Annotated in this window: 56 protein-coding genes, 1 tRNA gene and 1 riboswitch (1 of these 58 only partly in view); of the genes, 39 read left to right on the top strand and 18 right to left on the bottom strand. The window is 50.7% G+C overall.

The features are described 5' to 3' along the window. Positions 1–55, top strand: the final stretch of a protein-coding gene (rpiB, locus tag ACXYMU_RS11430) for a ribose 5-phosphate isomerase B (protein WP_458986524.1). The gene continues 383 nt to the left of window position 1, outside the view; 55 of the gene's 438 nt are visible here — the last part of the coding sequence; the start codon falls outside the window, past its left edge; the stop codon is at positions 53–55. Between the two features lie 89 nt (positions 56–144). Here the strand turns inward: rpiB and ACXYMU_RS11425 are convergent, their stop codons facing one another. After that, the gene (locus tag ACXYMU_RS11425; protein WP_458986523.1) at positions 145–1,545 is read right to left on the bottom strand and encodes a hypothetical protein; all 1,401 of its coding nucleotides are present in this window, start codon (positions 1,543–1,545) and stop codon (positions 145–147) included. A gap of 173 nt (positions 1,546–1,718) precedes the next feature. Between ACXYMU_RS11425 and rbfA the strand changes: the two genes are divergently transcribed. The 8 genes from rbfA to ACXYMU_RS11385 all read left to right on the top strand — a co-directional run bounded on the left by rbfA (position 1,719) and on the right by ACXYMU_RS11385 (position 11,066). Continuing rightward, positions 1,719–2,111: a 30S ribosome-binding factor RbfA gene (gene rbfA, locus ACXYMU_RS11420; protein ID WP_458986522.1), complete on the top strand. Its 393-nt coding sequence runs from the start codon at positions 1,719–1,721 to the stop codon at positions 2,109–2,111. Between the two features lie 21 nt (positions 2,112–2,132). Beyond that, positions 2,133–2,942, top strand: coding sequence for a class I SAM-dependent methyltransferase (locus ACXYMU_RS11415; RefSeq protein ID WP_458986521.1), 810 nt, complete (start codon positions 2,133–2,135; stop codon positions 2,940–2,942). A 99-nt stretch (positions 2,943–3,041) separates the two neighbouring features. Next, on the top strand, positions 3,042–4,265 hold the full coding sequence (locus tag ACXYMU_RS11410; RefSeq protein WP_458986520.1) for an ABC transporter permease: 1,224 nt from the start codon (positions 3,042–3,044) through the stop codon (positions 4,263–4,265). A 142-nt stretch (positions 4,266–4,407) separates the two neighbouring features. Next, complete coding sequence (locus ACXYMU_RS11405; RefSeq protein ID WP_458986519.1) at positions 4,408–7,332, top strand: DEAD/DEAH box helicase; 2,925 nt, start codon at positions 4,408–4,410, stop codon at positions 7,330–7,332. Positions 7,333–7,620: 288 nt separating this feature from the next. Then, complete coding sequence (locus ACXYMU_RS11400) at positions 7,621–8,064, top strand: SRPBCC family protein (RefSeq protein ID WP_458986518.1); 444 nt, start codon at positions 7,621–7,623, stop codon at positions 8,062–8,064. A 77-nt stretch (positions 8,065–8,141) separates the two neighbouring features. Next, on the top strand, positions 8,142–9,626 hold the full coding sequence (gene crtD / locus ACXYMU_RS11395) for a 1-hydroxycarotenoid 3,4-desaturase CrtD (RefSeq protein WP_458986517.1): 1,485 nt from the start codon (positions 8,142–8,144) through the stop codon (positions 9,624–9,626). A 3-nt stretch (positions 9,627–9,629) separates the two neighbouring features. Then, on the top strand, positions 9,630–10,313 hold the full coding sequence (locus ACXYMU_RS11390) for a carotenoid biosynthesis protein (RefSeq protein ID WP_458986516.1): 684 nt from the start codon (positions 9,630–9,632) through the stop codon (positions 10,311–10,313). 141 nt (positions 10,314–10,454) lie between these two features. Further along, positions 10,455–11,066: a TetR/AcrR family transcriptional regulator gene (locus ACXYMU_RS11385; RefSeq protein ID WP_458986515.1), complete on the top strand. Its 612-nt coding sequence runs from the start codon at positions 10,455–10,457 to the stop codon at positions 11,064–11,066. A 90-nt stretch (positions 11,067–11,156) separates the two neighbouring features. Here ACXYMU_RS11385 and ACXYMU_RS11380 read toward each other — a convergent pair whose 3' ends face one another. Then, positions 11,157–11,399: a DUF6952 family protein gene (locus ACXYMU_RS11380; RefSeq protein WP_458986514.1), complete on the bottom strand. Its 243-nt coding sequence runs from the start codon at positions 11,397–11,399 to the stop codon at positions 11,157–11,159. A 4-nt stretch (positions 11,400–11,403) separates the two neighbouring features. Beyond that, a complete protein-coding gene (locus ACXYMU_RS11375; RefSeq protein ID WP_458986513.1) occupies positions 11,404–11,724 on the bottom strand; it encodes a thioredoxin family protein in 321 nt (106 codons plus the stop codon). A 311-nt stretch (positions 11,725–12,035) separates the two neighbouring features. Here ACXYMU_RS11375 and prfA point away from each other — a divergent pair, with 311 nt between their 5' ends. From prfA to ACXYMU_RS11360, 3 genes are all read left to right on the top strand, one after another. Continuing rightward, complete coding sequence (gene prfA, locus ACXYMU_RS11370; protein WP_458986512.1) at positions 12,036–13,109, top strand: peptide chain release factor 1; 1,074 nt, start codon at positions 12,036–12,038, stop codon at positions 13,107–13,109. Positions 13,110–13,283: 174 nt separating this feature from the next. Continuing rightward, positions 13,284–14,651 carry a hypothetical protein gene (locus ACXYMU_RS11365; RefSeq protein ID WP_458986511.1) on the top strand — a complete coding sequence of 456 codons (1,368 nt, stop codon included), beginning with the start codon at positions 13,284–13,286 and terminating at the stop codon, positions 14,649–14,651. Positions 14,652–14,716: 65 nt separating this feature from the next. Then, a complete protein-coding gene (locus ACXYMU_RS11360) occupies positions 14,717–15,139 on the top strand; it encodes a secondary thiamine-phosphate synthase enzyme YjbQ (RefSeq protein WP_458986510.1) in 423 nt (140 codons plus the stop codon). A 48-nt stretch (positions 15,140–15,187) separates the two neighbouring features. Here the strand turns inward: ACXYMU_RS11360 and ACXYMU_RS11355 are convergent, their stop codons facing one another. From ACXYMU_RS11355 to gpmI, 3 genes are all read right to left on the bottom strand, one after another. After that, on the bottom strand, positions 15,188–16,684 hold the full coding sequence (locus ACXYMU_RS11355; protein WP_458986509.1) for a T9SS type A sorting domain-containing protein: 1,497 nt from the start codon (positions 16,682–16,684) through the stop codon (positions 15,188–15,190). A gap of 110 nt (positions 16,685–16,794) precedes the next feature. Continuing rightward, on the bottom strand, positions 16,795–17,373 hold the full coding sequence (locus ACXYMU_RS11350; protein ID WP_458986508.1) for a hypothetical protein: 579 nt from the start codon (positions 17,371–17,373) through the stop codon (positions 16,795–16,797). Between the two features lie 4 nt (positions 17,374–17,377). Then, positions 17,378–18,904 (bottom strand): 2,3-bisphosphoglycerate-independent phosphoglycerate mutase, encoded by a 1,527-nt coding sequence (gene gpmI, locus ACXYMU_RS11345; RefSeq protein WP_458986507.1) that lies wholly within the window; start codon positions 18,902–18,904, stop codon positions 17,378–17,380. A 227-nt stretch (positions 18,905–19,131) separates the two neighbouring features. On the opposite strand from gpmI, the gene ACXYMU_RS11340 reads away from it, so the two are divergent. The 6 genes from ACXYMU_RS11340 to ACXYMU_RS11315 all read left to right on the top strand — a co-directional run bounded on the left by ACXYMU_RS11340 (position 19,132) and on the right by ACXYMU_RS11315 (position 23,212). Next, entirely contained in the window at positions 19,132–19,545 is a 414-nt protein-coding gene (locus ACXYMU_RS11340; protein WP_458986506.1) for a DUF4783 domain-containing protein, read from the top strand. 67 nt (positions 19,546–19,612) lie between these two features. Beyond that, entirely contained in the window at positions 19,613–20,470 is an 858-nt protein-coding gene (gene nadC, locus ACXYMU_RS11335; protein WP_458986505.1) for a carboxylating nicotinate-nucleotide diphosphorylase, read from the top strand. Positions 20,471–20,575: 105 nt separating this feature from the next. Continuing rightward, positions 20,576–21,187, top strand: a complete 612-nt coding sequence (locus ACXYMU_RS11330) for a hypothetical protein (protein WP_458986504.1) — start codon at positions 20,576–20,578, stop codon at positions 21,185–21,187. A gap of 86 nt (positions 21,188–21,273) precedes the next feature. Further along, positions 21,274–21,564 (top strand): hypothetical protein, encoded by a 291-nt coding sequence (locus tag ACXYMU_RS11325; protein ID WP_458986503.1) that lies wholly within the window; start codon positions 21,274–21,276, stop codon positions 21,562–21,564. A 151-nt stretch (positions 21,565–21,715) separates the two neighbouring features. Then, a complete protein-coding gene (locus ACXYMU_RS11320) occupies positions 21,716–22,453 on the top strand; it encodes an SAM-dependent methyltransferase (RefSeq protein ID WP_458986502.1) in 738 nt (245 codons plus the stop codon). A 6-nt stretch (positions 22,454–22,459) separates the two neighbouring features. Continuing rightward, a complete protein-coding gene (locus tag ACXYMU_RS11315; RefSeq protein ID WP_458986501.1) occupies positions 22,460–23,212 on the top strand; it encodes a ZIP family metal transporter in 753 nt (250 codons plus the stop codon). Between the two features lie 274 nt (positions 23,213–23,486). On the opposite strand, the gene ACXYMU_RS11310 is transcribed toward ACXYMU_RS11315, so the two are convergent. Beyond that, positions 23,487–23,849, bottom strand: coding sequence for a hypothetical protein (locus ACXYMU_RS11310; RefSeq protein ID WP_458986500.1), 363 nt, complete (start codon positions 23,847–23,849; stop codon positions 23,487–23,489). A gap of 133 nt (positions 23,850–23,982) precedes the next feature. Continuing rightward, positions 23,983–24,432, bottom strand: a complete 450-nt coding sequence (locus ACXYMU_RS11305) for a septal ring lytic transglycosylase RlpA family protein (protein ID WP_458986499.1) — start codon at positions 24,430–24,432, stop codon at positions 23,983–23,985. Between the two features lie 219 nt (positions 24,433–24,651). On the opposite strand from ACXYMU_RS11305, the gene ACXYMU_RS11300 reads away from it, so the two are divergent. Next, complete coding sequence (locus ACXYMU_RS11300; protein ID WP_458986498.1) at positions 24,652–25,002, top strand: MmcQ/YjbR family DNA-binding protein; 351 nt, start codon at positions 24,652–24,654, stop codon at positions 25,000–25,002. A 96-nt stretch (positions 25,003–25,098) separates the two neighbouring features. On the opposite strand, the gene ACXYMU_RS11295 is transcribed toward ACXYMU_RS11300, so the two are convergent. Genes ACXYMU_RS11295 through ACXYMU_RS11285 form a run of 3 tightly spaced genes read right to left on the bottom strand, consistent with a single transcriptional unit; the run spans position 25,099 to position 26,667 of the window. Beyond that, entirely contained in the window at positions 25,099–25,842 is a 744-nt protein-coding gene (locus ACXYMU_RS11295; protein WP_458986497.1) for a hypothetical protein, read from the bottom strand. A gap of 52 nt (positions 25,843–25,894) precedes the next feature. Beyond that, positions 25,895–26,200 (bottom strand): hypothetical protein, encoded by a 306-nt coding sequence (locus tag ACXYMU_RS11290; protein ID WP_458986496.1) that lies wholly within the window; start codon positions 26,198–26,200, stop codon positions 25,895–25,897. Beyond that, positions 26,197–26,667 carry a GNAT family N-acetyltransferase gene (locus ACXYMU_RS11285; RefSeq protein WP_458986495.1) on the bottom strand — a complete coding sequence of 157 codons (471 nt, stop codon included), beginning with the start codon at positions 26,665–26,667 and terminating at the stop codon, positions 26,197–26,199. The genes ACXYMU_RS11290 and ACXYMU_RS11285 overlap by 4 nt, the downstream gene beginning before the upstream one ends. Positions 26,668–26,993: 326 nt before the next feature. Between ACXYMU_RS11285 and ACXYMU_RS11280 the strand changes: the two genes are divergently transcribed. Beyond that, positions 26,994–27,164, top strand: a complete 171-nt coding sequence (locus ACXYMU_RS11280) for a hypothetical protein (protein WP_458986494.1) — start codon at positions 26,994–26,996, stop codon at positions 27,162–27,164. A 200-nt stretch (positions 27,165–27,364) separates the two neighbouring features. Continuing rightward, entirely contained in the window at positions 27,365–27,622 is a 258-nt protein-coding gene (locus ACXYMU_RS11275; protein WP_458986493.1) for a hypothetical protein, read from the top strand. A gap of 55 nt (positions 27,623–27,677) precedes the next feature. Here ACXYMU_RS11275 and ACXYMU_RS11270 read toward each other — a convergent pair whose 3' ends face one another. Continuing rightward, on the bottom strand, positions 27,678–28,064 hold the full coding sequence (locus ACXYMU_RS11270; protein WP_458986492.1) for an Hsp20/alpha crystallin family protein: 387 nt from the start codon (positions 28,062–28,064) through the stop codon (positions 27,678–27,680). Positions 28,065–28,621: 557 nt separating this feature from the next. On the opposite strand from ACXYMU_RS11270, the gene ACXYMU_RS11265 reads away from it, so the two are divergent. The 10 genes from ACXYMU_RS11265 (at position 28,622) to ACXYMU_RS11220 (ending at position 36,830) form a co-directional block, all read left to right on the top strand. Beyond that, positions 28,622–30,337, top strand: a complete 1,716-nt coding sequence (locus tag ACXYMU_RS11265; protein ID WP_458986491.1) for a T9SS type A sorting domain-containing protein — start codon at positions 28,622–28,624, stop codon at positions 30,335–30,337. A 146-nt stretch (positions 30,338–30,483) separates the two neighbouring features. Continuing rightward, positions 30,484–31,101 (top strand): OmpA family protein, encoded by a 618-nt coding sequence (locus tag ACXYMU_RS11260; RefSeq protein ID WP_458986490.1) that lies wholly within the window; start codon positions 30,484–30,486, stop codon positions 31,099–31,101. Between the two features lie 288 nt (positions 31,102–31,389). After that, complete coding sequence (locus ACXYMU_RS11255; protein ID WP_458986489.1) at positions 31,390–32,031, top strand: OmpA family protein; 642 nt, start codon at positions 31,390–31,392, stop codon at positions 32,029–32,031. Positions 32,032–32,228: 197 nt separating this feature from the next. Continuing rightward, entirely contained in the window at positions 32,229–32,600 is a 372-nt protein-coding gene (locus tag ACXYMU_RS11250; protein WP_458986488.1) for a hypothetical protein, read from the top strand. Positions 32,601–32,695: 95 nt separating this feature from the next. After that, entirely contained in the window at positions 32,696–32,965 is a 270-nt protein-coding gene (locus ACXYMU_RS11245) for a hypothetical protein (RefSeq protein ID WP_458986487.1), read from the top strand. A gap of 210 nt (positions 32,966–33,175) precedes the next feature. Next, entirely contained in the window at positions 33,176–33,580 is a 405-nt protein-coding gene (locus ACXYMU_RS11240) for a hypothetical protein (RefSeq protein WP_458986486.1), read from the top strand. A gap of 351 nt (positions 33,581–33,931) precedes the next feature. Next, entirely contained in the window at positions 33,932–34,243 is a 312-nt protein-coding gene (locus tag ACXYMU_RS11235; RefSeq protein ID WP_458986485.1) for a Dabb family protein, read from the top strand. A gap of 288 nt (positions 34,244–34,531) precedes the next feature. After that, on the top strand, positions 34,532–34,942 hold the full coding sequence (locus ACXYMU_RS11230) for a hypothetical protein (RefSeq protein WP_458986484.1): 411 nt from the start codon (positions 34,532–34,534) through the stop codon (positions 34,940–34,942). A 563-nt stretch (positions 34,943–35,505) separates the two neighbouring features. Further along, positions 35,506–36,237 (top strand): hypothetical protein, encoded by a 732-nt coding sequence (locus ACXYMU_RS11225; RefSeq protein ID WP_458986483.1) that lies wholly within the window; start codon positions 35,506–35,508, stop codon positions 36,235–36,237. A 185-nt stretch (positions 36,238–36,422) separates the two neighbouring features. Next, on the top strand, positions 36,423–36,830 hold the full coding sequence (locus ACXYMU_RS11220) for a hypothetical protein (protein ID WP_458986482.1): 408 nt from the start codon (positions 36,423–36,425) through the stop codon (positions 36,828–36,830). A gap of 530 nt (positions 36,831–37,360) precedes the next feature. Here the strand turns inward: ACXYMU_RS11220 and ACXYMU_RS11215 are convergent. The 3 genes from ACXYMU_RS11215 to ACXYMU_RS11205 all read right to left on the bottom strand — a co-directional run bounded on the left by ACXYMU_RS11215 (position 37,361) and on the right by ACXYMU_RS11205 (position 42,172). Further along, a complete protein-coding gene (locus tag ACXYMU_RS11215) occupies positions 37,361–38,311 on the bottom strand; it encodes a restriction endonuclease (protein WP_458986481.1) in 951 nt (316 codons plus the stop codon). Between the two features lie 135 nt (positions 38,312–38,446). Further along, positions 38,447–40,828 carry a ribonucleoside-diphosphate reductase subunit alpha gene (locus tag ACXYMU_RS11210; RefSeq protein ID WP_458986480.1) on the bottom strand — a complete coding sequence of 794 codons (2,382 nt, stop codon included), beginning with the start codon at positions 40,826–40,828 and terminating at the stop codon, positions 38,447–38,449. A gap of 375 nt (positions 40,829–41,203) precedes the next feature. Next, complete coding sequence (locus ACXYMU_RS11205; RefSeq protein WP_458986479.1) at positions 41,204–42,172, bottom strand: ribonucleoside-diphosphate reductase small subunit; 969 nt, start codon at positions 42,170–42,172, stop codon at positions 41,204–41,206. Between the two features lie 621 nt (positions 42,173–42,793). On the opposite strand from ACXYMU_RS11205, the gene rplU reads away from it, so the two are divergent. The 6 genes from rplU (at position 42,794) to ACXYMU_RS11175 (ending at position 51,700) form a co-directional block, all read left to right on the top strand. Continuing rightward, positions 42,794–43,105: a 50S ribosomal protein L21 gene (rplU, locus tag ACXYMU_RS11200; protein WP_458986478.1), complete on the top strand. Its 312-nt coding sequence runs from the start codon at positions 42,794–42,796 to the stop codon at positions 43,103–43,105. A 69-nt stretch (positions 43,106–43,174) separates the two neighbouring features. Then, the gene (rpmA, locus tag ACXYMU_RS11195; RefSeq protein ID WP_458986477.1) at positions 43,175–43,444 is read left to right on the top strand and encodes a 50S ribosomal protein L27; all 270 of its coding nucleotides are present in this window, start codon (positions 43,175–43,177) and stop codon (positions 43,442–43,444) included. Positions 43,445–43,754: 310 nt separating this feature from the next. Beyond that, a riboswitch (SAM riboswitch) is annotated at positions 43,755–43,862 on the top strand. Positions 43,863–43,913: 51 nt separating this feature from the next. Further along, positions 43,914–47,657, top strand: a complete 3,744-nt coding sequence (gene metH / locus ACXYMU_RS11190) for a methionine synthase (protein WP_458986476.1) — start codon at positions 43,914–43,916, stop codon at positions 47,655–47,657. 290 nt (positions 47,658–47,947) lie between these two features. After that, positions 47,948–48,901, top strand: coding sequence for a methylenetetrahydrofolate reductase [NAD(P)H] (gene metF / locus ACXYMU_RS11185; protein ID WP_458986475.1), 954 nt, complete (start codon positions 47,948–47,950; stop codon positions 48,899–48,901). Between the two features lie 376 nt (positions 48,902–49,277). Beyond that, positions 49,278–50,069, top strand: a complete 792-nt coding sequence (locus tag ACXYMU_RS11180; RefSeq protein WP_458986474.1) for a hypothetical protein — start codon at positions 49,278–49,280, stop codon at positions 50,067–50,069. 44 nt (positions 50,070–50,113) lie between these two features. Next, positions 50,114–51,700 carry a DUF5723 family protein gene (locus tag ACXYMU_RS11175; protein WP_458986473.1) on the top strand — a complete coding sequence of 529 codons (1,587 nt, stop codon included), beginning with the start codon at positions 50,114–50,116 and terminating at the stop codon, positions 51,698–51,700. A gap of 126 nt (positions 51,701–51,826) precedes the next feature. Here ACXYMU_RS11175 and ACXYMU_RS11170 read toward each other — a convergent pair whose 3' ends face one another. Then, a complete protein-coding gene (locus tag ACXYMU_RS11170; RefSeq protein ID WP_458986472.1) occupies positions 51,827–52,603 on the bottom strand; it encodes a LuxR C-terminal-related transcriptional regulator in 777 nt (258 codons plus the stop codon). 219 nt (positions 52,604–52,822) lie between these two features. Then, a complete protein-coding gene (gene hemW / locus ACXYMU_RS11165; RefSeq protein WP_458986471.1) occupies positions 52,823–53,950 on the bottom strand; it encodes a radical SAM family heme chaperone HemW in 1,128 nt (375 codons plus the stop codon). Positions 53,951–54,117: 167 nt separating this feature from the next. On the opposite strand from hemW, the gene ACXYMU_RS11160 reads away from it, so the two are divergent. Both ACXYMU_RS11160 and ACXYMU_RS11155 read left to right on the top strand, forming a co-directional pair. Beyond that, positions 54,118–55,920 carry a BamA/OMP85 family outer membrane protein gene (locus ACXYMU_RS11160; RefSeq protein ID WP_458986470.1) on the top strand — a complete coding sequence of 601 codons (1,803 nt, stop codon included), beginning with the start codon at positions 54,118–54,120 and terminating at the stop codon, positions 55,918–55,920. A 96-nt stretch (positions 55,921–56,016) separates the two neighbouring features. Beyond that, a tRNA-Met gene (locus tag ACXYMU_RS11155) sits at positions 56,017–56,092 on the top strand. Between the two features lie 199 nt (positions 56,093–56,291). Here the strand turns inward: ACXYMU_RS11155 and ACXYMU_RS11150 are convergent. Then, complete coding sequence (locus ACXYMU_RS11150; protein WP_458986718.1) at positions 56,292–56,432, bottom strand: transposase; 141 nt, start codon at positions 56,430–56,432, stop codon at positions 56,292–56,294. Between the last annotated feature and the right edge of the window lies 1 nt (position 56,433).

Genomic DNA, 56,433 nt, shown 5'->3' with positions numbered 1-56,433 from the left:
CGACTTTGAGGGTGGCCGCCACCAGACACGCGTCAACAAGATATCGGATTGCTAAACCCAGGTTAAGCAAAAGATCAAATACAAAAGAGGCTCAGCGGATATCCGTTGAGCCTCTTGTTTTGGGTATAGTATGAGTTCCCTGACTTATTTAGTCCGCTTGTACACGCCTTTTGTATCAGTTGGGCGGTAGGCCTCAAAAACTGCCGGGACTTTGTAACGAAGCTCCGGCATCAGGTTATGCTGGTCGATGATATAGGCTGGTGGCTCATGCTGGAAGTTCTTATAAAGCTCAAACACGGCCTGGTATTCATCCAGGCGGCCGAAGTGGCGCTGTGCCAGTTCCCAATTGAGGTATGGCGTCACAGGCTTATTTTGGGTATAGTAACTAACATCCTCCCCCATTACCAATACGGTGGCCCCTTGTACAGGCAGCTGCTGCGCCTCCAGCAGCAGGGGTGACTCATCGAGCAGCAGGAACCGGTTGATGCCGAGCACCAGCCGGTAGCGGAGCACAAGAACGGACGTGAATACCAGTACAAAAGTGAGGGTAAGCAGCCAGGGCTTTCGGGCCGAGACAAAGAAGAACTCACTGAAGTAAGCCACAGGCGGCAACACCAGTATAAATGTCGCTACCGAAATTTCATCGCGCGTAAAAATGACCAGCATGCTCGTGAAGAGCCATACCCACATCAACTGCTGAAACTTAACCTGAAATACCAGGCGCTGGGGCAGCGAGGCCACGCTGAGCAGCGAAAGCAATAGCACCACAGCCGGTATAGCCATCAGCTTTGCTACATCAGCGGGCGGCCGTAGGAAAGCTACTTTTAAGTGCCACGGGCGCAGCAGCTGCATCTCTAAAAACTCCTCCGTACTGTTGGTATACAGGTAGTAGGTAATCAGCACGGCGTAAGGGAACAGGAAGCCACAGAACATCAGTAATGTGCTCCGGAAAGTACTGGAGGCGAAGAACACCACGGCAAACATCCCTACCAGCAGGAAAAGTGCCAGGGGCAGAAAGCTCAGGGCAGCCAAACCCAGCATAAACCCGCCCACAAACAGGCGGTTATTGTCGAGCCCTTCTCTGGATAGCGTGATAATGTAGGGAAGCGACAGGATGAGGAACGTGTTGCCGATGAGCAGCGGTGTAAGCATGTTAAACTCAAACGAAAGGCTGCCGAGCACCAGGTAAAGCAAGGCAGGCAGGTAGTCTTTGGTGGCATACACGTTGTGCTTGTTCAGGGTAGCGTTTAGCAGCAGCGCCTGCAACAGCAGCAAAGCCATGGCCACCAGCCGGTATGCCAGGAAAGAGCGGCCCGCCACCACATCCACCAGCCAGAACACCAGCGCAGAGAGCGGGGCCGTGTTGTCGTACACATCCCGGTACATGCGGTAACCGTCCGCTAGCCGCTCGCCCACCAGCATGTGCAGCAATTCAGGAGATGTGCCGGGTATACCCCACAAAATCAGCGGAAGCTGAATAGCCAAAAAAAGCAAAATCAGGAGGATCAGTCGGGAAGGCAGTATGCTTCGGAAGTAACTAATCAAAGAGAGACAGAGTTAGAAGGTACTAAAACCAGGAGGTAACAGGAACCGACATGCTCTGCCAGCTGAGCAGGCAGATGCCTTCATCCTAAAACCATACATAAAGATGCTAACCCGAAATGAGTAAGGCATTTTGGGGTAAAAATGCGAAATTAATATGATATTTGCAGCTTCATATGGAAAGTAAAAGACAACAGAAATTTTCGCGCCTGATTCAGAAAGAGTTGGCCGATATCTTCCAGCGCGAGGTACCGCACCTTTTTGGGGGCGCCTACATCAGCGTGAGCGTAGTGCGGGTATCGCCTGACCTGGGTTTGGCCAGAGTATACATTAGCGTGATGATGACGCAAAGCCCGCAGGCACTCCTGCTGGAGGTGCGCGCCAACGCCAAGACCGTCCGCCACCTGCTGGCGCAGCGCATCAAAAACCAGGCACGCATTATCCCGGAGCTAGCCTTCTTCCTGGACGACAGCGCCGAGTACGCCGCAAAAATCGACAAGCTGTTTGACAACCTGGAGATTCCACCTGCCAAGGAGGATGACGAGGACGATGAAACATACCCTAACTAGCCCTAGCTTCTTCTCTCCCTTATGCAGTACGACCCTATAAAGCGGGTGCTGGGCGAGGCGTTCAACAGAACGCCTTTCCTGCGCCGTGTATTCTACAACCTCCTGGACCTGCTTCTGCTGCGGACCTGGCATGTGCACAAAGAGCTTCGGGCCTGGGCCGCCAACCGCCGCGACTCCGAGCAGTATATCCTGGATGCCGGTTCCGGTTTCGGGCAGTATACCTATTTCCTGTCCGGCATGAGCCGCAAGTGGAGCGTGCTGGCCGTGGACGTGAAGGAAGAGCAGATATCAGACAGCAATTGCTTTATCCGGGCTATTGGGCGGCAGAACGTGCTGTTCCGGATTGGTGACCTGGTGAAGTACCGCGAGGAGAACAGCTATGACCTGATCCTGTCGGTGGACGTGATGGAGCATATTGAGGAGGATGTGGCGGTTTTCCGCAACTTCCAGGCATCGTTGCGCCCGGGAGGTATGCTGGTCATCTCTACCCCATCAGACCAGGGTGGCTCTGATGTGCATGGCGACGACGAGGCTTCGTTTATCGAAGAGCACGTGCGCGATGGGTATAACATCAACGAGATTCAGGATAAGCTGAAAATGGCAGGGTTTAACAAGGTAGAGGCACGTTACTCCTATGGCAAGCCGGGGCAGGTTTCCTGGCGCCTGTCCATGAAGTACCCGATGCTGATGCTGAACACTTCAAAGATATTCTTCCTGGTACTGCCGTTCTATTACCTGGTTACCTTCCCTTTCAGCCTGATGCTAAACTGGCTGGATGTGAAAGGGAACCACAAATCCGGCACCGGGTTGATCGTGAAAGCCTGGAAATAATTTAGTTGTTGGGTTGTTGTTTGTTAAATTGTTGCCTCAGCACGTGTACAATTGAAATCTGACTACATACAATCAGCAATTACCAATTAACAACAAAAGATGAACGTCTCTTTTCTGATAGCGAAACGGTATTTTTTCTCTAGAAAGAAGAGGAACATCATCAGCATCATCTCTAACATTGCCATGATTGGGGTGGCGGTGGGCACTGCCGCGCTGATCATTGTACTGTCAGTGTTCAATGGCCTCGAGGACCTGATTCGGGAGATATACTCCAGCTTTGACCCCGACCTGAAAATCACGGCGCTCACAGGCAAGTCGTTTGAGACGGACACCGAGTTCATGAACCGCGTCCGCGATACGCCGGGCGTGGCCGTGGTGTCGGAGGTAATAGAGGACAATGCCCTGCTGCGCTACAACGACCGCCAGATGGTGGTGAAGGTAAAGGGCGTGAGCGACAATTTCTTCGAGCAGAACGAGATTGACTCTGCCGTGGTGGAAGGGAACAGCCAGCTTGTCTATAACAATGCCTACCAGGCTTTAGTGGGCCGGGGGGTGCAGTACCAGCTCTCCATCAGGCCAAACAACCAGTTTGTGCCGTTGCAGTTTTTATACCCCCGCAACACCAAGTTCAATCCGCTCAACCCCGAAGGAGCCTTCAACAGCTTGACGATTTCCCCCGGCGGCATTTTCGCGATAGAGCGGCAGTACGATGACTCCTATGTGTTTGTACCGCTTAATTTTGCGGCTGAGCTGCTGGAGTATGGCCGCCGCCGCACCGCCCTGGAAATAAAGGTGGAAAGCGCTGCTAAAATTGAGCAGGTAAAGGCTGCCTTACAGGAAAGGCTTGGCGGCGAGTTTAAAATCCAGAACAGCGACGAGCAGCACACCAGCCTGTTGCGTGCCGTTAAGGTCGAGAAGCTGTTTGTGTTCATCACCTTTGCCTTTATACTAGGCATCGCCTCGCTCAACATCTTCTTCTCGCTCTCGATGCTGGTGATCGATAAGAAGAAAGACATTGCCATCCTGGCCTCGATGGGGGCAACAGCTGCCACCATCCGGAACATCTTTCTGCTGGAGGGCGCTCTGGTCGCGTTTATCGGGGCTGCTTATGGGCTTACAACCGGCATGCTGGTATGCAACCTGCAGCAAACGTTCGGGCTCGTGAGCATGGGTATGGCTACCTCAGTGGTAGAGGCTTACCCTGTTAAGATGGAGGTAGAGGACTTCGTGTTTACCGGGATCGCAATTGTGGTGATCACGCTGCTCGTTTCCATCCGGCCAGCCCGAAAGGCTGCGGCACTGTCTGTCACAGAAAACCTATAGCCGGTATGGGCTTGGTGCAACACTGCCTTCCTGCTATAAATAAGCCACTTCTTGTTTGGTTTACCCGCTGTTAAAAACGATTGTTTTCATAGGAATTAAAGACTGTATCGGTTAGATTTGATGCCTAAAAACTGTTTTTGGCATGAAAGTTTACACCACGCAGCCTTTTCAGGTTATTTATTCGCTCTTCGAGCATGAGTACCTGGGGTATCTGTTTGAGTCTTTCGTGGTGCAGGTAAACTCCAAAGGCCAGCTCACCCTACAACACCAGAACATCTCCTCTAAAAACGCGGACGAGTTTGCCGCGCGCCTGGATGACGCGGACTTTAAGCTCATCAACCTGATGGACCAGATCCAGCAGGATGCCGTGCTGAAGCGCTTTTCTCCGAAACGGGTAACCCCCGTTGATTTCTTCCTGAAAGTGTACGACCCGGAAAAGGGTGACAAGGCACTGCAAGAGAACATCAGCCATTACATTCAGGGGCGCATGGGGAAAATCATGGAGCTGCTGCGCCATCACAAGATGACCTTTATCATGGGCAAGGATGGCGAGCCTACCTGGAAGCGCATTCACATTGCCCCGGAAAAGGCCACGGTGCTGTTCCACTTCATGCGCAACGAAGACAATACCCATTACTTCCCTACGATCAAATATGCGGGCCAGAAACTGGATTTCCAGTACCGCAACGCGTCCCTGATCTGTTACGAGCCTGCCTGGCTGATGCTGAACGGCGTGGTATACAGCTTTGAGAAGGAAGTGGATGGCAAGAAGCTGCAGCCTTTTCTGAACAAGAAGTTTATTGTAGTACCCCGCTCTGTGGAGGAAAACTACTACCGCAAGTTTGTGGCCCCACTCGTCGAGTCGTTTGACGTGCACGCTAAGGGCTTTGATATACAGGCAGAGCGCTATGAGCCGAGTCCATACTTAACCTTCTCGGAGATAACCGCCACCGAGGTGTCCGGCAGGACAAATGGCAGCGTAGAGGCGAAAGCGGCAGCTGGCTCCAAAATCCGTTTCGACCTTTCGTTCAAGTACGGGGAATACCTCGTGGACACGCAGGCGGCGGGCAAGCGCATCAGCGTGAGCATGGAGAGGACAGCCGATTCATACGTCTTCCATAAACTCATCCGTGACCTGAACCACGAGAAGGCGTTTACGAAAGAGCTGAACAAGCGCGAGTTGGAGATGAAGAACGGACAGGTAGTGCTGGATAAAAGCGATGCCTTTTCGTGGCTGAACAACAACCTGGCTGAACTGGAGGAGCTTGGCTTTACGGTGCGCCAGCAGGAAAAGAGCGGCAAAAGCTACTTTATCGGCGACATTACCGTGGAAGTGGGTATAACCGAAAAAAACGATTGGTTTGACATCTACGGCACGGTGCGCTTCGGGGAGTTTCTGGTGCCCTTTATCCGGCTCAAGAACCATATCCTCACTAAGAACAACGAGTTCCTGTTGCCGAACGGGCAGGTTGCCATCATACCAGAAGAATGGTTTACGCAGTACATCGAGCTGTTTGCCTTTTCGGAGGGGGAGGACCAGCTGACGCTGAAAAAGCACCACATGGCCCTTGTAAACGACCTGGAGCAGGGCAACCTGGCTACTGTTACCATGTCGCGGAAGCTGGAGAAGCTGCGTGAGTTTGAAACGATAGAGGACCAGCCCCTGCCTGCCGGTTTTATGGGCGAGTTGCGGCCCTACCAAAAGGCGGGGTATAACTGGCTGCACTTTGTGCAGAACTACAAGTTTGGCGGCTGCCTGGCTGATGACATGGGCCTTGGTAAAACAGTGCAAACGCTGGCCATGCTGCAGCACCGCAAAGAAAGCGGCGCCGGGGCAGCCACGTTGCTGGCCATGCCGACCTCGCTGGTGTATAACTGGCTGAACGAGGCTCAGAAATTCACGCCAAGCCTGCGCATCCTGACCTATACCGGCACATACCGTGACAAGAACGTGGAGCAGTTCCAGGACTATGACGTGATCCTGACCTCTTACGGCATTGTGCGCCTGGATGCAGAGTTGCTCAAAACATACTACTTCGATTACATCATCCTGGACGAGTCGCAGGCAATCAAGAACCCAGAATCCAGTACCTCGCGTGCCGTGCGCTCGCTGAAGTCGCGGCACCGCCTCATCCTGACGGGCACACCGGTAGAGAACAGCACCATGGACCTGTGGGCCCAGATGTCGTTCATCAACCCAGGGCTTTTGGGCAGTCAGCACTTCTTCCGGAAGGAGTTTTTAAAGCCAATCGAAAAGGAGAAGGACGAGCACAAAACACGCCGGCTGCATGCGCTTATCAAGCCGTTTATTCTGCGCAGGCACAAATCGCAGGTGGCCAAAGAACTGCCTGAGAAGATCGAGCATACCTCGTTCTGCAAAATGACCGAGGAGCAGGAGCAGGCATACGAGGAAACAAAATCATACTACCGCAACAAGATCCTGACGAACCTGGAGGAGCATGGGCCGGGCAATACCCAGTTTATGCTGTTACAGGGCCTCACCAAGCTGCGCCAGATCGCTAACCACCCTCTGATGACCGACGCTGGGTATGAGGGCGAGTCTGGCAAGCTGAAAGAGGTGGTGCGGATGACCAAGAACGTAGTAGCCAAAGGGCACAAGGTGCTTATATTCAGCCAGTTTGTGAAGCACCTGGATATTATCCGGAAGGTGCTGGACGACCGCGAGATAGACTATGCTTACCTGGACGGAAACACCAAAAACCGTCAGGAGCAGGTTGAGCGCTTCCAGCGGGAAGAAGACCTGCAGGTGTTTCTCATTTCGCTCAAGGCGGGCGGCGTGGGCTTGAATCTGACCGCCGCGGACTACGTGTTCATTTTGGACCCATGGTGGAACCCAGCCGTGGAGGCGCAGGCCGTGGACCGTGCCCACCGCATCGGGCAGCGAAACACCGTGTTCACCTATAAATTTATCACCAAAGACACCGTAGAGGAAAAGATATTGGCGCTGCAGAGCCGCAAGATTCAGCTCGTCACCGACCTCATCAGTACCGACGAAACCATCATCAAAAGCCTGACAAAGGACGATATCGACAACCTGCTGAGTTAGGGCTTGGTTGTTAATTGTTATTTATTGGATAGTTAATTGACTGAAAGTTTATAGCTGTAAGAAGCAAAACAAGCATGTAGCAAGCCGCTGCCCGTATACTATGGCAGCGGCTTTTGTCTTTTAAGGGGTATAATGTTCAGCTTGATTGAAGAACTGTTGAAAGCAGCTGTCCCAAATTCTCTTAGACAAGCGAGAACGTGAGTTCGAAGCTTGCTGGCGTGGCACTGAGTGACTGGGCCCATACACAGAAGAAAACAACCAACAATACAACAACCAGCAATTAAGCAGATGCGCCTCCACCTCCAAACCAAAGTACAACAAGACTTCCTGGCAGTATTCAATGCCTTTGATGCGACACTGTTTAAAAAACTGTCGCCGCCATACCCACGGCTGAAGCTGCTGCGCTTCGATGGCTCTGCACCAGGCGATGTGGTGGCGGTAGAACTGCAAACGGGGTTTAGATCCTTCCAGTGGACGAGCCTGATCACCGAAAGAAACGTTTCGGAAACCGAAGCCTTTTTCGTTGACCAGGGACAGGAACTGCCCCCTCCCCTGCGCTATTGGCACCACAAGCACCTTGTCTCTAAAAATGGTAACGGCGCCATCATCCACGACATCATCACGTACAGCACCGGTATTAAAGCCCTTGACCTGGTTTTATACCCGCTTATGCTCGCCCAATTTAGTATGCGCAAGCCCGTTTACAGGCGCGTGTTTGGGAGGACGGGTTAAGGCGTGTGAGGGTTAAGAAACCTTTTTAGGTTGTTGTAGTTAGGAGTACAGTTATCTAGAATGCGTACCTTAATACGATGAAAAGAGCAGCCATTGTGGGAGCAGGTATCGGAGGCATTGCCACCGCCGTGAGGCTGGCCCTGAAGGGCTACCAGGTGACGGTATTTGAGGCCAATGAAAGCTTCGGGGGCAAAATGCACGAATTCTGGCTGGGGGCCTACCGCTTCGATGCCGGTCCCTCGCTGTTTACGCTGCCTCATTTGGTAGATGAGCTTTTCCGGTTAGCAGGCCGCAAGCCGCAACGCTATTTTCGCTATACCCGCCTTAACCCGATCACGCATTATTTCTGGCCCGATGGCAGCCGCCTGAAAGCCTACGCCGACCCTGAGGACTTTGCGAGGGAAGCACAGCAGCAGCTCGGTGTGCCCGCACAGGACGTGCGGGAGGTGCTGCACCGGAGCAAGCGGCTATATAACGGCACAGCAGACACATTTCTGAACAAATCGCTGCACAAAGCGACGACTTACCTTAGCCCGGATGTACTCAAAGCGCTCGGCTGTCTCTCGGACCTTGGCCTGACCGCCACCATGCATGAGGCAAACGCGAAGAGGTTTACAGACCCGCGCTTCGTGCAACTGCTTGACCGCTTTGCCACTTACAACGGCTCAGATCCCTACCAGGCACCCGGCACGCTCAACATCATCCCGCACCTCGAGCACAACATCGGGGCCTTTTACCCTAAAGGCGGCATGTATGCCATTGCCTCAAGCCTGGTGCAGTTGGCAGAAGAATTGGGGGTAGCGTTCCGGTATAAGGAGCCTGTGGAGCAGGTCGTGACGCTGGGGGGCAAGGTAATCAGCGTGAAGACAGCGCAGGGCAACTACAATGCCGACATCGTGGTTAGCAACATGGACGTGGTGCCTACCTATCGCCGCCTCTTGCCTGACCATCCGGCCCCGGAGAAGACGCTTCGGCAGCCCCGCTCCAGCTCTGCGCTTATATTCTATTGGGGTGTAAAAAAGCAATTCCCAGAGCTGCACCTGCACAACATCTTTTTCAGCGAGGATTATAAAACGGAATTTGAGCACATCTTTCAGCAAAAAACGGTTGGCCCCGACCCTACCGTATACCTCAATATCACCTCTAAGATGGAGCCTGAGGATGCCCCTGCCAGTTGCGAGAATTGGTTTGTGATGGTGAATGTGCCGCACCACGCGGGGCAGGACTGGCCGAAACTGATTGCAGACACCAGGACAAGCGTGCTAAAGAAACTGAGCCGGATGCTGCATACCGACATTGAGTCTCTGATTGAGCAGGAACAGGTGCTCGACCCACTGCTGATAGAGCAGCGCACCTCCTCATTTGCGGGTGCCTTATATGGGAGTAGTTCCAATAATCCGATGGCGGCTTTTCTGCGCCACCCTAACTTTAGCAGGCAAATAGACGGGCTGTACTTCTGTGGAGGTAGTGTGCACCCGGGGGGCGGTGTGCCGCTTTGCCTGCTTTCGGCTAAAATAGTGGCTGACCTGGTACCCGCCGTCGCAAAAACCGAAGACCTGTAGCCCATGCCCAACGTCTCCTCCTCTCCATCGGCCCTCGGCGCTACCTTGCAGGCATATAAAAAGTATGCTTTCCCGGTTGCGTTGGCGGTACTGGTTATCTTTCACGGGGTTGGGCTGTGGGGTTTGTTGCTGAGCGGCAACCCCACTTATTTCCAGCAACTCACCCCCATGAACCTACTGCTAACCAATGGCCTGCTGTTCAGTTTTCATAAGCGCTGGACCAAGGCCTTTGCACTATTTGCTGCAGTAGTATTTAGCGCAGGGTTTGTGGCGGAAGTGATTGGGGTGCATACTGGCCTGATTTTCGGGAATTACCAGTATGGCGAGGCCCTCGGGACAAAGCTGTGGGACGTGCCCTTGTTGATCGGGCTGAACTGGCTGATGCTGGTCTATACCACTGGGGCGGTTAGCAGTTACTTCCGGCTCCCGTGGCTGGCCAATGCCGCGATAAGTGCATTACTGATGGTGCTGTTGGATTATTTCATTGAGCCTGTGGCCATGGCTTATGATTTCTGGGACTGGCAAAACAGCCGGGTGCCTGTCTCTAACTTTGTGGGATGGTTTGGCGTGGCTTTGCTGTTGCAGGTTTATAACCATTGGGGAGGCTTTTACCGCCGAAACAGGCTTGCGCCTTATGTGTACCTGGTGCAGTTGCTTTTCTTTATCTGCCTGTTCCTTGCGTTATAAGATGACTCCTATAGAATTGAAAAATTGCGACTCTGTTAATTCGTTAGAATATTTATATTTGCTGGATTTTTTACAGAATGCACGCGTATTATAGCCAGGCATTGGGTTAATGGTGCCACACTCGTCACAAGGCAGTTGTATATGAACTTATTAGAAACGATTTTAGAGGAGTCGCTGCGCTTATTCAAAGCCGAGGGTATAGAAACCTATCCGGAGGAAATGTTGCTCCAGAAATTAGACATCAGGAAATCGACTTACCAAGAGCTTTTTCGGAGTAAGAACGATTTAGTGATGAAAGTGCTGACATTGCACATACAGAAGTTAAAGGATGAGCAGAAAACAATGCTGGGAGGTGCGGCGAACCCAGTGGAGGAGATACTGAGCCTACTTCGTTACGGAATCGACACCATGCATTCGATGAACCCGCTTTTCCTGAATGACGTGCAGCAGCACTATCCGGAGGTATGGGCGCTGGTGCTGGATTACCTGAACAACTACTCCCGGCACCTGAATGCCGAGATCATCAACAGAGGCATCCTGCAAGGATATTTCCGGAGAGACATTAACCTGCAGTTGGTAACTAAAATCATGCTGGAGCAATTCTATATGATGATAAACCCCATGATCTTCCCGCCTGACCGTTACAGTCTTCCGGAGGTTTTCCGCAGTATCTACCTCTACTACGTGCGGGGCATTTGCACGGAAGTTGGCGGCAAAATGGCTGAGGAGTACTTCGCCAAGGCTGGTCTATAAAAGAAGCCAGAACCATATAACCCCTTTAAACAGCGAAGGCTAACCCAATCATCAGGTTAGCCTTCGCTGTTTGTAGTTCTAGTAGCTTGCTTAACTAATGGAAACGCGCACTTTCTTGGTGTACTCGCGCAAAGCGGTTTTAAAGTCAGAGCCGTTGTCTTCCATGTCGTTCAGGATCCAGACGGCGGCCAGCACATGCGTGAGCTGCTCCCCTTCGTCTTCGCCCGCTACTTCAATGGCAGGCTGCTGTTCTTCCACAATCGCCTCCTCGGCGGTCATCAGTTCTTGCAGGGTATACGTTTCGACAAGCTTCTTTATGGCAGGAATCTTCATAAGGTTAGGCTTCTAGTTTTTGAATCAGGCTGCGCACGGCGTCTTCTTTACTGGCAGCCAGCGTGTCTACGAGTTCACCGTTTTTGAAAACAGCGAAAAACGGCAGGTTGGTCACACCAGCCTTTTTGCGAGCCTCCGGGCTGTTCTCTGCGTTCACGTCCACGAAAGCAACGTCCGTAAACTGCTCATCATCTGACAAGCGCTTGAACTTAGGGGAAAACAGACGGCAATTGCCGCACCAGTCGGCGTAATATTTTACCACTACTTTTGGGTTTGAGCCCAGTACTTCGTTAAAGTCGTTATCGGTTGCTTTTATAACAGCCATAAAAAATCAGTGTTATTCTTGTAAAAAAATAGATGAATCGTGCCTTATAGAGATACTTTATTCAAAAGTAAATGTTTCAGGCAAAAATGTACAGCTTTTGCAATGCCTATTGCCAACAAACCTCCTGTGTAATTGTTCAACCACAATGCCTACATACTAGCTATTGCCACAGGGGGGATAGCCAGGGCGGGTAACGGCAAGACGATAAAGCTGAATGTTTTACAGCAATTGAACAACTTTTTAGCCGGAATTGTATTAAAGAAACTACACTGCAATTTAGTATCTTTGCAGTCTAAAACCCAGAAAGAGCAATGTTAGACAAGTTAGAAGCCATCAATCAGCGATTTGAGGAGGTAAGCCAACTGCTTATCCAGCCTGACGTGGCCAGCGACATGAAGAAATACAAGTCGCTTAACAAAGAATACAAGGACCTAGAGAAAATAGTAGTTGAATATAAGCAGTACCTGAACATCCTGAGCAACATCGACAGCGCCAAGCAGGTGATTGCCACTGAGAAGGACGAGGATTTCAGGCAAATGGCCAAGGACGAGCTGGATGACCTGCTGCCGCAGCGCGAGCAGATGGAGGACCACCTCCGGGAACTCCTGATCCCGAAAGACCCTAACGACAGCAAGGATATCATCATGGAAATCCGTGCGGGCGCGGGTGGCGACGAGGCCTCTATCTTCGCTGGTGACCTGTACCGCATGTATAGCCGCTTTGCTGAGAAGATGGGCTGGAAGATGGAACTGATGGATGCGACTGAAGGTACCTCGGGTGGCTATAAAGAAATTATCGTGGGGGTTTCGGGCGAGGACGTATACGGCAAGCTGAAGTTTGAGTCGGGTGTGCACCGCGTGCAGCGGGTGCCTGCCACCGAAACGCAGGGCCGTATCCATACCTCTGTTGCCTCGGTAGTGGTACTGCCGGAGGCCGAGGAATTTGATGTGGATATAGACATGAACGACATCCGCAAGGACCTTTTCTGTTCTTCGGGACCGGGTGGCCAGTCGGTAAACACCACTTACTCTGCCGTTCGCTTAACACACATCCCAACAGGCATTGTGGCGCAGTGCCAGGACCAGAAATCACAGCTGAAGAACTTCGATAAGGCCTTGGCGGTGCTTCGCTCCCGTATTTTCGAGGTAGAATTAGCTAAGAAAAACGAGGCAGAAGGTGCGCAGCGCAAGAGCATGGTAGGCGGCGGCGACCGCTCCGACAAGATCCGTACGTATAACTATCCACAGGGCCGCGTAACCGATCACCGTATCGGCTATACCGTGTATAACCTGCCAAACGTAATGGATGGCGGCATCGAGGACTTTGTAGAGGAACTACGCATTGCAGAGAACGCCGAAAGACTGAAAGAAGGCGCGGCAGCATAACAACCCTGCTTTGGCGAAATGAATAAGAAGGATGTAGCCTGGCGTGAACCGCCACGGCTGCATCCTTCTTTATTGTTGCCGGATGATTGCTAACTTGTTGTCGCTTAAAACAATCTTTTAAGAAGCGATCGAGTTATACCTTCGTACAGCCCCTATACCTAACGATACAACTCCTTGAAATACATCCTTGCCATCCTGCCCCTGCTCCTGCTCCTTTTCTCCTGTGAGCCTAAGGACGAGGTGATTACAACGGACCCTAAGGCAGTGCTGGAGTTCTCGGCGGACACGGTGCTGTTTGACACGGTGTTTGTGAGTCGTGGCAGTATTACCAAGCGCCTAAAGGTGTATAACCGCAACGAGAAGGCCATTCGCATCAGCGAGATTTCTCTGGCGGGTGCAGCAGCCTCTTCGTACCAGCTTACCATTAACGGGGTGCAAAGCCCCCTGGCTACTAACGTGGAACTACGCGGCGGCGACAGCCTGAATGTGCTGGTGAAGGTGAACATCAACCCTACCGATGTTAACCAGCCTTTCCTAGTAGCCGACTCTGTGCTCTTCCGGGTAAACCAGCAACAGCAGCAGGTAAAGCTGGTGGCATATGGCCAGAACGCCTATTTCCACCGGAAAGAGGTGCTGAGCTCTACGATCTGGAGAAGCGACAAGCCCCACGTCCTGCTTGATTCTGTACTGGTGCGTGCCGGAGCCACCCTCACCATCGAGGCAGGCAGCCGCATCTATGGCAGCAATAAGTCTGTGTTGCTCATCAACGGGAAGCTGCTGGTGAACGGCACCCCTGCCAAGCGCGTGATCTTTGGCGGCTACAGGCAAGAGGAAGCCTACCAAACGGCGCCGGGCCAATGGGAGGGCATTCGGGTGCTGACCAAAAGCAGCGGCAATGAGATTCATTATGCCGATATCAAGAACACAAAATATGGCATGCGTATCGGCAACCCCGGTAATGAGGGCACCCTGGTAAACGGCTGTGTGATTGCTCATGCGTTTCTGGACGGAGTAGTGGCTTTTACATCGGATGTGAAGCTACACAACACGCTCATCTATAATTGCGGACAGTATGGCTTCGGGGGGTTAGGCGGTGGCACGTACGAGGTGCTGTACTCTACCATTGTGAGCTACAACAATACCCTGGTCCGGGAGACGCCTTTGTTTGTGGTGACGGACTTTATACCCGGCACAGAGATTAAGAACCAACCGACGGCCCTGCGCCTGGTGAATTCCATTGTTTACTCCGATAGCTTCAGCGCGGTGGATGAAGTACTGGTGGCACCTTTAGCGGCAGCCACCGAAATCAGCCATAACCTGCTTCGCACAGCGGTGTACAAAGAGGACCTGAAGGAGAATGGCAATAAGCTGAACGCAGAGCCGAAGTTTAAAGCGTCTGCCAAAGGTAATTTCGCCCTCGATACCCTGTCGCCGGCCAGCGGTGCAGCCCGGTACCTGCCTGCCATCCTCTCAGACCTGAAAGGTGTCAGGCGTAGCGTTCAGAAGCCGGATGCAGGAGCCCTTGAGCGAACAGTTGATTAGATTGTCTCACAGGGTATCCGCTGGGATACGCGGCCGTTCAACAATCAAGCATTTAAAATAGAGCTATGAAGTGGTTTCAAAGAGAGATTCGGCTGCCTGCCGTTAATAGAGGCTTTCACCTGATCACAGACCTCCTGGAGGCGCAGTTGCCGGAACTGGAGGATATGGAAGTGGGTTTGGCCCATGTGTTCATCAAGCATACCTCAGCCAGCCTGGCCATCAACGAAGACGCAGACCCCACTGTGCGACAGGACTTCGAAAGCCATTTCAACCAGATGGTCCCTGAAAACCAACCCTACTACCGCCATACCCTGGAAGGCCCTGATGACATGCCGGCGCACCTGAAGGCAGCGCTGTTAGGCAGTTCGGTTACCATCCCCATCTCGAAAGGCCGTCTGAACATGGGCACCTGGCAGGGCATTTACCTGTGCGAGCACCGCGACCATGCCTCTAAACGCACAGTGGTCGTGACGCTACAGGGGCAATAGGCTGCTAATGCTAATAGGCCAAGGTTGGTTTGGTGTGTCGGTGCTAAGTTAACGCACGACACTGATCTTTCGGGTCTCGGTGCCGTTGGAGCTTTTGATGCGGAGAATATAAACGCCTTGTGGCAGATGCCGCACATCGAGGCGCAGTACCCGGTCTCGTGTTTCCTCCTTCACCAAAACCTGTCCCAGTTGGTTCACCAGTTCCAGTTGCCGTACCCAGATGCGGGCAGGTTGCTCTATGATGATATAATCTGAAGAGGGGTTAGGGTACACTATCAAGTCGTTAACCGTTACGTGCACAAACTTCTCCTTTAAGGCGTTGCTGCTTTGGCTCTCGTTGGCAATGGTGAGCTTCACGCTATACATACCCGGCTGCGGGTAAGTAACCACCGGGTGCTCTTGCGTAGAAATGGCCGGAACGCCGCCCTCAAACTCCCAATACCAACTGGCGGGGCGCACACCCTGCGAGGCATCGGTGAACTGAACGCTGGCGCCAGCCGTGGTCAGGGTGTCGCTAAGGGCCGTGGTCCTGAAGTCGGCGCGTAGCCGGTTGCTACACGTGATGGCGTTGAGGATGGTGCTGCGGGAGGTAGCCAACAGGGTCTGCATGTAGCAGGCCTGCCCTTTCGTGAAGATGTTCATACAGGCATCATCAGTATAATCCATATAATTCTGGTACATGTCGCCAAAGGGGCTGTCTTCGCATGATATTTTTATACCGGTATGGCAACCACCATTCTCCCCCATCTGATTAGGGGTATCCTCAATACCGTCGGAGTCGGAGCAGGAGTAACCATTTCCCCATATATGGTTCAGGCCAAGCCAGTGGCCTACCTCATGTGTGGCTGTGCGGCCTCTGTTATAGCTTGAGACAAAAGCGTTAGATGGAGGGCTGCCCACTGATGTATAATGGATCACAACCCCATCGCTGGCGGCGCGTGCCCCCGGTGAGGCCGCATACCCCAGCACATCGCCTTTTATCCTGCATACCCAGATATTGAGGTACAGGTTCCTGTCCCATATATCAATACCGCCCCGCTCGGTGTGTTTAACGTTATCGGAGGTATAGTCGAAAGCGCTGCTGCTGGCTGTGCGGGTAATGCCGGTGGTGGGGTTTCCGTTTGGGTCTACCGAAGCCAGGCAAAACTGGATCTTGGTATCGGCGGCAAAGGGCCGGAAATGCTCGGGTGTTTGCAGCGTGTCCGCGTTCCGTCGCCTGAAGTCGGCATTCAGCACCTCCAGCTGCGACTTGATGGCCTCATCCGAGATGTTTTCGGCAGGCGAGGTGTATACCACATGAAACACCACAGGTATCGTAATCACCACATCTGCCTGCAGGCTTTGCCCCTGCCCTTGCTGTGCCAAGGCCTGCTGTACTTGTTGCTGAAGTTGCTGTTGCCGTAGCTTTAGGTTTGGGTCTTGCTGTTGCTGCACACCCAAATACGCCTCGGTGGCGCAGGTGCGGCCAGGAGGTATAAATGATTGGGCAAAGCCGGAAAGGCCCATACCCAGGTATAGCAGTGCTGTGAAGATAAGCGTGCGCATGCAGCAGGTCTAAAGAATCAGCTTGCGGTGCAGTCTGGCACCACAGAGGCAAGATAACAAAACAAAGAGACCTTTAAGTGCCGTGGCAACTGATTTTTAAGAAGACTGGACTACAGCGTAGCATCCATGCGGTAGTGCAAGGAATCAGCAAGGATTAATTTCTGAACCCCTAGCACCTGGTAGCCGGCAATGTTGCCCGTCGCTGTATCGGCGGTGAGCTGCACCTTGCGGCGGGAGTAGAAAAGCATGTTCTGGTCCTGGATGAGTGCATTCAACTGGCGAAGCTTTCTTTTGGGGGTTAGCTCCAGGCGAAGGTAATGCACCAGAGGCTCGGCATCTTCCAGCCGGTTATACTCCACCACAATGCTCCCGTCTTCCTGTTTCCGTTCCTGCATTGTGTAGTACTCCTTCAGCGCCGGCCGGTTCAGGTCTGCCTCTTCAAACACAGAAAGCTCATCTTTCCAATCAATATCAGCCGTTTGGATAGTCTCTGTTGGCTTTTCCTCTGTCGTGACCGATTTCAGCACCATGGGCTGCTCGGCCTGCAGGCGCTCCTTTTGCTGGTTCAAGTAAGCGGTCAGGTTGAAAGCAGCCTGCTCCGCCGCTGAGGTAGCAGGCGGGGCAGGTCGCTCACAAGCCGAGGTGGCCAGCAGTAGGCCCAAGAAAATGCTGGGGATACGGTTGGCCACAGTGTTATTCGTTTATCAGAGATGTGCCGTCCATGTCGGCAGGCTGTGCTACGCCCATGCGCTGTAGAATGGTTGGAGCGAGGTCGCCTAGCTTTCCTTCGTGTAGCGTGCCTTTAAAGTCGTTGCTCACCAGGATGCAGGGCACCAGGTTCGTGGTGTGCGCCGTGTTCGGGGTGCCGTCCGGGTTAATCATCATATCAGCGTTTCCGTGGTCAGCAATCACAATCACGTCGTAGTCGCTTTCCAGGGCTGCACCGATCACATCAGCCGCGCACTCGTCCACTATCTCACAGGCTCTCACGGCGGCCTCAAACACGCCGGTATGGCCTACCATGTCTGGGTTCGCGAAGTTAAGGCAGATAAAGTCGGCACTCTTCTTCTTCAGCTCCGGTACAATGGCATCCCGGATGTCGTAAGCGCTCATCTCAGGCTGCAGGTCGTAGGTGGCTACTTTCGGCGAAGGGCACAGCAAGCGGCTTTCTCCGTCAAACGCCGTTTCGCGGCCTCCTGAAAAGAAGAAGGTTACGTGTGGGTATTTCTCCGTCTCAGCAATACGGATTTGCTTTTTGCCGGCATTTGCCAGTACCTCCCCAAGGGTATTGTTCAGGTTGTCTTTCTCGAAGATGGAGGTTACGTTCAGGAAGCTCTCATCATAGTTGGTCATCATCACGTAGTGCAGGTTCAGTTTGAACATGTCCTGCTCCGGGAAGTCGCGCTGCGTCAATGCCTGCGTAATCTCACGGCCTCTGTCGGTACGGAAGTTAAAGCAGATCACCACATCGCCGTCTTTGATGGTGGCCACAGGTTCCTGCATGTCATTCACCTTCACGATTGGCTTGATGAACTCGTCGGTTACCCCGGCGTTGTAAGAGTCCAGCACCGACTTGATGATGTTCTGCGAAGGCGTTCCGGTGCCGTGCACCATCAGGTCATACGCCAGCTTTACGCGCTCCCAGCGGTTGTCGCGGTCCATGGCATAGTAGCGGCCCACAATCGAGGCAATGCTGCCCGTGGTCTGCTCCAGATGCTCCTCCAGCTCGTTGATATATTTCACCCCGCCTTTCGGGTCCGTGTCGCGGCCATCGGTAAAGGCATGGATGTATACCTCATGCAGCTCCTGGTCGGCTGCAACAGAGCAGAGCGCCTTCAGGTGATTGATGTGCGAGTGCACCCCACCATCCGACAGCAACCCGATCAGGTGTACCGGCTTCTTGTTTTCTTTGGCATAGGCATAAGCCTCGGCCAGGGCAGGCATGCCAGCCAGTTTGCGCTCGGCAATCGACTTGTTAATGCGCACCAGGTCCTGATATACCACGCGGCCGGCGCCAATGTTCATGTGGCCCACCTCAGAGTTGCCCATCTGGCCTTCAGGTAAGCCCACAGCCTCTCCGGATGCCTGGAGCTTCGTGTTCGGATATTTTTTAAGGATTGAGTCAAAGAAAGGCGTCTTGGCCTTCTGAATAGCTGAAACCTCCGGATTAGTGGCAATGCCCCACCCATCCAATATCATTAAAAGTACCTTTTTATCCATGGTGCAAATATAACTATAATCTTTCAATGGCAACGTATCAGCCATCCCTTATAGCGGCTACTGGGTTCAGCGCCTTTAGGTTTTCGAGCAGGGGCAAATTAAAGGGCGTCTTGGCCGGAAATACGATTTTATATTTTTGCGGAATACCGCTAACTTGTAAACACAAACCAGAATAGCTTTATTGGCATAGTTTTGGATATTGCTAGGGCAGGATCACAAACAATTATATGAAGAACTTTAAACACATTATAGTAGCGTTTTCTCTGGTGATGGTGGCGATGATTGTATCGGTTGGGCAAGCGACTGCGCAAGGCGATGCCATGGGCAGCGTGAATTCCGCGATGAAGATGGGATCGGCGAAAGAACTCTCTAAAAACTTTGGGAGCATGGTGGGCATTTCCTTCGATGGAGGCGAGGCAACCAGCTACAGCAACACGCAGGCTGAGTTTGTGATGAAGAACTTCTTCGCTAAAAATGCCCCGGTAGACTTCAGCGTAGACCACAACGGGACCTCAGACAAGGGCCAATTGTATGCCATCGGCACGTATTCCTCCAAGGGGGATTCCTACACGGTGGTGATCCGGATGAAAGCCGCGGGAGGCCGTTACCTGATCCATGCCATGGACTTTATCAAGGACTAAACAGGCTGAATTTGATATTTTAGGAAGGCCCGGTATATAAACCGGGCCTTTTTTTTATTTTTGCTCCGTGAAACCGAACTACTTAACCGAACAGAGCATCAGCGAATTCATCGCGCGGGCCCTTGCCGAGGACATCGGCGACGGCGACCATTCTTCGCTGGCTGCCATACCGGCCGACGCCCAAAACCAGGCCAGGCTACTGGTGAAAGGGGAAGGGATCCTGGCTGGGATGGAACTGGCAACCTATATTTTCAGGGCTGTAGATGCTAGCCTGCAGGTAAATGTGCTGCTGCAGGACGGCGCGCCCGTACAGTATGGCGACATCGGGTTAACGGTAAGCGGCAACGCCCGGTCCATCCTGACAGCAGAGCGACTGGTGCTGAACTGCATGCAGCGCATGAGCGGCATCGCCACTTACACCCATGCGCTGGTGCAGTTAATAGAAGGCACAGGGGCCAGGTTGCTGGATACCCGCAAAACCACCCCTAACTTCCGGATGATGGAGAAATGGGCTGTGCTGATAGGGGGCGGTGCCAACCACCGCTTTGGCCTCTTCGATATGGTGATGCTGAAAGACAACCACGTGGACTATGCCGGCGGCGTGCCTGCCGCTATCAAAGCCACACAGCAATACCTGCTGGAAAAAGGCAAGGCGTTGAAGATTGAGGTAGAGACGCGCACCCTGCAGGAAGTACAGGAGGCGCTCGATACCGGCGGTATAAACCGGATCATGCTGGACAACATGCCGCCGGAGATGATGCGCGAAGCCGTGCAGATGATCGGTGGCAGGTATGAGACAGAGGCTTCCGGCGGCATCACGGAAAAGACGATCCGCGAAGTGGCCGAAACGGGCGTGGACTACATCTCGGTGGGTGCCCTGACGCATTCCATCAAAAGCTTAGACATCAGCCTGAAAGCTTTTTAAGAATTTAGGATTACCTTTGCAGGCGCGATGGGCGGTTATACCCCCTTTCGAAGCGATCATTCCCGCATGAGGCGGCATTAACACAGAATTTCGAATATTTATAATATGCAGCGACCAAATCAAAAAGGTTTCCGGACCGCACAGGGGCCATCTCCACAAGCTATCCGCACCAAGAAATATCAACTCGACAAAGAAATGTATACCCGCAAGGCCCTGGTGAAGGTATGGCGCCGCGACTGGTGGTATGCGCTTATTCCGTTGGTGCTGTTTTTGCTGCCGGCTTTGTTCAGCTTTTCGTGGTGGTGGGTAGCGATTGCTGTGGTGGTCACGCTGCTGTTTGTGATTCTGCGCTCGGCGCAAGTGATGGGCGTGACGCAGATGGAGCAGGGCAACCCGCTGTTCGAGAAGATGATGTATGAGATCGACAACCGCCAGATACTGATGAAGCGCAATGAGCGGGAGGGTATGGCCCTGAACTGGGACATGATCCGGGCGGCTAGCGTAGAGAAAGACTCCTATATGCTGTGGCTACAGCCTGCCGCCGATGCGCAGTTGCCAACAGGCTGGAAGGGCTGGGTAGCCCGTAACTTCGAAACCCCGATTTTCATCCACATGCCATTCCGCATCTTCAACAGCCCGAACGACCTGAAACTGCTGGAAAGTATCCTGCGCCGCAAAAACCTGTTGGCCAGCCCGCCCGCCACAACCAAAGCGTAAGGGATCGCCGTAAATTAATAATACAAATACCGGGCTAACTTATCGGGTAGCACGGTGGTTATATAGATAGTATAAAACGTACCATGATGAATAAGAACATAACAGCAGTATTTGCCGCCATATGCGGTTTGTTCCTGGCTACTTCCTGTGATACTCCGTCTGACCTGCGTCCGGACCAGAAGGTATCGGTTGACACCGTTGAGCCAGGTACACGCGAAACCTACAATGTTGGCAAAGTGAATGAGGTATACCACGAGTCGAACGAAAGTGAGGTAATGCCTGACCGTGACTTGGGCGGTAACACCATTCAAAAAGGCGACAGCCTGTTGGAGACAACTGAGACGAACACAGTACTTGGCGCTACCAAAGAGCACTAAGCCCTCTCCAGTACCCTGACGCCTGCCGTTGCGTGACTTAGCGCAGCGGCAGGCGTTTTTTTATACCTGTTGCCACAGGTGGCGCGATGGCTCTGGCACATCGTTTCAGTAGAAAACACTTATCTTTGCAACCTTATTGCTTTCAGGCATCATGGCGCAACCGGAAACGGAGTGGTTCAGCACCTGGTTCGACTCCCCGTATTACCACATTCTGTATAAAAACCGCGACTTGCAGGAGGCCCAGCACTTCATGGACCGCCTGTTATCGCACCTGCACCCAAAGCCCGGCGCGCGTATCCTGGACCTGGCCTGCGGCAAAGGCCGCCACTCCATCTACATCAACCAAAAAGGGTATGATGTTACCGGAATCGACCTGTCGGCGGCCAGTATAGCGCATGCCCGGCAGTTTACACGCGAAGCGCTGCACTTTGATGTGCACGATATGCGCCACCCCTACAAGCCCAACTACTTCGACTTCGTGCTGAACCTGTTTACCAGCTTCGGCTATTTTGAGCACGACACTGATAACGTGGTGGCGCTTTCAGCCATTGCCGAAAGTATAAAGCCGGGCGGTAAGCTGGTGATTGACTTCATGAACACTGACCGTGTTATTGAAAACCTGGTGATGGACGAGGAAAAGGAGGTGCAGGGGATCAACTTTCAGATCAGGCGAAGCGTAGAACACGGCTTTATTGTAAAAGACATCTACTTCTGCGATGCAGGCCAGCAGTACCACTTCCGGGAGCGGGTACGGGCGCTTCGGGAAGACGATTTCAAGGAATACTTCCAACTGGTGCAACTTCGGCTCGTGGAGGTGCTCGGAGACTATACCCTTAACCCGTTCGCGCGCGAAACCAGCGACCGGATGATTTTTGTGCTAAAGAAATAACTGTTGATGATTGTAGCCATATTTGTCCTGTTTTTCACGGTAGTGCTGTCAGGGTTCCTAGTGAAAGTATTTCCGCCTCAAAAAAGCAATTGGTTAAAGATCGCGCTGTCGTTTAGCGGGGCCTACCTGTTTTCTATTACCATCATCCATCTCTTGCCCGATGTGCTGCAGAACAGCACCACGCAAGCATATGGCGTGGGCTACTGGGTGCTGGCTGGTTTCTTCCTGCAGTTGGTACTGGAGCTGTTTTCGCATGGCATCGAGCATGGGCACATTCATACCCATAACCATGGGCGCATCGGCTCTATGCCGTTCCTGCTGCTGGGCTCTTTGTTTGTGCATTCGTTTCTGGAGGGCAGCATCCTGGTAGACTATCGGCAGCCGCATGCCGGCCATTCCCACGCCAGCGACAGCTTTTACCTGGTGCTATTGGGAGTAGCGTTGCATCATATACCGGCCGCCTTTGCGCTGATGTCGGTGCTACTGTCGCGGCTCGAGAACTTCCGGAAGGCCTTTCTGTGGTTGTTGATTTTTGCCATAGGCTCGCCGCTGGGTATCTTTTTCAGTAACGTGGTGTTGCCGCAGCAGGCACCAGATGGGTTGGTGTTTACGGCCCTGACGGGTTTGGTAGCGGGTAACTTCCTGCACATTTCCACTACCATTCTATTTGAAACAAGCCCCGACCACCGCTTTAACCGCACAAAGCTTATTGCAACGCTGTTTGGGTTGGCACTGGCGCTGGGCAGCGACTTTATATAGACGCGCTGCTGCTAGTAGCCTGAAGTCATTTTCAGTGCTGCTAACCACACGAGTTTAGCATTGCGGAAACTAAGTGCTGCCGGGTGTGAAAGTAAAGGCCAAAGCAGGGAATGCTTTGGCCAAAATATACTTAATCACAACTAAACTTTTGCGCGCAGGTTTAGATGCCTGCCACACAGGTATAACCTCCTCCCCCACGCAATTGTTTTGCGTGACAAGAAGTAATCTTTCCAAAGAGCAGTACTGGAAGTGAGCTGGGCTTTGCCGAGGCAAGCTACATGATTGTGGACAGCAGGACTGCTACCAGTGCCTTGAAGGTAAGTATGATGGGGTCGGCAGATGGTGTGCCCTCTGCTTTGTCCTCTTCGCCAGCAAAGGCATCTTTGAAGTAAGCCAGTGGGTTGTTGAGTACCTCTGCATCCAGCACCGATTTGCTGTCAGGCGCCGGGGCCTGCTGCGCCGCAAGGTCTTTGGTTTGAGAAAGTGAAGGCGTGATCGGCTCTGAAGTGTTTTGCGTTCCCAACGCAGGTGCGTCTGGAACAGTGTTTTGTTGATGAAAGGCTATGGCCGCGAAGTATACCAGCAGCATGGCTACAGGCAAGGTTAGCTTCTGGAGGTATGTCCATAAATTTTTCACACACAAAAATAACAAATTAAATAAGACCAAACAATAATTGAGTAGGATGATTTAAAGTAAACTGAAAGTTATTTAGTGTGGTAACATTTTGATTTTCAGAGATATGAAGACTTGCGCCAAAGAGTGATGAGCATCAGCGACCACTTGCTGGCTTAATAACTTTCAGCTCGACGGGGATAACGCCAGCTTTTATATAATTCAGTCGCCGGGCGGCTTTCTCCGACAGGTCCACAATGCGCCCTGCAACAAAGGGACCACGGTCTGTAATTTCCACTTTCACACTTTTGCGGGTGCGCGCATCCGTTACTTTTACCCTGGTTCCAAAGGGTAGCGTGCGGTGAGCGGCCGTCATCTTGCGCCGGCGGTATTTATCGCCGTTGGCCATGGTGCGGCCCTCGAACTTGCGGGCGTAATAAGATGCTTTTCCTTTTTCGGTATAGCCTTTCTCCCCAAAAGCCGGCGCACTACTGGCGCAGGAGCTAAGGGTGATTGCTGCACAGGACATCCATAAGGTGTGTTTGGCCCATCGGGAAACGAGACGGCTAAGCTTGTTTGTATTGAAAGCGTAAATGTGATGAAGCATGCTTATCTACTGAAAAATAATATGGAATCAAGAGTATACTCGGTTAGTCATATCGCACCACTGGTGGTTGCAGGCCGCCTGGCTGGCGCAACGACTGTTAGCAACGCACAGCGTCTGAACTTAGTTAATCTTTTCTGCAACAGAAAGCCAATTTGAGGCAATCCCTTATCTTGCAAAGGCAAGCCCCTGCGTCAGGGGGTAAGCCTCAGCAGCATATGTATGGAGATAGAGGAACTACAGGCTATTTGTGCCCAACTACCGGGTATAACGGAAGACGTTAAATGGGGGAATGACCTCTGCTTTTGCGTCGCTGGTAAAATGTTCCTGGTTGTGGCACTAGAGCAGGTACCGACAAGCGCCTCCTTTAAAGTGCCAGCAGAGGAGTTCGCGACTTTGTCCGAGCAGGCCGGTTTTACTCCTGCGCCATACACGGCACGTTACAACTGGGTGCTGGCAAAGGATATCCGACAGTTGGGAAAGGTCGCTTGGGAGGCTTATATCAGGCAATCTTACGCGTTGGTAGTAGCGAAGCTACCTAAAGAGCAGCGACAGGCCTTGGAAACTATATGAGCGTACCAGATCAGGATTCTCTACTGGCTTAAAGAAATAAAGCCGGCGCAGAATCCATCGTACTGTGCCGGCTTGTGGTATGGCCAATGCAAGCGCTTACTGGTTTAGTTGGTAATTGTACACTTCCATCGCCTGCGTGAGCCTGTCTTTCTGGAAGAGGTTGATTACAAACTGTGCCCCCAGTACTCCAGCCCCTGCATACATTAGTGGAGACACGTTGAATTGGCCGCCGTTGTTTACGTCCTGCGAGTTGCCAAACGAAGATATAGCACCGGCCGCCAGTAGTCCACCGCCCAGGATCGTCACGCCGGTATTAATCCACTTATCCTTCTTGTACTTGTTGAGCAGTGCCATGCTGGATGCATTGTCTGAGAGCGCCTGCTCCAGGTTCTGGTAATCCAGCAGGTAGAGAGGGCCGTTGTCCTTCGAGAAGAAGTAAATGCGCCTGCGGCTGCTGCGTGGGCCACCATAGCCGTACCTGTAGGGCGAGTAGCCGTAATCGTACGTGGTGCGGCTGGTATAGAACTTATCGATACGGGGGCCATCCAGCAGTCGCTTTGCAAAGTCATCGTAACTGTTGCCAGCCTCTACCCTTGCAAAAAAGCCCTCATCGTTCATAAAGGCTCCCACCATACTAGGGTTATACTTCAGGGAATCATCTACCAGGAAATAGCTCGACTTAAAAATAGGCGATTTATACTGTATTCGGTTGCCATAAATCACCTCGCCGCTTTGGAGCTGCAGAAAGTGCCGGCCAGGACGGTTGTTTCCGGTTTGTGCCATGCTGGAAAAACTCGCCAGCAGGCAGGTTATCAGGAGAATAAAACTGTTTTTCATCATCTTTATAAACTTATAAAAGCCGTAAATATTGTCGTTTCAGCCCTTCTGGCTTCTAAAATAACAGGAATAGCATCACGGCCATTCCTGCCAGCGCCAGGTATACCCAGCGCATCAGGTGCTGGCGGTGTTTGCTGGGCACCGTGTTGCTGATCAGCATCACGACAAAAAGAAGACAAAGCAGGTATAACAGTATAAACGTAACCGCCTTCACCCAGTTGGGTACAATGGTGTTTTCAGCCTGGTACTGGTTGCTGAGGCCTATGCCGGAGAGCAGCCACTCCAACCCGAAGTACACCACCACCTCAAACACTATGAAGTAAAAGAGCCAGAGGCCCCAACTGTGTTTTACCTTGTTCATGCTTTCGTGATACTTTTGAAGAAGTGAAAGCTCTTGACGTGAAAGCCTTCGCGGAAATAGAAACGGTGGGCAGGGGCGTTGGTCACATAGGCGTCCAGCATCACGGTATCGCAGTTCTGGCGCTCAGCCTCTTGCAACATCCAGTCAGCAAGCAGTTTGCCCACACCTGCCGAGCGGTAAGCGGCATCCACTACAAAATTGTCGGGCTCCAGGTATTTGCCGCTATAAAGCTTGGTGTTGATCCAGAACCCCGAGAGTCCCACGCACTGCCCTTCCTGGTTAAAGGCACCCACCATGCGGTAGCCGTTAGGCAGCATCTGCAGGAGCAGTTCTCTGTAGCGTGGTGCCGACATGCTGGGGTTCAGCTGCAGGATAAGGCCGTGCTGCTCCAGCATGGTGCCAAGCCCGTGTAGCTCCTGCACATTAAAAGCGGGCTCGGCTGACATAGAGGGCAAAGGCTTATCCATAGAAGGTAAATACAGCTTTTTTGTGCAATTCTGAAGCTGGCTATAACTGTTTCTTTGCAAACCCCATACACTATAAAACCAGTATGTACACCAGGGCCTTGGCAGCTGCAGATAGGCAAAGATAAGCTATAGGCCAGATATTCGATACCTGAAGGTAAAGGTTATTCCCTCTTAATTATTATTATCTGAAGATAATAGTTGCACCTTTACAGTATTTTGAAACAATTGGCAGGGTATAAATCGTTAAAATACCAGGAGATTGCAGGGATATGAAGCTAATACGAAATATAACATTAGATAATTATAATTTATACAGCGATAAGAAGGTGCGCAAAATTTTTAGTGTCGGGTACGAAGGCCTCACTACTTTGATTTTCTACCAGGATGGTAAGAACATATTCAAATTAGTGGTGGCAAAGGAGGATGACCCTCCTATTGTGATCGAGAAAGACATTTCGCGCGCCGAGGCTTTTCGCTTAATGAATACCCGTCCTTAAAGGGTGGGTTTTTTATTGCCCCACAAATCCAATTGCGTTTCCTGTCCAATTCTGCTGTTTACTTTGTTACAAGTCTTTTCTGTTGATCTCGAGGTAGTTTGCGCTTGATACTATTCCCTCTGCTATAATTTATTGGAAGGTATGGCACTTTTTAAAGCATCTGTCGCTTTACTAGTATAGTTTTACAAGTAGCGTACTGTATGTTTGAAGAGAACGTGATGAACGATGAGCACCACGTGGAACACATGTTCCTGCACGTGGAGAGCAGCGATGCCATATGCATGTTGAATATAGCCGGCCACCCCTATCGGCTTCGGGAGTTAATCTTTATGATGATTGAGAATGGTTGCCGGGTGATGAAGTCCACCGCCGACACTTACCAAACCTTCGATTTTGATAAGGAAACCGTGGAGGTATACGATTACATCACCTCTATCGTCAAAGCCAGGTTCTTATAAGTATGATCCGTCTTAAACGAAGCAGGCTACCCAAATGAGTAGCCTGCTTCGTTTATTATAAGTGTTTGATTTCTATTTCGCGGGGGTGGTCGGTGCTTTCGTAGAAAGGCAACTTCACAGCCAACTGCCCGTCCTGGTATACCGCCTCAACCTGGCTTTGGTCCACTTGCGGGGGCAGTACAAAGACGCGGTTAAACAACGGCGCAGCCAATTCAGGATTCTCTTTGCTGTGCAGAACCGAGAAGATTGTCAGCTGGTTGTTATGCAGCACCACTTTGAAATCCTCTGGGTCTACCCCTGCAGCCCAAACATTGATAATAGCGCCTTTCTTGTATTTTTTTATGTCTAAGTAGGTTTCGCTTACGCCACCGCCAAGAGTGTTTAATAAATCAATCTGTTGGGCTATATTCTTCAGGAATTTTTTATCTTTTATCAATTTCATGTCTTTCTCCTCTTTCATGTTCGAATGGAATATTGCAAACGCGATGCCAAGTATCAGCAATGAGAAGAATCAGGGTTTTAGTGGCATTATTATGTCATAATGGCCGTGCAGCGTAATATGAACCCTATTTTAAAGTCAATTTGTCATTTTTATGAGAGGTGCAGCAATGGAATATTGCTATTGATTCGTTCGTCTAAATCATTCGTAGCATTTAGCGGTCAGTACATTTAGAGAGGAGGCGTAAAGGTGATCTTAAGTTAACAAAATTCCTTTTTGAGTACTCCCTATACATGTTTCCATATATGGGAATTTGAAGCCAATTGCACTGGATTGTTTCCATGCATGGGAAATTTAACTAGGGGCATCATGTAGCATAAAGAAAAAGTGCGAGTCTTTGTATTGGTTAAGCATTGACCTGATGTTTGGGATAACTAGCTGGTAATTAATGTCTTGTGTTATTGGTAAGTGGGAAGATGGGCCGGCAGCTCCATTTCAATAATCTTATATAGTTGTATTGGCATGCTTCTTTCATATAGGGATAGCATAAGTATAAGGTTATGAAAAAAGTTTACATTCTTCTTCTGGTTTTGATCGCTTTCTCAATTACAGCTAAAGCGCAGGTAATAGTTTATCACGAGAACTTTAATAATACAGTAAGCGGCGTGACAGGCAACTTCGTGTCGGCTAACACAGAGGCTTATGCTGATACGCTCTACACTGCGGGTAACTACCGTAAGGCTGATGCCCTGGCAAGCAGCATGGTTATCAACAACGGTATCTCAACTTATAACCTACGCAACATCAGAATCTCTTGGAAGGAGTTCAGAACTCAGTACTGGAGAAAAGACAATGGCCATGAAGGCGTATCAAGAACAGGTGGTAATACGTTCTCGAAAATAGACAATACAAACCCTGTAACGCTGGAGTACAGCCTGGATGGAACTACCTTCGTGAAGGTGGGCGAGTACAGCAAAACCACTGATTTCTTTACTTGGGGAACCAGAGCAATCACTCTTCCGGCTGCCGTTGATAATCAGCCAAATGTGCGTTTCCGTTGGGCAATCAGCGTGAACAATTCTAACACAGACTACTATGCCATCGACGATGTGATGATACAGGGCGCTCCGGTACTGGGCACCTCAACTTTCAACTGGAACGACCGACCGGTGAACGAGAACCCTTTTACGACTTCAGCCTCCCAAAACAATCCTTACCAGGTAGATGGCGTTACGCTGCGCTGGACAAGAGCTGCCATTGGCACAGGCGCCGTTGTTGAGACTGCGGCTGTAACCTCAAACTTCCAGAAGCGAAACACGCTGACCCTGATGCACAGCAGCGGAGCATCTTCTGTGGCAGGTACAGAGGTTAACCTGCAACTCAGCAAAAGCGTTTCAGGCTTAACGTTCTCTCTCCTAGACATAGACCAGTCGAGTGGCCAGTACAAAGACAGAGTAGAAGTGATCGGCTACAATGCAGGTGTAAAAGTGGCGGTAACTAAAAATATGGTCCTGCCAAGAATCGAGAATGAATACAGCAACAACTCCCTGCAGGCAAAGGCCACTGCAGTGGACTCAAAAGTTAACTCAGAGAAAGGCAACGTAACGATCTCTTTCGTTAGGGAGGTAGACAAAGTGGTGATCCGCTATTTTAACGAAGATGCGGCAAAAGGAAGACAGGCAGTTGCCATCTCTAACCTTGCATGGTCTAACGACAACGCCATCACGACGCTACCCGTGGAGTTAACGTCTTTCAAAGGAAGCTATCTGAACGGCAATATGAAGCTTAACTGGGTAACAGCTTCTGAACTGAACAACGAGAAGTTTGTGGTAGAGCGCAGCCTGGATGCGAAGAACTTCGACAAAATTGGCGAGGTGACAGGCAAAGGCACCAGCAGCACAGCCACTGCCTACAACTTCACAGACACAAACCCGGCGGCTGGAATCAACTACTACCGTCTGCGCCAGGTCGACTTTGATGGCAAGGTGAATTTCTCTCATATAGTTGCCCTGGAGGTAGCCAACCAAGGCCGGGAAGTTGTAGCCATGGCTAGCGTATACCCAACAGCAGCTTCGTCTGAGGTAACGATCAGCCTGAAAACATCCGGTTTGCACCAAGTAGTGGTCATGGATGCCACAGGCAAAACAGTAGCCCAGTTTGCAAACGTAGCTGACCGCGAGCTGCTATTGCCAGTGCAGCATCTGACACAAGGCGTGTACTTTGTGTCGGTAAGCAACGCCGGGCAGCGCGAAACCCAGCGTTTTGTAAAGCGATAAGCTAGGCATAATTCATAACCTTACTACCTGCAGCGGAGCCCTTGCCGGATCAGGCAAGGGCTCCGCTGTTAAGGAGCAATCGTGGTTACGACATTAAACAGGAGGCTAACGGTTGCGTACAATTAACCGAACCAAATAGAAAAACTATGAAATTAAAACTAACAACAGCCGCTATGTTACTAAGTGCAGGTATAATGGCAAGTTGCAGCGAAACAAACAAAGAAGTAGATAGTGCGGAAGATGTGCGCGAACTCGCGACTCCTGACACTGCTGTGCTTTTTGACGAAACCAACGCCATGACGGCACTGGCAGCCGACGAGGAAGAATTTAAAGAAGTAAATTTTGATGCTCCTAAAATCGAGGATGCGGAGCTGATGAATGCCGGGGTGGATGTACGAGGGGATGATAAGTACCAGATTTATAGTGTCGGGGAGGATATTATGTTCGACACGGACAAAGCCCAAATCCGAAGCAGCGGCGAAGAGAAGCTGCAGCAGATCGTGAAAAAGATAAAAGACCGCGACCGTGAAAGCACCATCCGGGTATATGGCTTCACAGACGCGCGAGCAAGCGACGCCTATAATAAAGAACTGGGCAAAGAACGGGCAAAGGCCGTCGAGAACTGGCTGATTAATAACAGCGGATTAGACATGAACCGCATGAAGGTTGTGTCGATGGGCGAGCGTATGCCGGAGGCAACCAACGAAACCGCTCAAGGCCGTCAGCAGAACCGCCGCGTAGAAATTGTGGTAGTTAACAAATAACGCAAGCAGCCCTTTAAACGGGGCTTTTATACCTTCCGGGAAAGCGCTAGCAGGAGCGATTACAGCTTGTGCTAGCGCTTTTTTTTGATTTGGCTTTCCCTTTCTCCCATGATGCCGTCATTGCTAGGCCACAGCGCTCAGTAAGGATTCAGCAGCTCATTTTTGTGTTTTCTAACTTGCGGCATTTTGTCCTGAAATTCCATTCTAATGGGAAAGTGCAAATTTGGCTATTCTAAACTCATTCGGATCAGCTCCGTAAATTTTATTAGTACAAGTTAACTCAAAACTATGAAGACAAATATCACAGCAATATTATTGGCAGCCGGCCTGATGGTGGGTTGCAGCGAGACAAGTAAGGAAGTAGATTCTGCAGCAGACGTAGGCGACATAGCCGCAGCCGATACCGCCGTTATGTATGGGGATGTTGGACAGGACGGACGCTTGGAGGCTGACGGTGCAGAAATAAATACGCTAGGGGAAGGCTTCTGGGCCAACATCGATTTTGAGGCCCCGGTCATCGAGAATACTGAGCTTAGCAAAAGCGGCGTTGAGATGCGTGGCGGAAGCGATGGCTATAACATCTATACCATGGACGAGCGCATTCTCTTCGACCTGGATAAAGCGCAGCTGCGTGCTGGAGCAGGCGACAAACTGCAGGCCATTGCCTCCGCTATCAAAGAAGTGAGCAGCGCTGGCCCTATCCGGGTATTTGGCCACACAGACTCGTTAGCCAGCAAGAGCTATAACAAAGAACTGGCCGCCGAACGCGCCAACACTGTAAAAGACTGGCTGCAGAGCAAAGGCGGTATAGACGCGTCCCGTATTTCGATACAGGCCGTGGGCGAGGGCAAGCCAATTGCTACCAATGCCACCGCCCGTGGGCGCCAGTTAAACCGCCGCGTAGCCGTGGTGGTTGCCACACGAGAATGAAGTCGGCCTGCTTAGTATAGGAATTACCAAGGCAGCGCCAAGTCGCCAACCAGATAATACACCAGAGGAGGCCGAGGCTTCCTCTTTTTTTATGGCACCCATCAAAGCTTTAAAGAATAGGTAATGCTCACGCTAACCAAGCTCAGAAGCCTTGCCTCTTGTACTTCAGAACAGTCAACAAGTCAATTGCGATCACAATGCTTAGCACTATAAAAACAGTTAACCAACTACGCAAGAATTTAACATGTTGCTTTCTCATCTTATTTGCTTTCCTGGCTTTTAGCTGCGAGGACAATACAGAAGACAATGCCCTGCCTGCTGAGACAGTGACATTTGATTTTAAGGGTGGCGCAACAGAATGGGAAGGCGGCTTTGCCGATTACCCGAAAGAATGGGATACTACCCGCTTTGAGTTTGTCTGCAGGCACGCTGACCTGCCTGCAGAGGTGAACCGGCAAGGGAAGGGTATACTGATCTCGGGCCGTAACATCAGTGATGACCTCTTTATGTTTATGAAGAAGCAAATTACCGGCCTTGAGCCCAACCATACGTACCAGGTGACCAAATAGAATTCGCCTCGATGTATCCGGAAAACTGAGCAGGTATAGGCGGCAGTCCTGAAGCGAGCGTTTTCCTGAAAGCAGGTGGTTCCAAAGCGGAGCTTATGCCAATAGAGACGGGCGGTAGTATCAGGATGAATATCGATAAAGGCAACCAATCGCAGGGAGGAAAGGACATGGTGAACCTAGGTACTGTCGGTATCGCAGGAGAAGATTTGCAGTATACCCTGATTCAGCGCGACAACCAACAAAGTCCGGTGGAGATTACAACTGATAACAACGGGAGTTTATGGGTGATTATAGGAACTGACTCGGGGTTTGAAGGAACCACGCGGTTATACTATAATACCATTGAAGTAAACGTAGCACCGTAAGCATGTGCTGATTTTGTATTATGCCTTAAATAACGCAAAGACATCTTTGTTTAGTAATTTATCGTAGGTCTTGTGAATTTATACCTAAAATGAACTATGAAGCAATGTTTGTCAGTTAAAGGGATTTAAAATTCGTCAAAATTTGTCTTTTAGTATTTAAATTTATTAATTTGCTTTTAATATATACATAAATATGTATATTAATGTATTATGGAAGATTACTTCAGGAACAGCTTTGTCAGTTTGCAATATGACAAGGAAGTAAGGTTGGGAAAAGCGGTGTGGCGCGGCAGTTTGCAGGGAGAAGAGCTTCGGGAGGCCTATCTGCTGACGGTAGAGTTGATAGACAGGTACTCTTTAACCCGATGGTTATCTGATGACCGGCAAATGAAGCCTATTAGTCCTGCCGATTTAGAATGGAGCCTGCAAGTGCACGTTCCCCGCATAGCCGCCAGTTCGCTACGGCGCATGGCGCGCCTCCCCTCTATGCACGAAGCTAATAACGATGCGATTGATACGATGGTGTCAAAAGGCAATGACATGGAGATGCACCTGGATTTTCGCAATTTCAATAATGAAGAGGATGCCATGGAATGGCTGTTGCAGCCGTTTTAAACTCAGTACGCTCAATCATTCCCTCAGGGCCTTTACTACACCGCCCAATACTTTTGTATTGCTGTAGCTGCTAAAGGACTACTTTAGCGATCTTGCTTACAAGCGGCAAAGCATAGAAGCTTTTATATTATCTATGGTATAAAGCATTATAATTTTATTAATGTTTAAAGCCCTTAACAGCCGGCATCAGTTGCACATCCTGATTATTATACCTATCATAGAGTTATGTTTTAATGACGACACTATAAGATATATCTGAGCATGAAAAAAATTACAGGTCTACGTTTAGCAGTGCTATTTTTCTCTGTTGTACTATTTCTTACAGGATGTCAAAATTCAGATACAAAGCAAATGAAGCACATTGTCGTATTTAAGTACAAGCCTTCTGCCACCCCTGAGCAGATTGAGCAAGTGACGCAGGCCTTTGGTGAATTGCAAGATAAGATTCCGGGTATAGTTGCCTTTGAGCACGGCGTAAACGACAGCCCGGAGGGTAAAAACCTCGGCTTCACCCACGTGTACCAAGTGACGTTCGAAGATGCCGCCGCCCGTAACACCTATCTTCCTCACCCGGAGCATAAAAAGTTTGGTGAACTGCTAGGCCAGCTGAATATCCTGGAGGATGCCTTTGTGGTAGACTATGTTCCTGCTCCATCTGAGTAGGAACGATTGAATAGTTTATTTTAGCCTCTGGCGTGCATGCTGCGAGTGCCCTTATAGCAGATTTTCCTACAAATCACGTAGTGGTATAAGTGCGGCTGTATAGCCACTTGGCAGCAAGCAGATGGGCTGTGGCTATTGGTGTTAATGCCCTTTTCATGCAAGTCAGCGGAAAATTGCTATGACTTGTCAGAGGTAGTTGTTCCTCTTAATTTATCTGTGCTTTTGTGTTGCCCCTTCGCGCCTAAAAGCTAAATTTGTGGTTCACCAAGGGGGACTACGTCCTTATTTATGCCGATTACTTACTTCCAGAATCATGTGGTTACGATCACGTACGATGAAGAATTGCAATTAGGCATAGCTGTCTGGGAAGGCTTCCTGAGCAGTACTGAGTTTAGAGAAGCTATCACAACCTGCATTACCATGATAGAGCAGTACAAACCGCTGAGGTGGCTGGGCGACAACCGCAAGATGCGGGTTATCCGGCAGGCAGACCAGGAGTGGTTTGTTGCGCACATCCTGCCCCGGCTTCAGCACTCCAACGTGCGCCGCAACGCCGTTCTGGTATCCGAAGACTTCTTTAACAAATATGCAGTAGAGCAAATCTATAAACGGGCAGAGGGCCAAAGCGACCTGGTGACAAAAGACTTTGACAACAAGGTAATGGCAATGGCCTGGCTAAAAGAGCCTCTTTTGAATTAAGCCTTAGATAGTATTAGCTCAGTTCACTGGCTCAGATGCCCGCAGGAGTGCTCGAAATGCTTCGGGGCAGGTGCGCGGTGGCTTCGCAGTTCTTTTTTATCTGTATAACCTGCTCTCGAAGGTATTCGCTGTTGGTCGTATGCCTGTTGCAGTTCTCACCTGCCGTGCCCGCCATTGTTGATGTTCTCACCGACAACCACCTAAGTTTGCGACTAGTAGAGCCTACACCTCTTGCAGCAGATATTAAGGTCGTTAAGGGTATATATGCTTCGTTGTCGCCGCTTTAATCCTGAGGGCGACCAATGCCACGGCCCGTGGCCACCAGCTGAACCGGCGTGTGGCGGTTGTAGTGGCCACCAAACAATAAACTCCTCTTTTTCGCGAGTAGGGTAACGCGCAACACAAAAAATTGCCTGTAAAGCACAAAGGGAGGACTAATGCTTCCGTTTTTGTGCTTAAGTATGTGTCAAACAGCGCGATACGAAAAAAAGCGGTGTTAAACTTCAGCTTTTTCCCTGCCGTAATTTATATCATGTACAATGATTTTTTTATTAACTGACACTATGAAAACAATAGTCTTCACTAAAAAAAGCTTTACCGGTTATTTACTGTTGTTGCTTGCGTATTTCACGCTTGGCTGCGATGATGATAAAGGGGGCGATATAGCCGTGCCTGCCGAAACATTCACTTACATGTTCGATAGCGGGCCCGAAGGGTGGGAAGGCGGCTTTGCCGATTACCCCAAAGACTGGGACACGGCACGCTTCGAATTCGTGTATCAGCACGCTGACCTTCCCGCCGAGGTAAATAGCTCAGGGAAGTCGATGCTGATTTCTGGCCGCAACATCAGCGACGACCTTTTCATGTTTATGAAAAAGCAGATTACCGGGTTGGAGCCGAACAAAACCTACAAAGCCACTTTTGTGGTGGAGCTGGCATCCATGTACCTCGAAAAGTCGGTTGGCATTGGCGGTAGCCCCGGAGGCAGTGTGTATCTGAAAGCCGGGGGCACAACCACTGAGCCGATGCCTGTGGTGGTGGAAGACGATGTTCGGATGAACATTGACAAGGGAGGCCAGTCGTTAGGCGGGAAAGACATGGTAAAGCTGGGTACGATCGGCATTGCGGGTGATGAATCAAAATATACCCTGATTCAGCGCGACAACAAGCAGAACCCCGTGAGCATTACAACGGATGGCAACGGGAGCCTCTGGGTTATCATAGGAACAGACTCTGGGTTTGAAGGCACTACGCGTTTATACTATAACACCATCGAGGTAAAGCTGGCGCCTTAGCCAGCTTTTAGGTTTACGGTACAGGTGTGTTTGTAAAATTTACCTGCTTGCATGGGCTCAAAGCCAGCCAATGAGCACAGCAGGAATAGAAATTACTTTGATGCAATCGCAATATAGTTGTCTTTTATCTTTGATATATATTAATTTAGCATTAATATATAAACATATGCATAATTAAATATATCATGGAGGAGTACTTCAGGAATAGCTTTGTCAGCCTACAGTACGATAAAGAAGCAAGCTTGGGAAAAGCCGTGTGGTCAGGCAGTTTGCAGGGCGAAGAGCTTCGAGAGGCTTATCTGCTCACAGTAGAGTTGATTGATCGCTATTCCCTGACCCGTTGGCTATCGGACGACCGGCAGATGAAGCCCATTACCCCCGCCGACCTGCAGTGGAGCCTGGATGTACATGTGCCCCGCATGGCTAACAGCTCGTTACTGCGCATGGCGCGTATTCCCTCCATTTACGAAGACAATAACAAGGCTGTTGATGCCATGGTGTCAAAAGGCCATACCCTGGACCTGCACCTGACTTTCCGCCACTTCGACACCGAGGAAGAGGCCATGAATTGGCTGATGGAGGAGCCATTTTAGAAGTCTGCCACCCCATCACCTGCTCCTGCCCTCCTCTTCTTTTCGGTAGCAGCGAATTTACCTTCTAGGCTTGCCTGTTTGCTTCACCGCAACCTGCAGCACCCCATACTAAATCGCAGCTGTTGCGGTTAGCCCCACCCCTCCTACCATAGTATACACAACAGCTTCGCGACAGCAGGAGATGTTGGTTTGTTTGGCGATAGAGACAGGTATAAATCCAATGCCGCTAACTCCAGGATGAACGGTCCAACGCTGTTATTTCGCCCAGCGGGAGAAATCTGAACTTCACCATCTTAGGTACTGATCCAGATTTCTCCCGCTGGGCGAAATGACAATGCTCTGTTAGGTTGACGGCTTGGGTATAAAACATGTATGTGAGGAAGTTGCAGGTGTGTTCGCTAGTACGACTTCTCTTATTGAAAGAAGGTAATAGGTCTGCAAAGCGTGCATAGCCAGACCTCGCAACTTGTATAACTCCTGCAGGGATCTGTATGAATGAGGTGTTATTCTATGGATGGCGTGTTTAGTTGCTAAGCAGCCAAATATTTTTCTTTCATGCTATATGCATCAACATAAATATTCCCCATAGTTTGAGCTGCCCTTATTTTTTTGTCGAGCATTTCAGTGAAAGTATAGATCCCTTCAACAATAAGTGTCAAATCAGCCCCATCGATAAGTATGCTTTTTAATGATTTACCTTTTGTCAAAGCATTAACAGACTCGGAAGAAAAGCCATTAATTGATATAAAAATACCTCTTCCGTACATTTTTCCTTCTACCTTATATGCAAACTGATAAAGTGCATTAGGGGCTACTAATTTTTCTTGCCACTTAGCTTCTATTATATAATGCTCGCCATCATATTTGATAGCACCGTCAATTTGTTCACCAAGAATGTTAAAACTAAAGGATTCAGTTGTTGTTAAACCCTCTGACATGGCAAGATCTCTTAAAAATGTCTCTAGCAAATACCCGTGTTTTTGCAGGTTAATTTCACCGCCATTTTCATTTTTACCCTTATGGAGTAAATAGAAAGTCTTTCTTAAGTTCTCGATTGTAAGCGCACGCTGCGCTGCTTGATGTGATTCCTGCCTTTTAATTATTGTCTCTCGTAGCTGCGAGTCTTTATATTCTCGTAGCTTCTTCAAGTGAACAACAGCATTCCTAGCTTTCTGGATATTTAAGTTTCCTCCAACCTCAAAATGAATGCTGTTGTATGTAGACCAATTCTCTAATTCATGAACCATCCTTCTTATTGGTCCAATTCCATCGTCATAGTTTTGGCAAAGGTGCTTAAAAACAATATCTACTATTTCTTTCCTTGAAAAATCTTGCTTTTTGCCTTGAAGCTCCTTTAATGGATGCACCGGACACCCACATGATTGAAAGAAATCTAGTACATCAGTTTTAGGCCAAAAGATATTGAGTATGCATTCGCGTAGTGCGTCAAGTATTTCTTTAGAGATTATATATGGGTTCATTCCTTTTAGTTGAATCTTAATATAAAGTATAAACAGCACAATTCCATCAGCTAGCAGGGCACAAGCTGTAACATGGGATGAACGATAGGTGGGCAAAGAAAAAGGAGGGCGATGTACCCTCCTTCTTTAGTTAATTTACGACCCGCAAGCTTCGCAAGCGTCTGGGTTATCCAGCGAGCAACTCATGTCGTTGCGGTTCTGGTCCTGGTTGCTGTAAACCGGCGAAAGGGTTTCGGCGGCCTGTTTCTCTACCGTGAACTTGATGGCATCTACAGCCGACTTGGTGCGCAGGTAATACATACCCGTCTTCAAGCCCTGCTTCCAGGCATGGAAGTGCATCGAGGTCAGCTTGCCGAAGTTCACGTTCTGCACGTGCAGGTTCAGCGACTGGCTCTGGCAGATATAGGCACCGCGCTCGGCACTCATGTCAATTACCGTACGCTGGCTGATCTCCCATACCGTCTTGTACAGGTCCTTGATGTGCTGCGGGATATTCGGGATATCCTGTACCGAGCCATTGGCCGCGATGATCTGGTTCTTCATGTTGTCGTTCCAGATGCCCAGTGCGATCAAGTCTTTCAGCAGGTGCTTGTTCACGACCATAAACTCACCAGACAGCACGCGGCGCAGGTAAATGTTAGAGGTATAAGGCTCAAACGACTCGTTGTTACCTAGGATCTGGGCAGTAGAGGCCGTTGGCATTGGCGCTACTAGCAGCGAGTTTCGCACACCGTGCTTCATCACTTCCTGGCGCAGTTCCTCCCAGTCCCAGCGTCCCGACTCTGGCGTAATATTCCACAGGTCAAACTGAAACTTGCCTTCTGACAGCGGAGAACCCTTAAAGGTCTCGTAGGCACCATTTTTCTTGGCCAGGTCCTTCGAGGCGGTCATGGCTGCGAAGTAAATGGTCTCGAAGATATCCTTGTTCAGGCCGCGTGCTTCATCGCTCTCGAATGGCATGCGCAGGTGAATAAAGGTATCCGCAAGGCCCTGTACACCTAAGCCGATTGGGCGGTGGCGCAGGTTTGAGTTGCGTGCTTCAGGTACCGGGTAGTAGTTGATGTCAATCACCTTGTTCAGGTTAACGGTCGCATGGTACGTCACATCAAACAGCTTCTGGTGGTCGAAGGTCTTCGTGTTGTTCTCTTCCTTTATAAAGCGCGGCAGGGCCAGCGATGCTAGGTTACAAACGGCCACCTCGTCCTCGGCTGTATACTCCATAATCTCGGTACACAGGTTAGAGCTCTTAATAGTGCCCAGGTTCTGCTGATTCGACTTGCGGTTTGCGTGGTCTTTGTACAGCATGTATGGCGTACCCGTCTCTACCTGCGACTCCAGCACGGCAAACCAAAGCTCCTGCGCCTTCACAGTTTTGCGGGCACGGCCTTCGCGCTCATACTTCTCATATAGGCGCTCGAAGTCCTTGCCCCAGCAATCCGCCAGGCCAGGCGCTTCGTGCGGGCAGAACAGGCTCCAGTCGCCGTTTTCTTCCACGCGCTTCATAAACAAGTCCGGCGTCCAGAGGGCGTAGAACAGGTCACGGGCGCGGTTTTCTTCTTTACCGTGGTTCTTTTTCAGGTCCAGGAAGTCGAAGATATCAGCGTGCCAGGGCTCCAGGTAAATCGCGAAAGCACCTTTGCGCTTGCCGCCGCCCTGGTCCACGTAGCGGGCCGTATCGTTAAACACCTTCAGCATCGGGATGATACCGTTAGAAGTACCGTTGGTGCCTTTGATGTAGGAACCCGTGGCACGCACGTTATGGATGCTCAGGCCGATACCGCCGGCGCTCTGCGAGATCTGCGCGCACTGCTTCAGCGTGTCGTAAATGCCTGGTATGCTGTCGTCCTTCATCGTCAGCAGGAAGCACGAAGACAGCTGCGGCTTTGGTGTGCCGGCGTTGAACAATGTTGGCGTGGCGTGGGTAAACCACTTCTCCGACATCAGGTTATAAGTCTCGATGGCAGATTCGATGTCCTCCTTGTGTATACCCACGGCCACACGCATCAGCATATGCTGCGGGCGCTCCACTATCTTGCCATCCAGGCGAAGCAGGTAAGAGCGCTCCAGTGTCTTATAGCCAAAGTAATCGTAATTGTAGTCACGGTCGTAGATGATGGTGGAGTCGAGCAATGCGGCGTTTTTGCGCACAATCTCATACACATCCTTCGCAATCAGCGAGGCATTCTCCCCTGTTTTCGGGTCCTCGTAGGTATAGAGGCGCTTCATGGTATTGGAGAACGACTTGCTGGTAACCTTGTGCAGGTTCGAGATCGCCACACGTGCCGCCAGCACCGCATAGTCCGGGTGCTTGGTCGTCAGGGAAGCAGCGGTCTCAGCAGCCAGGTTGTCCAGCTCCACGGTGGTCACTCCGTCGTAGATGCCGTCGATCACCTTCTTGGCCACCTCTATCGGCGACACATAATCCATGTGGAGGCCGTAGCACAGCTTCTCGATGCGTGCTGTAATCTTGTCGAATTTAACGGATTCGCGTCTGCCGTCGCGTTTAACTACTAACATAGGCGTATAATATTAGCGGGTTCTAAAGGCCCGGGTTATCAATATGGTACAGGTATAGGGTAAGGCCGCTGCCACTACAGTTGCCGGAATTACTTATGAGATGCCACACAATCTGCCCATACGCATGGTGCGATATAAAGCGTTGTAGTGCAATTAGTTATCGGTTAAGCTAAACGTTTCTGCTATACAGCAGGGGGTAGATATCCCATCGGGCAGTGTTCACTCTCCCTGACAGGGTATAGTGCCTGGCTCCAACCGATGTAGAACCTGCCAAAGCCAGGACTTAATATTTATGTATGTGTAAGCGTACTATATGGAGTGGGAAAAGAAAGGCTTTCCCTTTGGCTTCTTAAATTTACTAAAGCGTCTGCTATATTAAAAGTCCTCGTCCAGCGAGAAGATCTTTTTGTCTTTGTCGCCGCCAACTCCTGCTTTCTGGTACTCCCCTACGCGCTTCTCAAAGAAGTTGGTCTTGCCCTGCAGCGATATCATTTCCATGAAGTCGAATGGGTTGGTGGAGTTGTAGATCTTGCCGCAGCCTAACTCCAGCAACAGGCGGTCAGCCACAAACTCGATGTATTGGTTCATCAGCTTTGAGTTCATCCCGATCAGGTCTACCGGCAAAGCGTCTGTTACAAACTCCTGCTCGATGCTAACTGCGTCGCGGATGATTTCCTGCACGCGTGCCTCAGGCAGTTTGTTCACCAGCATCTTATAAAGCAGGCAGGCAAAGTCGCAATGCAATCCTTCATCGCGGCTGATGAGCTCGTTCGAGAAGGTTAAGCCCGGCATCAGGCCACGCTTTTTCATCCAGAAGATAGAGCAGAAAGAACCAGAGAAGAAAATGCCTTCCACCGCTGCAAAAGCGATCAGGCGCTCTGCAAAGTTCTCGCTCTCGATCCACTTCAAGGCCCACTCGCCTTTTCTGCCTACCGCCGGAACGGTCTCGAGTGCATTGAACAGGTGGTCTTTCTCGCTTTGCTTTTTTACGTAGGTATCAATCAGCAACGAGTAGGTTTCTGAGTGAATGTTCTCCATCATGATTTGGAAGCCATAGAAGCAACGCGCCTCCGGAATCTGCACCTCGTTCATGAAGTTCACGGCCAGGTTCTCGTTCACGATGCCGTCAGAGGCCGCAAAGAAAGCCAGCACGTGGCTAATGAAGTGGCGCTCGCCGTCGTTCAGGTTCTCCCAGTCTTTCAGGTCCTGACCCAGGTCTATCTCTTCGGCGGTCCAGAAGCTGGCTTCTGCCTTCTTATACATTTGCCAAACCTCATCATTCTGAATCGGAAACAAAACGAAGCGGTTGGGATTCTCTTTCAGTATTGGCTCCATATCATTCATAATATATTGTGTTAAGTTTGTTGAAGAGCATTTGCCCTCAGAACATATGACCGGATGAATATGTTTAGCGAAAGCTTTACCGGCGATTATCTAGACTTCAAATATAGAGAATTGAACTTGAAATGCGGGGTTAAAGTTGTTCAATTTATGCACATCCTCTCAGTTGAAAGCCTGGGCCGTTTTTAGCCTAAATTCACATAGTTATCCACACTGCCAGCCGTCTATATAATCAACCTAAAATATTGAAATGTATGTATATAGCCTGCCTGGGAGGGGTTTTGGCAGTTGTAAATGTGTGTAACTCTGTGGATAGCAACACAAGAGTAAAGGAAAGCTAAAAGCGCACATATCTGCGCAGCGCCGACCCCTTGAGATACAAATTTTGGTGCAATTTGTGGAAAATCATAAGAATCCTGTTTGAGTGTAAATCATTGGTGTGTAACTGGTTGCGAGCGTTATTCACAAGCATGTAGATTTGTGTCGGAGATATCAACAAAGTTATCCACGGATGTGGGTAATGTTTGGGTGCAATGCACGAACAATTTGTGGCACAAGCCGTTGCATTTATTGAATAAGTGCCGTACCTTTGCGCACTAAACTTTTAAATATACATTGAAGCTGATGTACGCAATTGTAGAAATCGCAGGTCAACAGACCAAAGTAGAGAGCGGCAAGTTCATCTACGCTAACAAGCTTTCCGGCAATGAGGGTGACGCCGTTGAGTTCGCCAATGTTCTTCTTACTGATGATAACGGCACTGTTACTTTGGGTGCTCCTTTCGTAGAAGGTGTGAAGGTGGTAGGTAAAATCCTTACCAGCACTGTGAAAGGCGACAAAGTGATCGTTTTCAAAAAGAAGAGAAGAAAAGGATACAAGAAGAAGAATGGCCACCGCCAGCACTTCACCAAGGTCCTGATCGAGAGCATTGGATAAGCAGTAAGAAGAAATTAACGTGAAAACTCTTCGGGATCAGTCCTCTGACCCGGATTAAATTTTAAGAAAATGGCACACAAAAAAGGAGCAGGTAGTTCTAATAACGGCCGCGAGTCGCATTCTAAACGACTTGGTGTTAAAATTTACGGTGGCCAGGATATCATCGCTGGTAACATCATTGTAAGACAAAGAGGCACTGCCCACCACCCAAGCACAAACGTGGGTATGGGTAAAGACCACACGCTTTTCGCCCTGACGGACGGTATCGTTCAGTTCAGAAAAGGAAAGAAGAACCGTTCTTACGTTTCTGTACTTCCTAAGGTAGAGGCAGAAGCTTAGTAACAACATTGCACTGCCTCGGCAGTCAGGGAAAGGGATGCGCAAGCGTCCCTTTTCTTGTTTATGCTGATCTGCAAAAGACTTTCAAAAGCCGGAATAGCCTTCTTGTGTACTCTCAGGCTTTTTGCTGCCTGATCCTGCAGAAGCTGCACAACCAAAGGGAAGCACACTGTCATAGAACAAGACCAAGGCCTGTCTGAGGTCAAATACCAGGCAGCAAAACGCTCCTGTCATTTCGATTTTGTTAAGCAACGTGACATTTTATAGCAACTTAATTCGTTTTTGTGCGGATATAGTGTTAATTTGCAGCTTCTTATCAAGAAAGACCGAGGGATAGGGCCCTACGACGTCTTAGCAACCTTGTAACAGCTTGGTGCTAATTCCCTTCCGGAGCATATGTGGCCGGAGAAGATAAGATTGAACCCCTCCCGCAGGTGTCCTTCTTGATAAGCCGAACGCAGACAGACTTATGAGAAGAAAGACGACACCGACAATGACAAATCACCCCATACATACACTATTAAAAGAGCGTGTGCTCGTGCTGGATGGCGCCATGGGCACCATGATTCAGCGTTACGAACTGACAGAAGCTGATTTCCGTGGTGAGCGCTTTGCCAACCACCCCAGCGACCTGAAAGGCAACAACGACCTGCTCTCTATTACCCGCCCCGATATCATCAAAGCCATACATGCCGAGTACCTGGAGGCAGGTGCCGACATCGTGGAAACCAATACCTTTAGCGGCACCAGCATCGCTATGGCCGATTACCATTTGGAGGAACTGGTGTATGAGCTGAACTATGAGTCGGCGAGGTTAGCACGCGAGGCAGCAGACGAGATAGAGGCGCGTATACCGAACCGTCCGCGTTTTGTAGCCGGTGCTATTGGCCCGACAAACCGCACGGCTTCCCTATCGCCAGATGTGAACAACCCCGGCTACCGCGCCATTACTTTCGACCAACTGGTGGAGGCGTATTATGAGCAGGTGCGCGGTCTGGTAGATGGCGGCGCGGATTTGCTGCTGGTGGAAACCGTATTCGACACGCTGAACTGTAAAGCGGCGCTTTTTGCCATCCAGCAGTTTGTGCAGGACGGCGGCAAGGAACTGCCCATCATGGTGTCCGGTACCATTACCGATGCCAGCGGCCGCACCTTGTCTGGCCAAACGGTGGAGGCCTTCTGGAACTCCATCTCGCATGCGCCTATCCTGAGCATCGGCTTTAACTGTGCGCTGGGTGCCCGCCAACTTAAAACACACATCCAGGAGCTTTCCCGCATCTCTAATTCCTATATCAGTGCCTACCCGAACGCCGGACTGCCGAACGCCTTTGGTGGCTACGACGAAACCGCGCAGCAAATGGGTGCTGTGGTGGAAGAATACCTGAAAGAAGGCCTGGTCAATATATTAGGCGGTTGTTGCGGTACCACACCGATGCACGTAAAGGTCATCTCAGACTTGGCGCAGCGGTATAAGCCACATGTGCCGTCAGAAGTGGCCCCTTATCCGCGCTACAGCGGCCTGGAGCCGCTCACCGTAACGCCGGAATCACTTTTCATCAACGTGGGGGAGCGCACCAACGTAACCGGTTCCAAGAAATTCTCCCGCCTGATTGTGGAAGGCAAGTTTGAGGAGGCTTTGTCGGTGGCGCAGCAGCAGGTAGAGGGCGGCGCGCAGATCATCGACGTAAATATGGACGAAGGTATGCTGGACTCTGAGGAGGCCATGACCAACTTCCTCAACCTGATTGCCTCAGAGCCTGAGATCTCCAAACTGCCCATCATGATCGACTCCTCGAAGTGGAGCGTAATCGAGGCGGGGCTGAAATGTGTGCAGGGCAAGTCAATCGTTAATTCTATCTCGCTGAAAGAAGGCGAAGAAAGCTTTATAACCCTGGCGCGCAAGGTACACCAGTATGGCGCAGCGGTGGTGGTGATGGCGTTTGATGAGCAGGGGCAGGCAGATACCTTTGCGCGGAGAATCGAGATCTGTGAGCGGTCTTACCGCATTCTGGTGGATGAAGTAGGCTTCCCGCCACAGGACATCATTTTCGACCCGAACATCCTGGCTATTGCCACCGGCATCGAGGAGCACAACAACTATGCCGTGGATTATATCGAAACGGTAAAGTGGATCAAGGCTAACCTGCCGCACGCCCTCATCAGCGGTGGCGTGAGCAACCTGTCGTTCTCGTTCCGGGGCAACGACGCCGTGCGCGAGGCCATGCATACCGTGTTCCTGTATTACGCCGTGCAGGCAGGCATGGACATGGGCATCGTGAATGCCGGTATGCTGGGTTTGTATGACGAGATACCGGTAGAACTGCGCGACCTGATCGAGGATGTGGTTTTTAACCGCCACCCGGATGCTACCGAAAAGCTGGTGACTTATGCCGAGACCGTGAAGGGCAAAGGCAAGGGCGCCGTGCAGGCTGATAACAGCTGGCGCGAAGCCCCCGTGGAGGAACGCCTGAAGCATGCGCTGGTAAAAGGCATTGTAGAGTTTATAGAAGCCGACACCGAGGAAGCCCGACAGAAAGCCACCAAAACGCTGGACGTGATTGAAGGGCCACTGATGGCCGGCATGTCGGTGGTAGGCGACTTGTTTGGGGCCGGTAAGATGTTCCTGCCGCAGGTAGTGAAGAGCGCCCGCGTGATGAAGAAGTCGGTGGCCTACCTGCTGCCATATATGGAAGCCGAGAAACTGGCCTCCGACACCTCGAAGTCCACAGCGGGCACTATTCTGATGGCTACCGTGAAAGGCGACGTGCACGACATCGGCAAAAACATCGTGGGTGTGGTGCTGGCCTGTAATAACTACGAGGTGATTGACCTGGGCGTGATGGTGCACCTGGATAAAATATTGGCAGAGGCCGAAGCGCAGCAAGTAGACATCATTGGCCTAAGCGGTCTAATCACGCCGTCGCTGGACGAGATGGTATACGTGGCGCAGGAAATGGAGCGGAGAGGTATGACGATTCCGCTGTTGATTGGCGGAGCCACTACCTCACGCGTGCATACTGCCGTGAAGATCGCGCCGCAGTACAGTGGCCCGGTAGTGCACGTGCACGATGCCTCGCGCAGCGTAACCGTGGTAAGCAGCCTGCTGGGTAGCGACCGCGACGCTTACATGGCTGGTATAAAAGCCGAGTATGAGAAACTTCGCCAAGACCACCTGAACCGCACCAAAGACCGCGCTTTCGCTAGCATAGCAGAAGCGCGTGCCAATAAGTTTAAGGTAGATTGGGAAGCCACGCAGCCAACGAAGCCAAGCTTCCTGGGCCATAAGGTATACCGTAACTACCCGCTGTCAGAACTCGTGCCTTACATCGACTGGACACCGTTCTTCCATACCTGGGAGCTGAAGCGGCAATACCCGAAGATCCTGGACGATGTGGAGCTGGGAGTTGAGGCACGCAAGCTGTTTGCCGATGCGCAGGAAATGCTGCAGGAGATTGTGGAGAAGCAGTTGCTGGAAGCACGTGCCGTGGTGGGCTTCTACCCTGCCAACGTGGAAGCCGACGACACCATCGAGGTATACGCCGATGATTCACGTGGAAACGTGCTAACCGAGTTCCATACGCTGCGGCAGCAGGGCAAAAAGGGCGGCAACGTGCCCAACCTGGCCTTCTCTGACTTTATCGCGCCAAAAGAAACGGGTATACCGGATTATATCGGTGGCTTTGTGGTGTCCACGGGCTTTGGTATCGAAAAACTGGTAGAACAGTACGAAGCCGACCACGACGATTACCGCTCTATTATGGTAAAAGCGCTGGCCGACCGCCTGGCCGAGGCCTTTGCGGAACTGATGCACGCCAAAGTACGCAGAGAACTATGGGGCTACGCGCCGCAGGAGCACCTGGATAACGAGGCGCTGATCAAAGAGCAATACCAGGGTATACGCCCGGCACCAGGTTACCCCGGCTGCCCGGACCATACCGAGAAAATCACGCTTTTCAACCTGCTGCACGCCGAAGAAGAATCCGGCGTGATCCTGACGGAGAACCTGGCGATGTACCCAACGGCGGCGGTGAGCGGCCTGTACTTCTCGCATCCTGAGTCGCGTTATTTCGGTTTGGGTAAAATCGGCAAAGATCAGGTAGCCGACATCGCGCAGCGAAAAGGCATGCCACTGGAGGAACTGGAGCGCTGGCTCTCACCGAACCTGAACTATGAACCTATGCCAGTAACGCAGCAGGTAGTAGCAACGGAGTAGATTAACCTCTCCCCAGCCCTCTCCTAAAAACAGGAGAGGGGGCTTTTTGATCATTTGTAAAATAGTACATAACTGTTGTTACCTCTCAATGCAAAACAATCAATACCAATCATTAACTATTTTGTAGTTGGTACAGCAGAACTCCCTCTCCTGTTTTTAGGAGAGGGCTGGGGAGAGGTAAAACTCTCCTCCTTAGCCAAGGAGGGGTTAGGGGTGGTTGGCCCCGGGGTTGCAAATTAGCAATGCCCTAATTCAGCCATTTAACAATTAACCAGATCACCCGAGAATAGATGAAAGTAACGGAACACTTCCAGAACGCTGACAAAACGCAGTTTACATTCGAGATACTGCCGCCCCTGAAAGGCGAGAACCTGCAGACCCTTTACCACCACATCGACCCACTGATGGAGTTCAAGCCTCCTTTTATCGATGTGACCTATCACCGGGAAGAGTATGTATACAAGCAGCGCGACAACGGGCTGCTCGAGAAAATAAGCACACGCAAGCGGCCGGGTACGGTCGGCATTTGTGCGGCTATCCAGAACCACTACAAAGTAGATACGGTGCCACACCTGATCTGCGGCGGCTTTAACAAAGAGGAGACGGAGAACGCCCTGATCGACCTGCACTTCCTGGGCATCGACAACGTGCTCGTGCTGCGCGGCGACTGCGTAAAGAACGAGCCACGCTTTGTGCCGGAGCCAGGCGGCCATCAGTACGCCACAGAACTTCTGGAGCAGGTGGTGGGCATGAACAACGGCTGCTACCTCGACGATGAGCAAATCAACACGAACGGAACAGACTTCTGCATTGGGGTGGCCGGTTACCCGGAGAAGCACTCCGATGCGCCAAACCTGAAGGCGGACTTGCGCTGGCTAAAGAAGAAAGTGGAGATGGGGGCAGAGTATGTTGTTACGCAAATGTTCTTCGACAACCAGAAGTACTTTGATTTTGTGCGGCTGTGCCGGTCCGAAGGCATCGACGTCCCTATTATTCCAGGGCTAAAGCCGATGACGACAAAATCACAGCTGACCATTCTGCCAGGAATTTTCCATATAGACATTCCCTGTGACCTCGCGGATGCGGTAGAAGCGTGTAAAGACAACAAAGAGGCTGCGCAAGTTGGCGTAGAGTGGGCAATTCAGCAGTCGAAGGAATTGATGGAATTTGGCGTGCCGTGCCTGCATTATTACTCGATGGGCAAGTCGGGTTCGGTACGCAAGGTAGCGGAAGCGCTATTTTAGAAAAATTTATACATAGTGCAGGAAGCAAAAACAGCCACAACCATTCAGGTTGTGGCTGTTTTGTTGTTAGGGGGTATGGCAGAAGGCCCCAACGGCTTTCATTCTCACCTGTAAGCCATCGTTTTAAAATTATGATACATGTGGCGCAACAGGTTTGTTGCTGCTGGGGTCTATGATGAAATATAGAATTATTACAAAAAATCATCATAATTGGGTATTGTGAACCTTAGTTTAATTTGTAAAATTTGAATATAAATTAATGCTTAAGTAATTGTAGAAGTTGCCGTTTTTTCTGCGGTTGCCCTATAACGCGTGCCTATATCTCTGGACTGAGTATGAGAGGGCTTGCGACCATTACGCCTAAAATCCAAAATCCATGAGACAGCTTTCACGCGTTATCCTGCTGCTTTGCCTCCCTTTACTTTTTTTCTCCTGCGAGGATGGCCTGCTAGAGACACAGACATCCAAATGCCTTGAAACCTCACAGTGGGATGACCAGGGATGGAGAATAGAAAGGACGTACGACGGCAGGAAGATTACTAAACTGGAGTATTTTTACAACGATGAATTGCAGTACTACTACGAATACACGTATGGCTCAGGTAGCCGTATTGTTCAAAGCCAATATTATAACGCGAAGAACAACACAGTGGGTACTCCAGAGGTAATCACCTACAACGACAAAGGGAAATGGGCAAAATCTACTTTTACCTCTACTAACGGCAGGGTAACAACCCAATCGGTGGAGTACGATGACCAGGACCGCATTCAAAAAATCACTTCTGTCACGGACAATTCCGGCACCATCACGAACAACTTTACGATTACATACACCTGGGCAGGAGGGAACAACACTGGTTATACCTACACCACTGCTACTTCGGAGACAGTGGCGAAATATGAATTTAACCTTGACCAGGAGAACAAGCGGCGGAAGGAACAGGAAAAAACTTCGTTCATGTCGCTGGCTATTCCCTATAACCAAAACATGCTCAAGCGCTCAGAAGCCACTACCACCACTGGCGCCACTACCACAAAAAGGGTAATTGAGTATAACTACGAGCTTGATGAGAAAGGCTATCCATACAGGTTAACCCGCACGATCTCTGGCACCAGCTATGCCTCCCCCATCACCGATGTCACTGAATTTGAGTTTGACTGCAATTAGGCACAGCCGCTTTTCTGATTTTTTAATATCCTAACTCTTCCTGTATGCTTCGACCTTTACTCTTTACAGTCATTCTGTTGGTGTCCGCTCTCCATCTACAGGCGCAGCATCTGCTGGGTTCTGCCGGCAGCAACTACGGGGGCACTAACGCTGTTTTCCTTAACCCTTCGTCCATTGCCGATGCCAGGCAAGGGTTTTACCTGAATTTGTTTGGAGGGCATCTTACATTTGCCAACACTTACTTCTATTACGATGGCCCTGGCGTGCAGCCGGATGTGATCCTTGAAGATCCCGAAAATGTTATTAACGGCGATGGTTTGTTTGAGCGTTCCCGCATCCAGGAGCGGCTTGACGGGAAAAGCAAAATGGCGCACCTGGGATTGGAAGCCCGGCTTCCTTCGTTTATGCTCAAGCTTGGCCCCCGGCACAGCATTGCGCTCACTACCCGGCTCCGGGCTGTAGCTCAGGGCAACAATGTATCTGAGGACCTGGCACGGGTGATTGGTTACGGTATGGACAACCCTGCCCTCCAGAGTACCCCTTTCACCGGAAGTGAGGCATATTTTAACGCCAATGCGTACGCAGAAACCGGATTTACCTATGCATTGGTACTCCTCTCTAAGCAGGCGCAGTTCCTGAAGGGGGGCGTCACTATAAAAAAGTTGTCAGGTATTTATTCAGCCCACTTGTTAGCACCCAATGTAGACTATCAGCTGAAGCAAAACCAGGAGGAGGAATACTACATGCAGATACAGGAGGGAAGCGCTAGCTTTGGCTTCTCCCAGAACAAGCCGGAGCTGGATGAAGAGGGGATACGAAACGCTTTCCTTGGAGGTGATAATCCTGGCTCTGGCTGGGGCGTGGACATTGGCTTTACCTATGAGCACCGGCCCAGGTATGCCGACTACGAGTATACCCTGGATGGGAAAGTGCGGACAGACCACGGCGCGAATAAGTATAAGTACCGCATCGGTGTCGCGCTGCTCGACGTAGGATCTGTTACCTACAATGACCCCCAGAAGGTACGCGCCTACAATATCACCCGCCAGAACCTGGACCTGAATAACGAGACTTTTGAGGGCGTGGATATTGAAAATTTAGGCCCAACCCTGGAGGAAGCGTTAAAGGTGCAGCCAAGCGAGCGGACGACCGAGATCATATCCGGCTTGCCCACCTCCCTTCACCTGAATTTTGACTATCGGCTGACGAAGAAACTGTTTGTAAATGCAGCGGTGCTCCACAACCTGCGCGGGAAAGAAACCATCGCCATGCAGCAAACCTCGACGCTGGCAGTGGCTCCCCGGCTTGAAAGCAAAGGCCTTGAACTGGCTGTGCCGGTATACCTCACGAACAACTACAGGGATTTGAACTTTGGCGCCATGTTACGCTTAGGGTCATTTGTAGTAGGGTCTAACAACCTTGCTGCCATACTCAAAGACAATAAGGCAGTGGGCCCCGACCTGTACATGGGCTTTGGAATTAGCGTTGGCACCGGTGGAAGAAAAGATAGACTAGAGGAAAAAGCCAAGAAGAGAGCTTACAAAGAGCAGAAAAAAGCAACAAAGGAGCAGCAGAAAGCGACGAAAGAACAGGGGAAATCTGAAAACACTACCTTACCGGTCTCGGAGTAACCTATAAGAGATTGGCACATGCGGAAAGCAATGCTGTTTGCCTTTTCTCTTTTGCCATCATGTTGTGTTTTGACGAAAGGGTATATGAGAGTATTCAGCTACAGGCAAACTTGGATTGCTTTATCGCTAAACAAGCCCTGATTTGATAGCGTGCGAAATAAGCGATGGGGTGCTGCTGCAACCAGTTTTGCTCAGGATGTTTCTGCGGTGCGTTTGTACCGTGTTCTTGCTGATAAAGAGCAACTCCCCAATTTGCTCACTATTGTAGCCTTGCACCACCAAACGCAGAATCTCCCGCTCTCTTGCCGAAAGCCCGCTGGGGCAGGGCAACTCAATTTTTGAAACAGAAACGTTGGTATAAGACGGCTCCCCGTTCAGCCCGATAAACGAAAGCACAGGAATGCCCTCCTGCTTCAGGTGAGAAATATCGGTGTGAGTACCCAGTGTGCGCAGCACATGCCCTTGCGCATCGAATTGTATGGTTATGACCTGCTGCAGGATCCGGATGTATCCCCCGTTTTTCTTCCTTATCCGAAAGTCGTAACGCACCTTGTAATTGGGGATCTGCTGCAGCGTTAAGCCAGCGAAAAACTCCCCGACTTTCTTCTCGCAGGCTAAGAACCAAGGCTGGTCTTCGGGATGAATAAGGCTTAGAATTAACGGAAGATCCAGTTCATCGGCAGTATACCCCAAAACTGACTCTGCTTCAGCGCTTATCAAATCAAAGGCAGAGGCTCTAACGTTCAGAATAAAAAAATAGTAGTCACCAACCTGGAAAAAGGAAAGAAGCTTTTTGTGCAGTTCAAGCTCGAACTGGTCATCCGCCGTCTGAATGCCGTCTGAGTCGTTTCCTGCGATAACTTCCCATATTTTGATTGCTTCCTGAAAGACAGCTGGCTCCATTTTACATCAATTAAGTTCGAATAAAAGCTTAAATGTATACGAACTTAACTAGAGCAGGCTTAACTATTCTTGTTTTAAGCTAAAAATAGTTGAAGCTTATTGGGGTAGTTGTGGGGAATAGGTTGATGAAGGAAGACCCTATCTTTTTAGCAGGAGCAGATAGCTAAATGGTTTGGCAGGTACCCTAGTTTCAATCACAGTTATAATGATCTCCAGCAGCTACTCCACGAAGAGTTCCAGCGTAATTTGGTCGGCCAGCAGTTTGCCTTTATCTGTTAGGTATAGCACCTCTTTCTCTATTCTTGCCATTTCCTTCTCTTGCAGTTCAGCCAGGTAAGGGGCGTGCTGCTGCCTTAGGTTATACCCATAGTCCTGGCTAATTCGCTGTAAGTCGCAGCCCCAGATAGTGCGGAGGCTTGTAAGAAGGTAATCGTTGGCTTGGTCTGCAGTACTTAGCTGCTCCACTTCCGCCGGAATCTGGCTTTGTGCCATTGCCTCCACATATTTCTTGTTATGGGCAACATTATACTGCCGTGTGGGGCCGTTAAAAGAGTGGGCGCTGGGGCCAACACCCAGGTAGTGCACCCCGCGCCAATAATTGCTGTTGTGCCTCGACTCCTGGCCAGGCAGGCAGAAATTAGAGATCTCATACTGCACATACCCATGCTGCTGCATCTGCTCCAGCAAAATCTCGAACTGCTGTGCCGTGAAGTTGTCTTCGGCAGGTATAAACTTGCCTTTCTTGCTCCAGCGCCCCAGTGCCGTGTCGGGCTCCACGGTAAGCGCATAGCACGACACATGCGGCACGCCCAGCGCAAACAACGTGGCCAGGTCCTGATGCCAGATGCTATGGTCCGGAGCCGGTATGCCATAAATCAGGTCAACGGTAATGTTCTGGAAGCCAGCGGCCTGTGCCTCCTGCACGCAACGAAGGCTCTCAGAGGAAGTATGGGCGCGGTTCATCAGTTGCAGGTGCGGCGCATGAAATGACTGCAGGCCGATGCTGAGGCGGTTGATGCCAGCAGCTTTCAGTTCCTGCAACTTGGCAGGTGTCAGGTCGTCGGGGTTCGCCTCCAGCGTGATTTCAGCATCTTCCGAAACTTTAAACAACCGCCTGATTGTTGCCAACAGCAGTTGCAGCTCCTGCTGGTTCAGCAGCGAGGGCGTGCCGCCTCCAAAGTAGATGGTCTGCACAGGCTGCCTCTGCAGGTATTCTTGCCGCAACTCCAACTCACGGGCAATGCCCTGCACGGTCTGCTCCTTCAGGCCCATAGAAGTACTGAAATGAAAATCGCAGTAATGGCAGGCTTGCTTACAGAAAGGGATGTGAAGGTATATTCCGGACAAAGTTTAATTGTTAAATTGAAGGATGGTTAAAGGGCTGTTTCCCTGTCCAGGGAGAATTTTCCTCAAGCAGGTCAATCACCGCGAAGGCAATTACCTTTGCAGGTATAAACCGTAAACCGGGCACCAATGTGTAATAGTTTAGCCATTTAAATAGTTCAACCGCACAAATGTACAAAATAACTGCCTTCCTGCTGTGCTGCTTGCTGTTGTGGCTGCCCTTGGTGCAGGCGCAGCAAGGGGAGGTAGCGCCACAGAAAGAACAGCCGCCTGCTCAGAAAGTTGCCGTACAAGCCAGGGCCGTTACGTTAGCGGTGCAGGCCCCGGATGCGCAGGACAAACAGGTGTTGGGAAAATATGCCTACCGCAACGCACTCCCGGATGCTATGGAGGCCAGCAAAGAGTTAAAGGCCCTGGTATACCAGCTGCAGCAGGATGCCTACTTACTGGCTTCGGCCGACACGTCTTTTCTGCGGCAGGATACGCTCCACGTGAAACTACACATAGGGCAGCCCTTTAGGTGGGCCCAACTGCGGAACGGCAACATGAGCGAAAGGATACTCATCGCGTCTGGCTTCCGCGAAAAGTTCTACCACGGGTCGCCGTTCAGGCCCGCAGAGTATGTAAAGCTGCAGCAGCGCATCCTGAACTACGCCGAGCGTAGCGGTTATCCTTTCGCCTCTGTCTGGCTCGACTCTATCCGGGTGGAGGGCAGCACCATTTCTGCAGCGCTGATGGTGGAGAAGGCTTTTGTGGTAACCTACGATACCCTGGAGGTAGTAGGAAATACTAAAACGCAGCCCAGGTTTCTGATGCGCTACCTGCAACTCCTCCCCGGACAACCTTACAGCCAGGATCAGATCAACGCCTCGCAGCGGATGCTCACCGCGCTACCCTACATAAAAAGCACCCGGCCGCCTCAGGTCCGTTTCTTTCGGGATAAAGCCAAGGTGGTATACTTTCTGGATGACCGGCAGGCAAATCAGCTGGACGGCGTTGTCGGGTTTCTGCCTGACCCATCGCGCAAAGACAAGCTACTGATCACGGGCGAAGCGAACCTGAATATCCGTAACATACAGGGAACCGGAAAGCAGCTTGGGCTGCAGTGGCGACGCGTTAACAAAGGCTCTGTGATTCTGGATGGCGAGTACCTGCACCCTAACCTCTTCGGGACACCTTTTGAAGTCGGAGCCAAGTTCAATCTGCTAAAGCAGGATTCGTCGTTCATCACGGTGCAGCCACAACTGCAACTCTCCTACTATACCCTGAAGTACGGCAAGTTCAGTGTGTTTTCGGAATGGCGCAACTCACGCATCCTGTCAGATGCGGGCACGCAGCGCCTCCGGCAACTGGACCTGGCCGACGCCGAAACCACCACCTATGGGCTGAACTACCTCTGGAACAACCTGGATGATTTTTACTTCCCGAAGCGGGGCCGCTTGGCGGAGGTACAGTTGGCGGCGGGCACCAAGAAGTTGCTGCGCAACCCTGACTTGGAGAAAAGCTTTTACGATACCCTGGCAACCAAATCCACGCAACTCGGGCTTTCGCTGCGATTTGAGAATTTCTTCAGATTGGGGAAGAGCAGTGCCCTGCTTGCCCGCCTGCAGGGCCAGGCTTTGTTTAGCGACCGCATCTTCCTGAACGACATGTACCGCTTGGGAGGACTCTCTTCGCTCCGCGGTTTTGATGACTATTTCTTTTACGCCTCCTCTTATGCCATCAGCACGCTGGAGTACCGCCTCTTCACAGCAGCCGACTCTTATGTGCTGCTATTTTACGACCAGGGCTATTATCGCAGCGATTTAGAGAAGTCCCTTGCTCGCGATACGCCCTTTGGAGTCGGTGGAGGGATAAGTTTTAGCACAGGCGCAGGTATCTTCCAGTTAGTATATTCACTCGGAAAATCAGACCAGCAGCCCCTGTCCTTTAAGTATTCGAAGATTCATTTTGGCATAACGAGTAAGTTTTAAGTTAAAGTAACTTTTTTTACGATTAGGGGTAAGTATAGCTTGCATGGTATAAAACAAAAGCATACTTTTGCATCATACTCTTAGAGAGTATTACAGTGCGGGGTGGAGCAGTTGGTAGCTCGTTGGGCTCATAACCCAAAGGTCACAAGTTCGAGTCTTGTCCCCGCTACCAAATAAAAAAGCCGATTAGCAGAAATGCTGATCGGCTTTTTTATTTTAGCCCTTCAAATGCTAAAATTGATGCGAAAAGGTTGAATGCTAAGTTCACCTTTCGGTTCGATGATCGTTGTTCTCTTTGTCATAGCGCGCACCCTCAGGAAGAGCTGATGGGGAATTCCGGATCAAGCGGAATAGTTGTGGGATAGCTCTTCTCAGGCATAGATGCTTGCCAGTCGGAAGAGGAAAAACGTTGTGTCTCTGACTCCCCTGAAAGTGGCTCTGAAGGCTTTTACCTTTGCATTGAAGGATTCGGCCGAGGCATTAGTGCTGCGGTTATTGAAGAAATTGAGGATG

It is taken from the genome of Pontibacter sp. CAU 1760 (assembly GCF_054482735.1).
This window is presented reverse-complemented; position numbering and strand designations above follow the sequence as displayed.

Excerpts from the sequence above, each read along its gene's own strand:
- rbfA (WP_458986522.1), top strand. The coding sequence starts at position 1,719 with ATGGAAAGTAAAAGACAACAGAAATTTTCGCGCCTGATTCAGAAAGAG.
- ACXYMU_RS11415 (WP_458986521.1), top strand. The coding sequence starts at position 2,133 with ATGCAGTACGACCCTATAAAGCGGGTGCTGGGCGAGGCGTTCAACAGA.
- ACXYMU_RS11410 (WP_458986520.1), top strand. The coding sequence starts at position 3,042 with ATGAACGTCTCTTTTCTGATAGCGAAACGGTATTTTTTCTCTAGAAAG.
- ACXYMU_RS11405 (WP_458986519.1), top strand. The coding sequence starts at position 4,408 with ATGAAAGTTTACACCACGCAGCCTTTTCAGGTTATTTATTCGCTCTTC.
- ACXYMU_RS11400 (WP_458986518.1), top strand. The coding sequence starts at position 7,621 with ATGCGCCTCCACCTCCAAACCAAAGTACAACAAGACTTCCTGGCAGTA.
- crtD (WP_458986517.1), top strand. The coding sequence starts at position 8,142 with ATGAAAAGAGCAGCCATTGTGGGAGCAGGTATCGGAGGCATTGCCACC.
- ACXYMU_RS11390 (WP_458986516.1), top strand. The coding sequence starts at position 9,630 with ATGCCCAACGTCTCCTCCTCTCCATCGGCCCTCGGCGCTACCTTGCAG.
- ACXYMU_RS11385 (WP_458986515.1), top strand. The coding sequence starts at position 10,455 with ATGAACTTATTAGAAACGATTTTAGAGGAGTCGCTGCGCTTATTCAAA.
- ACXYMU_RS11380 (WP_458986514.1), bottom strand. The coding sequence starts at position 11,399 with ATGAAGATTCCTGCCATAAAGAAGCTTGTCGAAACGTATACCCTGCAA.
- ACXYMU_RS11375 (WP_458986513.1), bottom strand. The coding sequence starts at position 11,724 with ATGGCTGTTATAAAAGCAACCGATAACGACTTTAACGAAGTACTGGGC.
- prfA (WP_458986512.1), top strand. The coding sequence starts at position 12,036 with ATGTTAGACAAGTTAGAAGCCATCAATCAGCGATTTGAGGAGGTAAGC.
- ACXYMU_RS11360 (WP_458986510.1), top strand. The coding sequence starts at position 14,717 with ATGAAGTGGTTTCAAAGAGAGATTCGGCTGCCTGCCGTTAATAGAGGC.
- ACXYMU_RS11355 (WP_458986509.1), bottom strand. The coding sequence starts at position 16,684 with ATGCGCACGCTTATCTTCACAGCACTGCTATACCTGGGTATGGGCCTT.
- gpmI (WP_458986507.1), bottom strand. The coding sequence starts at position 18,904 with ATGGATAAAAAGGTACTTTTAATGATATTGGATGGGTGGGGCATTGCC.
- ACXYMU_RS11340 (WP_458986506.1), top strand. The coding sequence starts at position 19,132 with ATGAAGAACTTTAAACACATTATAGTAGCGTTTTCTCTGGTGATGGTG.
- ACXYMU_RS11330 (WP_458986504.1), top strand. The coding sequence starts at position 20,576 with ATGCAGCGACCAAATCAAAAAGGTTTCCGGACCGCACAGGGGCCATCT.
- ACXYMU_RS11325 (WP_458986503.1), top strand. The coding sequence starts at position 21,274 with ATGAATAAGAACATAACAGCAGTATTTGCCGCCATATGCGGTTTGTTC.
- ACXYMU_RS11320 (WP_458986502.1), top strand. The coding sequence starts at position 21,716 with ATGGCGCAACCGGAAACGGAGTGGTTCAGCACCTGGTTCGACTCCCCG.
- ACXYMU_RS11315 (WP_458986501.1), top strand. The coding sequence starts at position 22,460 with ATGATTGTAGCCATATTTGTCCTGTTTTTCACGGTAGTGCTGTCAGGG.
- ACXYMU_RS11305 (WP_458986499.1), bottom strand. The coding sequence starts at position 24,432 with ATGCTTCATCACATTTACGCTTTCAATACAAACAAGCTTAGCCGTCTC.
- ACXYMU_RS11300 (WP_458986498.1), top strand. The coding sequence starts at position 24,652 with ATGGAGATAGAGGAACTACAGGCTATTTGTGCCCAACTACCGGGTATA.
- ACXYMU_RS11295 (WP_458986497.1), bottom strand. The coding sequence starts at position 25,842 with ATGATGAAAAACAGTTTTATTCTCCTGATAACCTGCCTGCTGGCGAGT.
- ACXYMU_RS11290 (WP_458986496.1), bottom strand. The coding sequence starts at position 26,200 with ATGAACAAGGTAAAACACAGTTGGGGCCTCTGGCTCTTTTACTTCATA.
- ACXYMU_RS11285 (WP_458986495.1), bottom strand. The coding sequence starts at position 26,667 with ATGGATAAGCCTTTGCCCTCTATGTCAGCCGAGCCCGCTTTTAATGTG.
- ACXYMU_RS11275 (WP_458986493.1), top strand. The coding sequence starts at position 27,365 with ATGTTTGAAGAGAACGTGATGAACGATGAGCACCACGTGGAACACATG.
- ACXYMU_RS11270 (WP_458986492.1), bottom strand. The coding sequence starts at position 28,064 with ATGAAATTGATAAAAGATAAAAAATTCCTGAAGAATATAGCCCAACAG.
- ACXYMU_RS11265 (WP_458986491.1), top strand. The coding sequence starts at position 28,622 with ATGAAAAAAGTTTACATTCTTCTTCTGGTTTTGATCGCTTTCTCAATT.
- ACXYMU_RS11260 (WP_458986490.1), top strand. The coding sequence starts at position 30,484 with ATGAAATTAAAACTAACAACAGCCGCTATGTTACTAAGTGCAGGTATA.
- ACXYMU_RS11255 (WP_458986489.1), top strand. The coding sequence starts at position 31,390 with ATGAAGACAAATATCACAGCAATATTATTGGCAGCCGGCCTGATGGTG.
- ACXYMU_RS11250 (WP_458986488.1), top strand. The coding sequence starts at position 32,229 with ATGCTTAGCACTATAAAAACAGTTAACCAACTACGCAAGAATTTAACA.
- ACXYMU_RS11245 (WP_458986487.1), top strand. The coding sequence starts at position 32,696 with ATGCCAATAGAGACGGGCGGTAGTATCAGGATGAATATCGATAAAGGC.
- ACXYMU_RS11240 (WP_458986486.1), top strand. The coding sequence starts at position 33,176 with ATGGAAGATTACTTCAGGAACAGCTTTGTCAGTTTGCAATATGACAAG.
- ACXYMU_RS11235 (WP_458986485.1), top strand. The coding sequence starts at position 33,932 with ATGAAGCACATTGTCGTATTTAAGTACAAGCCTTCTGCCACCCCTGAG.
- ACXYMU_RS11230 (WP_458986484.1), top strand. The coding sequence starts at position 34,532 with ATGCCGATTACTTACTTCCAGAATCATGTGGTTACGATCACGTACGAT.
- ACXYMU_RS11225 (WP_458986483.1), top strand. The coding sequence starts at position 35,506 with ATGAAAACAATAGTCTTCACTAAAAAAAGCTTTACCGGTTATTTACTG.
- ACXYMU_RS11220 (WP_458986482.1), top strand. The coding sequence starts at position 36,423 with ATGGAGGAGTACTTCAGGAATAGCTTTGTCAGCCTACAGTACGATAAA.
- ACXYMU_RS11215 (WP_458986481.1), bottom strand. The coding sequence starts at position 38,311 with ATGAACCCATATATAATCTCTAAAGAAATACTTGACGCACTACGCGAA.
- ACXYMU_RS11210 (WP_458986480.1), bottom strand. The coding sequence starts at position 40,828 with ATGTTAGTAGTTAAACGCGACGGCAGACGCGAATCCGTTAAATTCGAC.
- ACXYMU_RS11205 (WP_458986479.1), bottom strand. The coding sequence starts at position 42,172 with ATGAATGATATGGAGCCAATACTGAAAGAGAATCCCAACCGCTTCGTT.
- rplU (WP_458986478.1), top strand. The coding sequence starts at position 42,794 with ATGTACGCAATTGTAGAAATCGCAGGTCAACAGACCAAAGTAGAGAGC.
- rpmA (WP_458986477.1), top strand. The coding sequence starts at position 43,175 with ATGGCACACAAAAAAGGAGCAGGTAGTTCTAATAACGGCCGCGAGTCG.
- metH (WP_458986476.1), top strand. The coding sequence starts at position 43,914 with ATGAGAAGAAAGACGACACCGACAATGACAAATCACCCCATACATACA.
- metF (WP_458986475.1), top strand. The coding sequence starts at position 47,948 with ATGAAAGTAACGGAACACTTCCAGAACGCTGACAAAACGCAGTTTACA.
- ACXYMU_RS11180 (WP_458986474.1), top strand. The coding sequence starts at position 49,278 with ATGAGACAGCTTTCACGCGTTATCCTGCTGCTTTGCCTCCCTTTACTT.
- ACXYMU_RS11175 (WP_458986473.1), top strand. The coding sequence starts at position 50,114 with ATGCTTCGACCTTTACTCTTTACAGTCATTCTGTTGGTGTCCGCTCTC.
- ACXYMU_RS11170 (WP_458986472.1), bottom strand. The coding sequence starts at position 52,603 with ATGGAGCCAGCTGTCTTTCAGGAAGCAATCAAAATATGGGAAGTTATC.
- ACXYMU_RS11160 (WP_458986470.1), top strand. The coding sequence starts at position 54,118 with ATGTACAAAATAACTGCCTTCCTGCTGTGCTGCTTGCTGTTGTGGCTG.